Here is a 56181-nt window from a genome sequence, read left to right as displayed (position 1 = left end):
ACAACGTAGTACTTCTTGTCCCCCGTCAGTGCTTCCCTGACGGCAGCGGGTTCCATGCCAAGGGCGGTGGCGAGTTCGTTGATGCCTTGGTCCCGGCTGACGGTAACCAGCTTGGGTTCGCCGTCGACAGTATCCAGGCGCCGGAAGTTTTCCGTGGCGGTGTTCAGCACCTGGTCCACCACGATGTCATAGCGGATCACGCTGTTGGCAAGGACGGTCCCGTTGGAGTCCAGGATGCTGCCGCGTTCTGCGGGCAGGGTGGTCTGGGTCATGCGCTTGTCCAGGGCGGCCTCGGCGATACCGCCAACGTCCAGGCCCTGGACCAGGAAGAGCTTGCCGCCCACCACCAGGAGCAGGGCGAGCATGATGCTCAGGCCCAGCCGCAACCGTTTGGTGGCGTTGGGGGCTTTGCCTGCCAGTGCTTTTCCGGTCTTCTGCGCCACCTGCGATATTCCTTGCTGCTCGACCGTCGTGCCTGTCTGTCCTACGTTACTGCCCGGGGGCCTTCTGCTGGGGAGCCGGCACGGACCCGCCGTTCAACTCCACTTTCGGGGCGGCCGGCGCTGCCGCGGCGGGCTTCTCCACCGGCGCAACCGCGGCCGGTGCGGCTTCGGCAGGTTTCCGGCTCTCCAGCGGCTCACCCTTAGTGGCCGGCGGCACCACAATCAGCTGTCCGGCAACGGCCGGCGCCGGTATCACGGCACCTTCCGTGGTGCCCTTCACGGCCGGGGTGGCCTTACCCGTAACGGTGAGCGTGGACAGGTCGATCTGGCCCTGGACAGTGGAAGCCACCATGCCGAGGTCCTTCGCTTTGGCCGCAAGGTTCTGCGGCGCCTCGAAGTTCTGCACCTGCTGGGTCAGGTCCTGGTTTTCCTTGGTGAGTTTGCTCTGCGTGGCGCGCAGTTCCACCAGCTGGTACTGCGAGGTGGACACCGAAATGTTCAGGACCAGCACAGCCACCAGGGCAACGGCCAACAGTGCGAAGCAGAGGACCACAAACGGGGCCCGGCGTTTACGGGGCACCGTCCTGACCACTGAGAGCGGTGTGCGCTCCCGCCGCTTTTCGCCGGGCTTTGCAGCGGGCACGCCGGCGCCGGCTGACCTGCCGCTGACGGCGGGAAAGTTCTTGACGGCGGCGGTGCTCATGCAGCTCTCCTGGCTCGGATACGTTCCGCTGCCCGCAGTCTTGCTGAAGCGGCGCGGGGGTTTTCAGCGATTTCGACGGCGGTGGGCACCTCGGTGCCTTTGGTCAGGGTCTTCAGTTCAGGCTTGTGTTCCTCAAGTTCCACGGGGAAGCCGAGGGGCGCCGAGGATTTGGAACGGGACTGCAGGACGCCCTTGACGATTTTGTCCTCCAGCGAGTGGTAGGACATCACCACCAGGCGGCCGCCCATGGCCAGTGCATCGGCGGCAGCCGGGACGGCCCGTTCAAGCACTTCGAGTTCCTCGTTCACTTCGATCCGCAGAGCCTGGAACGTCCGCTTGGCGGGGTGCCCGCCCGACTTGGCCGCAGCGGCGGGGACCACGGAGCGGATCTGTTCCACCAGTTCGCCGGTGGTGCTGAACGCCTTGACGGCACGTGCGGCCACAATCCGGTTGGCAATGCGGCCGGCAAACTTTTCCTCACCCCATTTGCGGATGATCCGGACCAGTTCGTCTTCGCTGTAGTTGTTAACGACGTCGGCAGCGGTCTGCCCGCGGCTGGTGTCCATGCGCATGTCGAGGGGCGCGTCAAAGGAGTAAGCGAAACCCCGTTCGCGTTCGTCCAGCTGCAGGGACGAGACGCCGAGGTCCATCAGGATTCCGGAAACGTTTGCGACGCCGAGATCCGCCAGGACGTCCGCGATCTCGTCGTAGACGGCGTGGACCAGGTCGGTCCGGGCCGAGAAGGGAGCCAGCCGCTCCCCCGCCAGCGCCAGGGCCTCTTCGTCGCGGTCGATGCCGATGAGGTGAAGGTCCGGGAACCGCTGCAGCATGGCTTCCGAGTGCCCGCCCATGCCAAGCGTGGCATCGATGGCCACGGGCGTTTCGCCGCGGAGCCGGGCAGCTTCGAATCCGGGTGCCAACAAATTAATGCACCGGTCCTTGAGGACCGGCACATGGCGTTCGGACGTGGGCTTGGGGTGTTCGTTCATGCCTCGTCCTTTCTCGCCGTTGGTACTGCTGATTGCTTCTTGGTCTGGATCCCCATCCGCGCCTACCGTCCTGCCCGCCTGGCTCCGGGGAAGTGAGCCAGGTTGGCCGGTCGACGGGCCGGCTGGAGATCCCGATCAAGAAGCGTTCCTGCTGTCCGCCCGGGATCCTAAAGAATGCCCGGGATCGGATCATCAGTTTCGGAGAACGCTGTTTCCTTCTCCGCGAGGTACTCGTTCCATGCCTGGGCGTCCCAGATCTCCGCGCGGGATCCTGCACCTATGACGGCCAGTTCCCTGCCAAGACCTGCGTACTCCCGAAGCGCCGGGGGGATGGTGACCCGCCCCTGCTTGTCCGGTACCTCATCCGAGGCTCCAGAGAGAAAAACACGGATGTAGTCACGGGCCTGCTTGGAGGAAATTGGTGCCTCCCGCATCTGCTCGTGAACCCGCGCAAACTCCTTCTCGCTGAAAACGTAGATGCAACGTTCCTGGCCCCTTGTCAGCACCAGTCCGCTGGCAAGCTCCTCACGGAACTTAGCGGGAAGAATAACCCGGCCCTTTTCATCCAGACGCGGCGAATGTGTGCCAAGAAACATTGGCCCACCGCCTGTCTGCTGTCAGGAACTGCACATCCCCTATGTTGCAACTACCCTCTTATGTCCTCCACATTACTCCACTTTCCACCACAGTCAACGCAAAACGCTCCACCTGAGGGGTGGAACCGGGTCCCGTTGGCTCCACCTGCCGCGTTTTTGCGCCGGTGGTGCGAAGTGGAGGCTTCAGGGCACGGAGCCGGGCTGCGAACCGCTGGGAAGAGGCGTGGCGCGAACCGCTGGGAAGAGGCGTGGCGCGAACCGGCTCCGGAGGATCGCTGATCCGGCGCTTAAACGCCAAAAGGCCCGCCGAAGCGGGCCTTTTGCTGCACCCGCCGGATGGCGGGGGCAAAGTGGAGGGGACAGGGTGGCGGTGGCCAAACGTGGAGTGCCGGTCCTGGGACCGGCATACCGGCCTAGGGTTCGCCGCGGCGCCGTTCGTCCCAGCGCTCTTCGAGGCTGTTCATAAACGAGCTTCGCTGCTTCCCGGGCTTGGGGCTGCCTGCCTTGTTGCCGGCTTTGGCCGCGGCCGAGCTGCGCATCGTCGCGAAGTAGACACCGCCGCCCATAACGATGAAGCCCAGCACACCCAGAATGATGTTTTGCAGGGTCACGCCCACCAACAGCAGGAAGATCCCTGCCAACGTGCACAGGACGCCGATAACGACGTGCCTGGTTGACCAGGAGCGTCCTGGATCCGACCCCATGGAGTTTGCAAACTTGGGGTCATCCTCGTGAAGCTGCTTTTCCAGCTGCTCAAGCAGCTTTTGTTCGTGCTCCGACAGCGGCATCACGACCTCCTTTACTAGGCCAACGTCCGGTCTGGTCCCAGCCAGTACTCTGTATCCATCAACGACTGGGGTGCCTGGAATGTTCCCGCCGTGCCGTCGATGGCAGTAGCGGGGACCAGGCACGCAGCCCACGGAGCGGGAGCATGTCCAAGAGGGTCCGGCAGTAAGTCCATTCACTCAAAAACTATGTAGTAATAAGGATAGTTTGTTGGGGCCCGATCTGAAAGACGGCAATGACTTTCCAACCGGCTGCATCCCGGACAGTTAGCTTGCGGGTTCCCCACCGGCGTCCGGTTCCATCAATCGGGCCGGCAGGACGGACTTGTTGCCGAATTTCCGGGTGACCTGGTCCAGGACCTGTTCGGCCGCCCGCCAGTTGTCATCCCGGCGGTCAAAGCTCAATTGCAGCGACGTCCGTGCGGCATCCTCAAGCTGTTCCGCCCTGACCCCCACCAGCCTGACGGTCATGGGCCGCTCCCCCACCGATTCCAGCAGCTGCAGGGCCACCGCGTAGATGAGTTGCGCACTGTCGACCGGCGTTTGGACGGTGCGGCTTCGGGTGATGGTGGAGAAGTCGGCGAACCGCAGCTTCAGGGCGACAGTGCGGGCCACCATCCCCGCACTGCGCAGCCGGCCTGCCGTGCGGTGTGCCAAGCGCAGGATCTCCCGGTGGAGGAGGGCGTCGTCCGCGGTGTCCACGGCGAAGGTCTCCTCCGCGCCGATGCTCTTCTCCAGCCGCGTGGGGGTGACCGGGCGGGCGTCAATGCCCCACGACAGGTTGTGGACGTGTTCGCCGGTGGCCCCGAGGGTCCGCTTGAGGGTGGCCACTGGCGTGGCGGCCACATCCGCCACGGTCCTGATCCCCATGTTGGCCAGGACGTCGGCGGTCTTGGCGCCTACGCCCCACAGGGCGCCCACCGGAAGGCTGTGCAGGTAGGCCACGGTCTGGTCCGGGCCGATCATCAGCAAACCGTCGGGTTTGCATCGGGTGGAGGCAATTTTGGCAACGAACTTTGTTTCGGCGATCCCCACGGAGGAGGTGATCCCGAGCTCGGCGGCCACGCGGCGGCGGATCAGTTCGCCGATGCCCCGGGGCGGGCCGAGGCGGCGCAGGGCCCCAGTGACGTCCAGGAACGCCTCGTCCACGCTGAGCGGCTCAACCAGGTCCGTGACGGATTCGAAGATGGCCATCAGCTGGGCCGAGACCTCGTAGTACAGCTTGTGTCGGGGTTCAATCACCACGGCCTGCGGACACATCCTCATGGCCACGGCCATGGGCATTGCTGATTTGACGCCGAAGGCCCTGGCCTCGTAGGAGCCTGAGAGGACCACCGAACGTTCGCCGGGGAATCCCACGATCACCGGCCTGCCCACAAGTTCGGGCCGTGTCCGCAGCTCGACGGAAACAAAAAAGGCATCCATGTCCACGTGCATGATGCACTGGCGCCGGCGGCCCGTGGCGGCTGGCTGCACCGGCTGGTCCCTACCCTGTTGCTGCACGGCTGTAATCCTATCCGCTGGTACTGACTAAACTGGAGGCTGCATCCGGTATCAACACCAGGAGGAACGCCCCTGTGACGGTCTTTGGAAGACTTCGAACCACTGGCCTGGCCGCCGCTGCGGCCGGCGCCGCGCTGGCCCTGGCGGCCTGCAGCCCAACACCGTCGGGGTCCCCCGCTCCCAGCCCTTCCGATTCCTCGCCGGCTGCCGCCGAAACCGCTGCAACTGCGCCGCCCAGCCCGTCGGCGTCGCCCAATACCTCCGCCACCGTGGGCGCCCTGGTGGCGGGGTTCCCGCAGCAGCTGCTGCCCCTTATGCCGCAGGCCACTGTCCAGTCAAGCAGCTTCGACAAGGCCTCCACCCTGGCCACCGTTGGCCTGGTGGCCACCGTGAACGCGCCGGCTGCCGCCGTCGTGGATTTCTACACCAAGGCGCTGGAGCCGCAGGGCTTCAAAGCCGTCCCGGGCGATGCCGTCGCCGGCCAGCCGTCCAAGGACTTCGTGCGCGGCGACAACGAGACCGTTAACCTCTCCGTGGTGGAGAAGGCCGGCGTGAGCACCTTCACCATCGGCGCCAACGTCGCAGCCGGGTCCGCCAAGTGACGGCGGCCGAGCAGCTTCGCAATGAGCAGGCCGACTTCGTGGCGGCTGTGGCCGGGGAGCTGACAGCGTTCCTCACGTCGCGGCAGTCAGTGATGTCCGCCATCTCCCCGGACATCGACCCCATTATGGGGGCCATCTCCAACCTCGTCACCGGCGGAAAGCGCCTGCGGGCCCTCATGTGTTACTGGGGCTGGCGCGGCGCCGGCGGCGATCCCGCCGCCGCTGAGGTGGTCACGGCGGGAGCTGCGCTGGAGCTTTTCCAGGCCGCCGCCCTGATCCATGACGACATCATCGACCGGTCCGATACGAGGCGCGGCGGACCCAGCGTGCACCGCAGCTTCAGCCAGCTGCACGGTGCCCAGGGTTGGGCACTGGACAGCGAACGCTTCGGACAGGCCGCCGGTATCCTCGCCGGGGACCTGTGCCTTTCGTTCAGCGAGGAAGCCTTCACGGACATCGGCGAGCGGGCGGCTGCCGGCAGCCGGGCCAGGCTCATCTTCAACCTGATGCGCGCCGAGGTCATGGCCGGGCAGTACCTGGATATCCTCGAGGAGGTGGCCGGCCCGGTCCGGGACCGGGCCGGGGCAGTCAGCCGGGCGCACTCCATCATCAGGTTCAAGAGCGCCAAATATTCCACCGAACATCCGCTGGCCCTGGGCGGCGCCCTGGCCGGTGCGTCGAACGAGCTGCTGCGGGGCTATTCGGCCTTCGCGCTGCCGCTGGGTGAGGCCTTCCAGCTCCGCGATGACGTCCTGGGCGTCTTCGGCGATCCGCTGACCACCGGCAAACCTGCCGGCGACGACCTTCGCGAAGGCAAGCGGACGGTCCTGGTGGCCCTCGCCCTGGACCAGGCCTCAGAAGCCGAATCCGCGTTCATCGACTCCCGCCTGGGCAGCCAGGACCTTTCCGACGAAGACATCCTGGAGATCCGCAGGATCATTGAGGAGTCCGGTGCGCTGCAGGCAACCGAGGTGCTGATCAACGAATTCGGGGCGGCGGCTTTTGACGCCCTCGAGGCCCTGGACCTGGACGAGCTGCCCAAGACGGCGCTGCGGCGGCTGGCCGAGGCCACCGTCAGCCGCGCGTCCTGAGGGAATGTGCCGTTACCAGGCCAGGGTCTGGGCCCGGCGCCGGATTTCGGTCTTCCGGCCCTCGCGGAGGGCGTCGATGGGACGCCCGCGCAGTGATTCGTCCGGGGTAAACAGCCAGATGATCAGGTCCTCATCGGAGTACCCTGCGTCGGCCAGGACCACGATGGTCCCCTTGAGGCTGTCCACCACCAGGCCGTCCTGGATAAAAGCCGCGGGGACCGAGCGGATGCGCCGCGCACCGACCCTGAGCGCGGCCAGGGACCGTTCATCGAGCAGGCTGTGGACCCTGGTGATGGAAATATCCAGCAACTGGGCGACGTCGGGCAGGGGCAACCATTCGCCCACAAGGTTTTCTACATTACTCACTGACCAAGATTGCCATGCCGCGTACCGTGCCGCCTAGTCGGAACCGCCGCCGCTGCCCCGGCCCGCGGACACACCAGGAATTTCCGCGTTACGGCAATTACCGGAATTCTTGTGCTAATCCCGGATTCATGAGAGATTCACACTGATCACACTGGTAACAGCAATAACTTGACTAACATTAGTATCAAATATGACAACGGCCTCCCCACCGTTGAAAGCCGTTATGACCCCCCGCAGTGAGAAGAGGATCCATTCCATGACGACGTTCCGTCCGCGCAAGCACTCCACCAGGCCGAGTCTGCCGATGATTGCCGCCACCACCGCGGCACTGCCCGCGGTTGTTTTGTCGTCCCTTGCACTCGCGCAGCCGGCGGCCGCCGAGCAGCCTGCCCGCGCCATCCCCGCCACCCTCGCAGCGGCGCTGAAGGCCCAGGCCGCACAGGTGGCAACAATCATCCCCGCCGCCGCCGTGCCTGCCGCTATTCCTGCCCTGCGCCCCGCCGCGCCGGCAGTACCCGCCGAGTACACCATTGCGCGTGGCGACACCATCAGCGCCGTGGCCGGCCGGTACGGCCTGGGCACCAACGAGGTGCTGGCCCTGAACAACCTGCAGGCCAACACGATCATCTACCCCGGCCAGAAGATCAAGCTCCCCGGCTCCGCGAAACCGGCCACCCCGGCCGCAGCCCCGGCTGCGCCGGCAGCCGCGCCGTCCACCGGAGCCACGTACACGGTCAAGCCCGGCGATACGCTCGGCGCCATCGCTGCCCGGCACAACGTGAGCCTGTCCAACGTGTTCAGCTGGAACAACCTGGGCATGAATTCGATCATCTACCCGGGCCAGAAGATCAAGGTGGGGGCAGGCGGCGCGCCCGCAGCCGCCCCGGCCCCGGCAGCCCCGCTGGCCAACACGTCCGCCACGTCGCCTGCTTCGGGCCAGTACACCATCAAGGCCGGCGACACGCTCTGGGCCATCGCTTCCCGGAACGGCGTCAGCCTGGCCAGCCTGCTGACCGCAAACCGGTTGAACGCCAGTGCCATCATCTACCCCGGCAGCAAACTGGTCATCCCGAACGGTTCAGCCCCCGCTGCCGCCGCCCCTGCTGCACCTGCGGCTCCGGCTGCGCCCGCCGCGCCGCTGGTCCCCAGCTCGTTCCTGGGCTTCAGCTACCCGGCCGCTGTGGTGAGCTCAGCCAACGAGAACAAGGCACTCCTGAACGCCTCCCCGGTTCCGTCCCGGGCCGAAATGAAGACCATTGTTGCCGACACGGCCCGGAAGATGGGCGTTGAGCCCTCGCTCGCCCTGGCCTTCGCGTTCCAGGAGTCCAGCTTCGACCACCGTTCGGTTTCGCCCGCCAACGCCATCGGCACCATGCAGGTTATTCCGAGTTCCGGCCAGTGGGCGTCCGACCTGGTGGGACGGAAGCTGAACCTGCTTGACCCGTATGACAACGCCACCGCTGGTGTTGCCATCATCAGGCAACTGCTCGCCACCAGCAGGGACCGCGACTCGGCCATCGCCGGCTACTACCAGGGCCAGTATTCCGTCAGCAAGTACGGCATGTACGACGACACCAAGCGTTACGTCGCCAGCATCAAGGCACACCAGCAGAGCTTCGGCTAGGACTGCGGGCCCGGCTGCCGGGCCCGCATCATGCAGTGCGGACAGGGTCCGGACCGGAATGAGCCGGTTCGGGCCCTTTCCGTTGCGGGATTAGGATCGAGGGATGCAGGAACACGTGTCAGACCCCCTCGTCGGAACGCTGGTGGACAACCGCTACGCGGTGCTGTCCAAGCTGGCGCGCGGCGGCATGTCCACTGTTTACCTGGCCATGGACCAGCGCCTGGAGCGCGAAGTGGCCCTGAAGGTGCTGCACCCCTACCTCTCAGCCGACGAAACGTTCCTTGACCGCCTGGGCCGCGAAGCCAAGGCGGCCGCCAGGCTTTCCCACCCCCACGTGGTGGGCGTTTACGACCAGGGCACCGATAACTCCACGGCGTACCTGGTGATGGAATACATCAAGGGCCACACCCTGCGTGACCTCCTCAACAACAAGGGCCCGCTGCCGCCCCGGCTGGCGCTGGCGCTTATTGATCCCGTGGTGGCCGGCCTCGCCGCCGCCCACGCCGCCGGCTTCATCCACCGGGACGTCAAACCGGAAAATGTGCTGATCGCCGACGACGGCAGGATCAAGATCGGCGACTTCGGCCTGGCCAGGGCGGTAACCACCGCCACCAGCACCGGAGCCCTCATCGGAACCGTGGCGTACCTGTCACCCGAACTGGTCCTCACCAAACCCGCCGACGCCCGGAGCGATGTCTACTCGGTGGGCATCATGCTCTACGAGATGCTGACCGGACGGCAGCCGTTCAGCGGCGAGAGCACCATCCAGGTGGCCTACCAGCACGTTCACGCCACGGTGGGACCGCCGTCGGCGGTTGTTCCGGGCCTTGCCGCCGAAGTGGACGAACTGGTGCAATGGTGCACCGCCAACGACCCCGAGAACCGGCCCGTGGACGCCGCCGCCCTCCTCCAGGAGCTGCGCCACATCCGCACCAACCTCACGGACCCGGAGTTGGACCTGCAGCCCCCGGCCCGCGCCGGACACACCGGCATGCCTCCCGTCCCGGTCCAGCACCCCACGGAGCACATCGCGGCGGCCCACAACCCCACAGAGTTCATTCCCGCGGTACAAAACCCCACCGAATTCATTTCCCAAGGCAGCAATCCAACCACCATCATGCCGCCGTCCCGCCCGCCGGGCGGTCCGGGCGGGCAGGATGCGCAGCGGCCCGGATACGCCGCGCAGCCGGCCTCCCAGCCGGCGGCGTGGGCGGCGCCCGGCTCCGGGCATGCCCTGACGCCGCCCGGCGACCGGGACGACAACCGGCAGGCCGGTCCCTGGGAACCGGTCGCACCGCTGCCCGGCAAACGTGAACAGCGCAGGCTGGATAAGGAGTCGGAGAAGGCCCGGGCACGTGCGGCTGCCACCCCCGTGCGGACCCTCCGCGAGGGCAGCCCCCGCCGCCGCGGCGTCCTGTGGGTGGTCATCCTGGTCATCGCGGCGCTGCTGGCCACCGGGGCAGGCTGGTTCTTCGGTATGGGCCCCGGGGCTGCAGCCAGCATTCCTGCGGTGGCCAACAAGACCGTTGCGCAGGCCCAGCAGATCCTGGACCAGGCTGGCTTCCGCGCCACCACCAGCGATGTTTTTGACGACGACGTCCCCAGCGGGCTGGTGGTGGGCAGCGAGCCGGGTGCCGGCGTCGAAATCCGGAAGTTCCAGCCGGTGTCCCTGTTCGTCTCCAAGGGCCCGCAACTGTTTCCGCTGCCGGATTTCGCCGGCGGCACCCTGGACGAGGCCAAATCCGGACTGAACACGGCGGAAATGGCGCTGGGCGCCGTAACCGAGGCTTTTGACGAAAAAGTGCCGGCCGGCGTGGTGATGAGCCAGGACCCTGCGGGGGGAACAGCGGTGCGGCACGGAACGCCAGTGGCATTGACGGTCTCCAAGGGCCCGCAGCCCCTTCCGGTCCCGTCCGTGGTGGGCCAGAAGGAAGACGCTGCCAAGAAGGCCATCGAAGCGGCCGGGCTGAAGGCAGAGGTGGCCGCCGAGGAGGTCTTCGACGCGAAGGTCCCCGAAGGATCAGTGGCGAGCCAGTCCCCCGCGAACGGCACCCTCACCAGGGGCGGCACGGTCACGCTCACGATCTCCAAGGGGCCGCGCATGGTGGACGTGCCAAGCTTCATCGGCAAACAGGCCTCGGACGCACGGGCAGCGCTGGAGAAGCTCGGTTTCGTTGTTAATGAGGACAAAATCCTTGGCGGCTTCTTTGGTACCGTCCGAGCCCAGGATCCGGTGAACACCAAAGCTCCCTTCGGCTCCGTCATTACACTAACCGTGGTCTAGCCGGACCGGACCGTTAACGGAAAATGCCCGCCAGCCAGGGGTTTCCTGGCCGGCGGGCATTTCTTCTGTCAGCCTCTAGTTCTTGGCCAGCGCCCCTGCCACCAGGAACGCCATCTCCAGCGACTGCATGTGGTTCAGGCGCGGGTCGCAGACGGATTCGTAACGGTCCAGGAACGCTTCCTGGTCCACGGGATCGGCGCCGCCCAGGCACTCGGCAACGTCGTCGCCGGTCATTTCGACGTGCAGGCCACCCGGGACGGTGCCCAGGGCCTGGTGCACCTCGAAGAAACCGCGCACCTCGTCGATGACGTCGTCGAAGTTGCGGGTTTTGTAGCCGTTGGGCGAGGTGACGGTGTTGCCGTGCATGGGGTCGGTGACCCACAGGACCTGCGCACCGGAGGCCGTGACCTTCTCCACGACGGCGGGAAGCTTCTCCCGGATGTTGCCGGCGCCCATGCGGGTGATGAAGGTGAGCCGGCCCGGCTCGCGCTCGGGGTCCAGCTTGTCGATGAGGCGCAACGCGTCGTCGCCCGTGGTGGACGGGCCGAGCTTGACGCCGATCGGGTTGCGGACCCGCGAGAGGAAGTCGACGTGCGCGTGGTCCAGTTCCCGGGTCCGCTCACCGATCCACAGGAAGTGGGCGGACGTGTCGTACGGCAGGCCGGTCCGGGAGTCGATGCGGGTCAGCGCCCGCTCGTAGTCCAGCAGGAGGGCTTCGTGGCTGGCGAAGAATTCAACGCGCTTCAGCGCCTCGAAGTCGGCGCCGCAGGAATCCATGAACTTGATGGCCCGGTCAATATCGCGGGCCAGGGACTCGTAGCGGGCGTGGGCCGGGTTTTCGGTGAAGCCCTTGTTCCACTGGTGCACGGAACGGAGGTCGGCGAATCCGCCCTGCGTGAAGGCACGGATCAGGTTCAGGGTCGACGCCGAGGTGTGGTAGGCGCGCAGCATCCGGGCGGCGTCGTGGCCGCGGGATTCGGGGGTGAACTCGTAGCCGTTGACGATGTCGCCGCGGTAGGCCGGGAGCGTCACGCCGTCGCGCGTTTCATCGTTGGAGGAACGCGGCTTCGCGAACTGGCCTGCCATGCGTCCCATCTTGATGACGGGCATGGCGGCACCGTACGTCAGGACCACTGCCATCTGCAGGATCGTTTTGACGCGCGCGCTGATCTTGTCCGCCGTGGCGGCCTCAAAGGTCTCGGCGCAGTCCCCGCCCTGGAGCAGGAAGGCCTTGCCCTGGGCCGCGGCGGCCAGGCGTTCGCGCAGGACATCCACTTCGCCGGCGAAGACCAGCGGCGGAACAACGGAAAGCTCCTGCACAGAGGCTTCGAAAACGTTGCGGTCCTGCCAGCTGGGCTGCTGGGCGATGGGGAGGTCCCGCCAGTGGTCCAGTCCGGGATAGTTGGCTGCACCGCTCTGGGCGGTGCCGGACAGGGAAAAGGCAGGTTTTGCAGATAGCTCAGTCACCCCCTAAGACTAGCGCCAGCCCGGACCGCCGCGACACAGCCGCTGTCACGCGCCCACGCTGCGGCGTCACAACTGCGCTTGGGCCGCTCCGGCAGGGCCGGGCGCGGCGCTATCCGGTGGCGGCAGCCCCGTCGTCGGACTCTTTTTGCCCGTCCACGGTGCCACCTTGAGGCACGGCGTCCGGGGAGCGGTCGACGGCGGCCGGGGCGCCGGCGAGCCGGAGCTTCACCACGGCGGCATATTCGTCCACGTATTCCTGGCCGGACAGGCGCATCAGTTCGAACATGATGGCGTCGGCAACTTTCCGCTGGACGGCGCGGTCCTCGGCCTGGTCCCGGTATTCGCTGAAGTCCAGTGGCTCACCAAAGATCATGCCGATCCGGCGGATGTTGGGCAGCCGCTTTCCGATGGGCTGGACTTTGTCGGTGCCGATCATGGCCACCGGGACCACCGGGACCCCGGCCTCCAGGGCCAGCCTGGCCACCCCCACCTTGCCGCGGTAGAGACGGGAATCGGGGCTGCGGGTCCCTTCCGGGTAGATGCCCAGCAAGCCGCCATGGCCCAACACGTCCATGCCGGCGCCGAGCGATGCAGCAGATGCGGCCCCGCCGGAGCGGTCCATGGGCAACTGGTTGGTCAGCCGGAAAAACAGTGCCGTCAGCCTGCCCTTGACGCCGGTCCCGGTGAAGTACTCCGATTTGGCCAGGAACACCACCGGCCGCCGCACCATCAGGGGCATAAAAATGGAGTCCGAGAATGAAAGGTGGTTGGAGGCGATGATTGCCGCGCCCTCGGCCGGAATGTTGTCCAGTCCCTTGACCCACGGGCGGAAAAGGAGCTTTAGCACCGGACCCAGGAAGATCCTTTTCATGACCCAATAGAACACGTGGTGACCTCTCCGAAGGCGGCCGTCAGGCCCCGCGTCGGGCCTGGTCAGCAATTGACTGCAACCCTACTCTAGTGAGAATTCCCCGGAACAGTGACACGATGGAGCCATGCCCGAAAGCAGCCTTCCAGCCCCTCCTGCGGCCTACAGTTCACCGGGCCATGGGCCCAATGCGCGGATCGGCGTGGCGATCTGCCATGGCTTCACCGGCAGCCCGCTCAGCGTCCTGCCCTGGGCCGAGTACCTGGCGGCGCAGGGTTATGCGGTGACAGTTCCCCTGCTTCCCGGCCACGGCACCTCCTGGCGGGACCTGGCCGGGCGCGGCTGGCGCGAATGGTTCACCAGCTACGAGGCGGCATTCCTGGAACTGCGGGCACGCACGGACACCTGCTACGTGGCGGGGCTGTCGATGGGCGGCGCCATTGCCCTGCTGGCAGCGTCCCGGCACGCGGTGGCCGGCGTGTCCGTGGTCAATCCCGGCCTGACGTTTTACGACCGGCGGGTGCGCGTGATCGGCGTCCTTAAGTACTTCCAGCGGACCACTATTCCCATCCAGGAGGAAATGACCACCGCGCCCCGCACCGAGGACGGCGACTACTCGCGCACCCCGCTGGCAGCCGTCCACGAACTGCGTAAGCTCTTCGCTGCCGCCACCCGGGGCCTGCCCCGGATCACGGCCCCCGTGCAGGTCTTCAAATCCCGGACGGACGTGGTGGTGCCGCCCACCTCGCTGGAACTGCTGAAAAAATGGCTTGGCCCGCGCCTGGTGGCGGTGGTGGACCTTGATAGCAGCGGCCATGTGGCTACGCTTGACGTGGACGCGCCACGAATCTTCTCGGACTCGAGCGCGTTCTTTGACGCCAACGCCCGCGCAAGCACCCTGGAGAGCCCATGACCGGCGGCCCTGACCACAGCCCCTTCAGCAGCACGTTTGGCGAGGGCGGCGCACGCACCGGGGTGGTGCTCTCCCATGGCTTCACCGGCAGTCCGCATGGTCTTCGGGCCTGGGCGGAAGCCTTCGCTGCGGCGGGGTTTGCCGTGCGGATGCCGCTGCTCCCGGGCCACGGCACAAGCTGGCAGGACCTCGCCCGGACCCGGTGGCAGCAGTGGCATAACGCCCTTGATGAGGCCTACCTGGACCTGGACGCCCAGTGCGACCAGGTGTTTGCTGCCGGCCTGAGCATGGGCGGCGCCCTGGCGCTGCGGATCGCGGCCACCCGCCCCGTAGCCGGGGTGGTCCTGGTGAATCCCGGACTGGTGCTGGACGATCCCCGCGCGCCCCTGGCCGGAATCCTGAAGCTGGTGCTCAAGTCGACCCCACCGATTTCCAACGACATCCTCAAGCCCGGCATGGATGAGGGCGCCTACCTCCGCACGCCAGTTGCCGCGGCCCACGAACTGAACAAGATGTTCAAGGACACCGTCCGGTTGCTGCCCCGCGTCACCGCCCCGGTCCAGGTATACCGCTCCACCGTTGACCATGTGGTCTCCGATTCCAGCATCGCTGCGCTCCGCCGCGGCCTGACCCATGCGCCGCTGGAGCTGGTGCGGCTGGAGAACAGCTACCACGTGGCCACCATGGACAACGATGCGGACCGGATCTTCCAGGGCTCCGTGGACTTCATCAACGGCCTGGTTCCGCCGGCTTCCGGCTCCGGCTCCAACTCCGACAACCAGGAGGCCCGGCATGGCCAGGCATGACCCGGGCGCTCCTGACCAGGGCGCCAACCAGGATGATGCCGTGTGGCTGGACCTGGTGGCCCGCCTGCAGGAGGACTCCCCCGCCGCCGGCGCCGCCCCCATGGACGGCGCCACAGACGCCGGCCGGCGCGCTGCCCCGACCTTCCGGGACTTCGATCCGCTGGGCCTCGCCGGTTCCCTCCCTGCCGAACCTGCAGTTGCGGGTGCCAACGACGCCGGCGGCGGATCCTCCGCGCTCCCGGGCCCGCGGGACTACGGGGTGGAGGACGACGACGAGGACGGGTTTGTCCCTGCCGAACCGCCCAGCCTGGCCGGGACGGATCCGCTGACCGTCCTCGCCTGGCTCGGAGCGGTGGGCGGCCCGGTGGCATTGCTTCTCTCCGTGATGTTCTGGCGTTCAGCTCCTGTGCTGGCCATTGTGGGGATTGTTGCCGCGTTTGTCCTGGGCACGGTGTACCTGATCATGAAGCTGCCCTCGGAGAAGGCAGACGGCGACGACGGCGCCCGCGTCTGAGCCGGCCGGCTGCTGATGTGAAGGGCGCCCTCAACACTACTTTTCGGTTCACCTAAATTAAGCTATTCTCGTCGTAGCACCGCCCCCAACGACGAGGACACATCATGGCCGTCACCACCTTGAATAAAAAGCCGGCGACGCCCCGCGCCTGGTCCCGGCTGCTGTTGCTGGGGCCCGCCTTCGTAGCCGCCATTGCCTACGTGGATCCGGGCAACGTTGCCGCCAACCTCACGGCCGGGGCCAACTTCGGTTACCTGCTGGTATGGGTGTTGGTGGCCGCCAATGCCATGGCGGTGCTGATCCAGTACCAGTCAGCCAAGCTGGGGCTTGCGACGGGGCTGAGCCTGCCGGAAATCCTCGGCCGGCGCCTTGGGACGAAGCGGCGCCGCGCCTACTGGGTCCAGGCCGAAATTGTGGCCGGCGCCACCGACATGGCCGAGGTGATTGGCGGTGCCGTGGCCCTGAACCTGCTGTTCGGCCTTCCGCTGCCGGTCGGTGGGGTCATCATCGGTATCGCCTCCATGCTGCTGCTCACCCTGCAGTCCAACCGCAGCCAGCGGTCATTTGAGCTTGCCATCCTGGTTTTGCTTGGTGTCATTGCCGTGGGTTTTGTCTCCGGCCTGTTTGTGAACCCGCCGGACGCGGGGAGCGCCCTGGCCGGCCTGGTCCCCCGGTTTGAAGGAACGGACACCGTATTGCTGGCGGCGAGCATGCTCGGTGCCACCGTGATGCCGCACGCCATTTACCTGCATTCCGCCCTGGCCCGGGACCGGCACGGCTTCTCCCCCGACCCGGCCGTACGCACCCGGCTCATCCGCGCGACACGCTTCGATGTGGCCGGCGCATTGCTGCTGGCCGGCGTGGTCAACATCGCGATGCTGCTGCTGGCGGCGTCCAGCCTGCGCGGGGTGGAGGGCACCGACACCATTGCCGGGGCCCACGCAGCCGTTACGTCGGCGCTGGGCCCGGCCATCGGCGTTGTGTTTGCCATCGGCCTGCTGGCCTCCGGACTGGCCTCAACCTCCGTGGGCTGCTACGCCGGCGCCACCATCATGGGCGGGCTCCTGAAGGTGCGGATCCCGCTGCTGACCCGCCGGGTCATCACGCTCATCCCGGCCCTCATCATCCTGGCGGCGGGCATCGAACCCACCCTTGCCCTGGTGCTCAGCCAGGTGCTGCTCAGCTTCGGCATCCCCTTCGCCCTGATTCCGCTCATCCGGCTGACCGGCAAGCGGGAGATCATGGGCATCCACACCGACTCCATGCCCCTGAAGATCGCAGGCTGGACCAGCGCCACCCTGATTGTGGTCCTGAACTGCGTGCTGATCGTCCTGACGTTCCTCGACCAGGCCTGACCGGAGCCTCACGCCCCGCCGGGGCGCTCCTGGGGTGCGCAGCAGGCGCACCCGGCTGTGGCTGCATCTTCGTTGTCCGCACCGTCGGCATTCTCCGCGACGGCTGCGGGGTCCGCGGCGGTGAAGGAGGGCGCGCAGCACGCATCGCCCTGCCATGCGGCCAAACCTTCCTTGACGGCAATGCCGGCGATCACCAAAGCGGCGATGGGGTCAGCCCAGGACCAGCCCAGCGTTGAATTGAGGACCAAGCCCACCAGCAGGACAGCCGACAGGTAGGTACAAAGCAGGGTCTGCTTTGAATCGGCGACGGCGGACCGGGAACCCAACTCCCGGCCGGCGTGCCGTTGCGCCCAGGACAGGAATGGCATTACGGCCAGGCTGACCGTTGCGAGCACAATGCCCACCGTCGAGTGGTCCGCTTCCCCGGCCCCGGCCAACGCCCTGACGGCATCGATCGAAACAAACAGGGCCAGGCCAAAGAAGGAAAACGCGATCAGGCGCAGCGCAGTCTTCTCCCTGGCCTCCGGGTCACGGCCCGCGAACTGCCAGGCCACGGCAGCGGCGGAGAGCACCTCGACAATGGAGTCCAGGCCAAATCCGATCAGCGCGCTGGAGGATGCCAGGGAACCAGCCGTCAGTGCCACCGCCGCCTCCACCACGTTGTAGCCGATGGTGGCGGCCACAAGGAACCGGATCCGGCGGGACAGGACGGCACGGCGGTCCCGGGTGGGGGCCTGGACTGCGGACGCGGCGGCCATCAGCAGCAGCCGTCCACAGCACCGCTGCCGCAGGCACACCCGGCCTTGGCGACGGCCACCACGCCGAGCAGGGCGGTCAAGGCATCACCCAGCCGGGGGTCGGCAAGTTCGTAACGCATCCGGCGGCCTTCAGGGACCGCGACCACCAGCCCGCAGCCGCGCAGGCAGGCCAGGTGGTTCGACAGGCTCTGCTTACTGACGCCTGCGGCCAACGCCAGGTCGCCCGGGTATGCCGGGGCTTCGCGCAGCGCCAGCAGCACCTGGGCCCTGGTGGCGTCCGAGAGGGCATAGCCAAATCGGGCCAGGACGGACGTGGCAGCTAAAGTCTCCATGCGGCAATGGTACATCCATCGATGTACCGAACTGAGCCAGCGCCTGGTCCGGCTAGCTGCGGACGCGGCTGCTTACCCTGGACAGGTCAGCGGCACCGATCAGACCGGCCTTGGGCCCCAGCGCCGCCAGCTCGATGCCTGCCACGGGCCGGAAACCCCGGCCCGTCAGGTTGCGGGCAAAAGCCTTACGGGCCGGTTCCACCAGGAGGTCCCCGGCCGAACACAGCCCGCCACCAATCACAAAGAGGCCTGGATCCAGGGCTGCGGCGAGGTTGGCCAGGCCCAGGCCCAGCCACTCCCCCACTTCCTCCAGCAGTTCGCGGGAGGCGGAGTCGCCGGCGAGCGCCAGCTCCGTCACCACCGCCCCGGTGATGGCGTCCGCATGTCCGCCCACCGCCGTCAGCAGGTCCTGCGCCATGGGCGAGTTGGCGCTGGCCAGCAGCCGGGCTTCCCGGCCCAGGGCGTTGCCGGAGGCGTACTGCTCCCAGCAGCCCCGGTTGCCGCATTCACAGCGGTGCCCGCCGGGCATAATGACCTGGTGGCCGAATTCGCCGGCCACCCCGAAGCGTCCCCGCTCCACCCTGCCGTCCATCACCATGGCCCCGCCGATTCCGGTGCCCAGCGTGATGCAGACCAGCCGGTCCTCGCCCTGGCCGGCGCCAAAGCGCCATTCGGCCCAGGCAGCGGCATCGGCGTCGTTCGCCAGCAGCACGGGGCGGCGGAGCAGGCGCTGGAGGTTGGCGCGCAGGGGCTCGTTGCGCCAGGCGAGGTGCGGACTGAACAGCACCGTGCCGCCGTCAAGGTCCATCCAGCCGGCAGCGCCGATGCCCACGGACCAGATCCGGTGGCCCTGCCCAAGTTCCGCCACGAGTTCCACAATGACGCGTTCCACGGCCCGCGGATCGTTGCCGGGCGTTGACCGCCGGGCTTCCCGAAGGATCCTGCCTTCGGCGTCCACCACGCCTGCGGCGACCTTGGTGCCGCCGATGTCGATCCCGATGGCCAGGCCCTTCCGGCCCAGCCTCAGGTGCTCGCGGAAGCCTTCACCGTGCCGGGCCCTGGCGCGGTAGGCGGCGGGCCTGCGCCGCCACGGGGCGGACCTTCTCGGGGAGCCGGCCTGTTCGCCGGGGGGTGGTGCGTACATAGTCCACCATTCTAGGTCTGCACCGGGACCGGGCAGCGAATCCGGCACACGCCGGGCGCCGGACCGATTGACGACTAAGTTACTCACCAGTAGCTTTGGTTACTGCATGGGCCTGCGCGGGCATACTAGTCTTGGGGCATACCCCAGCGCGGGACCTCGGATATCAAAGGAGCTATAGTGCGCGAATTCAGTGTTCCGCCTCTTGTTGTTGTCGCACCGGAGACCAACATCACCGACCTGGTACTGCGGCAGGCCACCAAAGCCAGCAACCCCGCACTGTTTTCCCGGCTTGATGCGGCAGGCGCCTGGCAGGACATTTCCGCCACGGACTTCCTGGCCGACGTCCAGGTCCTGGCCAAGGGCCTGATCGCCAGCGGCGTGGGTGCCGGTGACCGCGTGGGCATCATGTCCCGGACGCGCTACGAGTGGTCCCTGGTGGACTTTGCCATCTGGTTCGCCGGCGCGGTTTCGGTCCCGATCTACGAAACGTCGTCGCCGTCGCAGGTGGCCTGGAACCTTGGCGACTCCGGCGCCGTGGCCGCGTTTGCAGAGTCCGCGCACCACGAGAACATCATCCGGCAGGCCGTCACGTCCGAGGCCCTGACGGGGCTCCAGCACGTCTGGCAGCTGGAAGGCGCCGGCCTGGATGCCCTCCGCGGGGCCGGCGGGGACGTCAGCGATGCGGACCTGGAGCAGCGCCGCTCCACGGCCGGCCTGGCCGACGTCGCCACCATCATCTACACCTCCGGAACCACCGGCAGGCCCAAGGGTTGTGAACTGACCCACGGCAATTTTGTGGAACTCTCGGACAACGCACTGTCGATCATCGGCGAGATCGTCCACGAAAACGCCAAGACCATCATGTTCCTTCCCCTGGCGCACGTATTCGCCCGGTTCATTTCCGTCCTGGCCATGGCCGGTGGCACCACCGTGGCCCACACGCCGGACATCAAGAACCTCCTGGCGGACCTGCAGAGCTACGAGCCCACGTTCATCCTGGCAGTACCCCGCGTCTTTGAGAAGGTCTACAACTCGGCACTGACCAAGGCCGAGGACGGTGGCAAGGGCGCCATCTTCCACCGGGCAGCCGATACCGCGATCGCCTACTCCAAAGCCCGGCAGGACGGCCGTGTGGGCCTGGGCCTCAAATTGCGCCACGCGCTTTTCGACAAACTGGTCTACGGCAAGCTCCGCGCCGCCATGGGCGGGCAGGTTGCCCACGCCGTGTCCGGCGGCGGCCCCCTGGGCGAACGCCTGGGCCACTTCTTCCAGGGCATCGGAATGCAGGTCCTAGAAGGCTACGGCCTGACCGAAACCACGGCGCCGATTTCGGTCAACACCCCGTCCAGGATCAAGATCGGCTCGGTCGGCAAGCCGCTGCCGGGCAACGCGGTCAGGATTGCCGACGACGGCGAAATCCTCGCCAAGGGCGTTTGCGTGATGCACGGCTACTACCACCGCGAAGAGCTGATGGCCGAAACCTTCGTGGACGGCTGGTTCCGGACGGGTGACATCGGCCGCCTCGATGAGGACGGCTTCGTCTGGATCACCGGCCGGAAGAAGGAAATCATCGTCACCGCCGGCGGCAAGAACGTGATCCCGGCTCTCCTCGAAGACCAGATCCGGGCTGACGCCCTGGTGTCGCAGGTGCTGGTGGTGGGCGATAACCGGCCCTTCATCGGAGCACTGGTCACGCTGGACACCGAGGCGCTGCCGGGCTGGCTCCAGCGCCACGGCCTGCCGGGCGATACGTCCCTGGCGGACGCTGCGGGCCATCCCGTGGTGAAGGCCGCCGTCCAGGACCTCATCACCGCGGCCAACGCCTCGGTCTCCCAGGCGGAGGCCATCAAGTCGTTCCGGATCGTCCCGGCTGACTTCACCGAAGCGTCAGGGCACCTGACCCCATCCATGAAGGTCAAGCGCGCCCAGGTCATGAAGGACTTCGAGACGGTCATCGACGAGATGTACGCGGCCCCGCGGGGCTGACGGGGAACACAAAAGCGCGGGGCCACCTCACGTGGCCCCGCGCTTTTTTGCTGCCTAGGCGATGACGAGCAACAGGTCCCCGCCCTGGACCTGCTCCACCGCGGAGATGGCGAGCCGTGAAACAGTGCCGCCCACCGGCGTCGTGATGGACGCCTCCATCTTCATGGCTTCGATGGTGGCGATTGTATCCCCGGCGCTGACGGTGTCACCGGCCTTCACGGTCACCGTTACGGCGCCGGCGAACGGCGCTGCGACGTGGCCCTGCTGGGCCGGGTCTGCCCTCTCGGCAGCCTTGACGTTGCTCACCACTGACCGGTCCCTTACCACCACGGGCCGGGACTGGCCGTTGAGGGTGCACATCACGGTGCGCATGCCCTTCTCATCCGGCTCCGAGACTGCTTCGAGGGAAGCGATCAGCCGGACGCCGCGCTCCAGCGTGATCTCGTGTTCGGTGCCCTGCTGCAGCCCGTACAGGTAGTCGCGGGTATCCAGGACCGAGATGTTGCCGAAGGTTTCGACGCTCTTGAGGTAGTCCTTGGTGGGGCCTGCGAACAGGAGCCGGTTCAGCGTGTGCTGGCGGGTTTTGGAATCCGCCTTCAGCGCCGCGCTGTCCTCGGCGCTGAGCTCCACGTCCCGGACCTTCACGGCCCGGCCCTGGAGTGCCTTGGTGCGGAACGGCTCCGGCCAGCCACCGGGAGGATCCCCCAGTTCGCCGGACAGGAAGCCGATGACGGAATCGGGGATGTCGTAGTTCTGCGGGTTTTCGTTGAAGTCCGCCGGGTCGGCGTTCAGGCCCACCAGGTGCAGGGCCAGGTCACCGACCACCTTGGACGACGGCGTGACCTTCACCAGGCGGCCCAGGATGCGGTCCGCAGCGGTGTACATGTCCTCGATGGCTTCGAAACGCTCCCCCAGGCCCAGGGCCATTGCCTGCTGGCGGAGGTTGGAGAGCTGGCCGCCGGGGATCTCGTGCTGGTACACGCGCCCTGTGGGGCCCGGCAGGCCGGATTCGAACGGGGCGTAGACGCGGCGGACCGCCTCCCAGTACGGCTCCAGCGAGCTGACGGCGGCCAGGCTGAGCCCCGTGTCGCGGGGCGTGTGGGCCAGACCCGCGACCAGGGCCGAAGCGGAAGGCTGGCTGGTGGTGCCTGCCAGGGATGCGGAGGCCACATCCACGGCGTCCACACCGGCGTCCACGGCCGCCAGGAGCGTGGCCAGCTGGCCGCCTGCGGTGTCGTGGGTGTGCAGGTGCACCGGCAGGTCGAACCGCTCGCGAAGGGCGGTGACGAGTTTGGCTGCGGCGGCAGGGCGCAGCAGGCCGGCCATGTCCTTGATGGCGAGGATGTGAGCGCCGGCGTCGACGATCTTCTGCGCCAGGGCCAGGTAATAGTCAAGCGTGTAGAGCGTCTCCGCCGGGTCGAGCATGTCCGAGGTGTAGCAGAGTGCCACCTCGGCCACGGCGGTTCCGGTGGCCCGGACGGCGCGGATGGCCGGGGCCATCTGGTTGACGTCATTGAGCGCATCGAAGATCCGGAAGATGTCGATGCCGGTGGCAGCCGCTTCGTTAACGAAGGCTTCGGTCACCTCTTCCGGGTACGGGGTGTAACCCACGGTGTTCCGGCCGCGGAGCAGCATCTGCAGGCAGACGTTGGGCAGCGCCTTGCGCAGGGCCGCCAGCCGGTCCCAGGGGTCCTCGCCGAGGAAGCGCAGGGCAACGTCGTAGGTTGCACCGCCCCAGGCCTCAACGGAGAGCAGTTCCGGCAGGAGCGCCGTGACGGCGGGTCCGGCTGCCACCAGGTCGCGGGTGCGGACACGGGTGGCCAGCAACGACTGGTGCGCGTCGCGGAACGTGGTGTCCGTGACGGCGACGGCGTTTTGCGCCCGCAGCGCCGCGGCGAACCCCTCGGGTCCGAGCTCCTGGAGTTTCTGGCGGGAACCGGGTGCCGCCGGCAGGCCCTTGACGGCGGGAAGCTTGTCTGCCGGGTTCGAGTGGACCTTCAGTTCGCCGTTGGGCTTGTTGACTGTCACATCTGCCAGCCACGTCAGGAGCTTGGTGCCGCGGTCAGCGGAGACGCGGGCCTTAAGGAGCTCCGGGCGTTCGTCGATGAAGCTGGTGGCCACGTTGCCGGCGATGAAGTCGGGATCGTCCAGCACCGCCTGCAGGAACGAAATGTTGGTGGAGACGCCACGGATCCGGAACTCCGCGAGGGCGCGGCGGGCCCGGGCCACGGCAGCAGGGTAGTCCCGGCCGCGGCAGGTGAGCTTGACCAGCATGGAGTCGAAGTGGGGGCTGATTTCGGCACCCGAGTAGACGGTGCCGCCGTCGAGCCTTACGCCTGCGCCACCGGCGGAACGGTAACCGGTGATCTTTCCGACGTCGGGCCGGAACCCGTTGGCCGGGTCCTCGGTGGTGATGCGGCTCTGCAGGGCGGCGCCCTTGAGCTGGACGGTTTCCTGGGACAGGCCGAGGTCCGCGAGGGTTTCGCCGGCGGCGATCCGCAGCTGGGCCTGGACCAGGTCCACATCCGTGACTTCCTCCGTCACGGTGTGCTCCACCTGGATGCGGGGGTTCATCTCGATGAACACGTGCTGTCCGGCGCGTTCGCCCACGGTGTCCACCAGGAACTCGACGGTTCCGGCGTTGACGTAGTTCAGGGCGCGGGCAAATTTTACGGCGTCCCGGTAGAGGGCCTGGCGGATGCCTTCGTCCAGGTTGGGGGCCGGGGCGATCTCGATGACCTTCTGGTGCCGGCGCTGGATGGAACAGTCACGCTCGAAGAGGTGCATCACGTTGCCCTCAGCGTCCGCGAGGATCTGCACTTCAATGTGGCGGGGCCGCAGGACTGCCTGTTCGAGGAACATGGTGGGGTCCCCGAATGCGGCGTCCGCCTCGCGCATGGCTGCCTGGAGGGCTTCCGGAAGCGCTTCACGGGTGTCGACGCGCCGCATGCCGCGGCCGCCGCCGCCGGCCACGGCCTTGGCGAAGATGGGGAAGCCGATTTCGTCGGCGGCGGCGATCAGTTCATCGAGGTCCTTGGACGGCTCGCTGGACTTAAGGACGGGCACGCCGGCTTCCTTGGCAGCCTTCAGGGCTGCGACCTTGTTGCCGGCGAGCTCCAGGACCTCGGCGGGCGGCCCAACAAAGGTGATGCCCGCTTCTTTGGCCGCGCGGGCCAGGTCCGGGTTCTCGGAAAGGAAGCCGTAGCCGGGGTAGATGGCGTCCGCACCGGACTCCTTGGCCACCCGTACAACTTCGGCAACGTCCAGGTAGGCCCGGACGGGGTGTCCCTGCTCGCCAATGAGGTAGGCCTCATCGGCCTTCTGGCGGTGGATCGAGTTGCGGTCCTCGTTGGGAAACACAGCAACGGTCTTGGCGCCCAGCTCGTAGCTGGCGCGGAAGGCCCTGATCGCGATTTCGCCGCGGTTGGCCACCAGAATCTTGGAAAACATACTTCTCCTGCATCATCGCGGGTGGATCGGTGAGTGGTCACAGTGTCTAGGACCGTTGCCGCCAAACACAAATCTTTGTGGCAACCGTCACAGATTTCGCCGTCATCTCCTCGCCGCTTCCACCGGGCCCGAAAGAACCGCCTCCCGGCCTTGGGCGCCGGTGCCATGCCCGGGGCCTGCTGAACGCAGGATTAGCCCGGCCGTCAACATATGATGGTTGGGGCAGCAGGGCTGCCCTGCTTCGGCTCCGCCGGAGCATCTCTGCTCCCAACACGGCATCCGGCGTTAGGTTTTGGTCTTCCAGTGCAAGTAGTCAGCATCAGCAGCCTTAAGGGTGGAGTCGGTAAGACTTCCGTCACCACAGGATTGGCGTCTGCGGCGCTGGCCGCGGGCATCCGCACGCTGGTTGTGGACCTTGATCCGCACGCGGACGCCACCACCGCCCTCGGCGTCCAGCAGGACGGCCAGCTGGACATCGGCCGGATGCTGAAAAGCCCCCGCCGCGCCAGGCTTGCGGAGAACGTGGTGGGCAGCGGCTGGACCGCCCGGGCCAAGAGCAACGGTGCGGGCCCCGCCGTGCTCGATGTTGCGGTGGGCTCCGCTTATACGGGCATCTACGACCGGCCTGATCTTGGCCGGCGCGACCTGCGCAGGCTGTCAACGGTGCTGGCCGGCGCCGGGACCTACGAGCTGGTGCTGATCGATTGCCCGCCGTCGCTTAACGGCCTGACCAGGATGGCCTGGTCAGCCAGCGACAAAGTGGCCCTGGTGGCCGAGCCGGGCCTGTTCTCGGTGGCCGGAACGGAACGCACCATGCGCGCCATCCAGCTCTTCCGCCGCGAGTTCGCCCCCAACCTCTCCCCCGCCGGGATCGTGGCCAACCGGGTCCGGTCCGGGTCGTCCGAACACACCTACCGCCTCGCGGAAATGGAATCAATGTTCGGCGACCTCCTGCTGAGCCCCCGGATTCCGGAGCAGGCCAACTGGCAGCAGATCCAGGGCGCCGCCCATCCGGTGCACCACTGGCCCGGTGATTCCGCCAAGTCCGCCGCCCTGCTTTTTGACGACCTGCTGGCGAATCTGATGGCAGCAGGAGCCGGCCTGCGGAGCCGCGCGCGCTGACAACCCCGCACTGCACCCAGGCAACGAGAAAGGGCCGCTCCAATGAGCGGCCCTTTCTCGTTGTTCCAGCCTGGTATCAGCTGATCTTCCGTGCCGCCCGGCGTTTACTCAGTTCGTCGTCGGGAAAGGAATGTTCGGCGGCGTGTTCGCTGGGAAGGGAAGCGAGACTGCCTTCCACCTCACGCCAGACGCGGCCCACGGCGATGCCGAACACCCCCTGGCCGCCCTGTACAAGATCAATGACTTCGTCCGCGGAGGTGCACTCGTAGACGCTGGCGCCGTCGCTCATGAGCGTGATCTGGGCCAGGTCCTCCACTCCGCGCTCCCGCAGGTGTTCCACCGCTGTGCGGATCTGCTGCAGCGAAACCCCAGTGTCCAGGAGCCGCTTGACCACTTTCAGGACCAGGATGTCCCGGAAGCCATAAAGGCGCTGGGAACCGGAGCCGGCGGCGCCGCGGACAGCGGGTTCCACCAACCCGGTGCGGGCCCAATAGTCCAGCTGGCGGTAGGTGATGCCAGCGGCCTTGCACGCCGTAGGGCCGCGGTAGCCCGCGTCCTCGTCCAGGACCGGGAGATCCTCCGTGAACAGGAGTCCCTGGGCTCCGCTGACGGGCAGAGCAACGCCGGCAGTGGGCTGTTTCAGCCCGCCTGATTCGCCTTTGGGACTCACCTGGATCCTCCTTGTTGTGCGCTCCCGGGAACAACTGCAGCGTCATCAGGCACAAAGGCCATGAATGTAATTTCCGCAGGGCGCACTTTCCAGTGTGACTTGCCCGGCTGCCGTAAGCAATGGGAACTTGATACTTCGACGTTAGGCCCGGCGGGGCACAAGGTCAAAGACGTTGACGGCTTTGCGCAGGCGTGTCGAAACTTTCAGCCTCAACTTTAACCTTAACGTGACCTTCAGCTGTCGAAATCCTCGGGTTCCACGTCGTCAAGGAACTCCCGGAACCGGCGTAGCTCGCGCTCCTCGTCGGCGGTGGGTCCCGGCTGGGTGTCCTCACCCTCATCGTGTTCGGTGATCCGCACGCCCGCCTCATCCATCACGGAGTCGGCACACCAGATGCGGCATTTCGCCCGGAGCGCCACGGCCAGGGCGTCCGATGCCCGGGAACTGACGGTGGTCCCATTGTCGAACTGGAGCTGGCCGTAGAAGATGTTGTCCTCAACGGCAACGATGTTGACGCTGACCACGGCGTGGCCCAGGGATTCCACCACGTCCACCAGGAGGTCATGGGTCATGGGCCGGGGCGGGACCACTCCCTGCTGCGCCAGCGCAATGGCACTCGCCTCAGGGGTGCCGATCCAGATGGGTACGTGACGTTCCCCGTGGATTTCCCGGAGCAGTACCAGGGGCTGGTTGGAGGGCAGTTCGATCCGCACGCCCACGATTTCCACTTCAATCATCAGATGTCCATGCGGGAGATGTGGTCCTGCACCAGGGCGCGGTGGAGGGTGAGGCAGAGGTCGCTGATTTCGCGGGCGGCCTCGGCCGCCCGGGCCTGCGACGCGGCGTCCTTCCGGGATGCCAGCGGGGCGACAACGCGCTCCACGAGCCCGAACTCGCGTTCGGCCGCGGCCTGGAACGGCCGCAGGTGGCGGGGTTCGAGCCCGTGGCTTTCCAGCTGCACACAGGCGCGGGCCACCTGGAGGGCATGTTCCTCGAACCGGCCACCGGTGTGGGTGATCAGGCCAAAGCTCAGGAGCGACTGCAGGAGGGGAACGCTGGCACCGGATTCGGTGCGGAGCTGTTCCTCAGTCAGGGTCCGGCCTCGGTTCTGCAGCTCGGCAGCGAGTTCATCGGAGACGATCCGGGGTGAGACCACAACACCGGGCGGCAGGTTTTCCGGCCGCTCTCCCCTGTCAATGGCGTCAAGGTAGTCCTTGATCACTTTCAGGGGGAGGTACTGGTCGCGCTGCAGGGCCAGGACAAACCGGAGCCGCTCAACGTCGCCATCGGAATACTGCCGGTAACCTGCGGGGGTGCGCCGCGGGTTGATAAGTCCCTTTTCTTCAAGGAACCGGATTTTGGACGCGGTCATGCCGGGGAAGTCCCCGCTGAGCTGCGCGAGGACTTCGCCGATGTTCAGGACCTGGGGTCCCCGGCGTTCGGGTTGTGCCATTGCCACAGGCAGTGGTCCCCGGGTCAGCTGCGGCCTGCAGCGCTGGCAGGGCTCAGGTAGAAGGTGAGGCGGAATTTGCCGATCTGGACTTCGCTGCCGGACTTGAGCTCCACGCTGTCCACCCGGTCGTGGTTGACGTATGTGCCGTTCAGGCTGTTGCGGTCCACCACTTCGAAGCTTTTGTCGGTGCGGCGGAACTCGACGTGCCGCCGGGAGACCGTAACGTCGTCAAGGAAAATATCAGCGTCCGGGTGGCGTCCGGCGGTGGTGACGTCCGAATCCAGCAGGAAACGGGCACCGGCGTTGGGGCCGCTGTGCGCCACGAGCAATGCCGAGAACGCGGGCAGCGCTTCCACGGAGGAGCGTTCCTCGGTGGAGAGTTTCGGGGCTATGGTGGGCTCGTCCGCCACCGGTGTGAGATGGATCGAGGTGGTCTCCGACGCTCCAGCCGCACCCGTGCCGTATTCCCCGTCGGCAGGGTTCTGTGTGTGGCCAGCCATGGATTCCTCCTCATTTCCGCAGCGGGCGCGCGCCCGCTTCCAACGATTACCCACCGGCCCTGCCCAGCAGGTCCGGCTCCGGCACCCCATCCTGTAGCTGACGTGCGGAGACGCCGTGCCTGGAACGCTGGGGCCGGACCGGATTTACCGGTTGGCTTTAGCCTACCTGCTGTTCGTACTCGGATGCACTGAGCAACGACTCAACGGCGTCCGCTTCGGCAAGTTTGACCTCGATGAGCCAGCCGTCACCATAGGGATCGGTGTTGATCAGGGCCGAATCACTGTCCAGCGACTCGTTGCGGGCCACCACTTCGCCGCTGACGGGAGCGTAGATGTCGCTGACGCTTTTGGTGGATTCAACCTCGCCCACCACTTCGTTCGCCGTAACTTTGGTGCCGGCTTCGGGCAGTTGGGCATACACCACGTCACCCAGCGCGTCCTGCGCGAAGTCGGTGATGCCTACCCGGACCACGCCCTCGGCGTTGGGAGCGGTGACCCACTCGTGTTCGGCGGTGTAGGACAGCTCTTCGGGAATGTTGCTCATCAGGGGCCTTTCAATCGGCTCGGACACCAAGGTCAACGCCGGCCCTGAAACGGACCGCCGGTGAAAGTATAGGCATATCCGGTGGCTGCATTCGCGGGGCTTTTGCGACAAGATGGGACCCATGAGTGGACGCGCCCGCACCCGCTGCCCGGAACCGGGCCGGTAGGACATGCCGGAGATGCCGGAAGTGGCCGGCCTGGCCGGATTCCTGGACGAGCACCTTCGGGGCGCCGTGGTGTCCTCGGTGCAGATTGTGTCGTTCGCGGTCCTCAAGACGGCCGACCCGCCGTATTCGGCGCTGGAAGGCCGGACGGTGGACGGTGTGCGCCGGTTCGGGAAGTTCGTCAGCATCGATGCCGGTGGCCTGTCCCTGGTGTTCCACCTGGCCCGTGCAGGATGGGTCCGTTTCACCGACTCCCCCGCAGCCGGCCGGCTGAAGCAGGGCAAGGGCTACATTGCCGCACGGCTGGCGTTCGAGGGTCCGGACGGTCCCCACGGCTTTGACCTGACCGAGGCCGGTACGCGCAAGAGCCTTGCCGTCTACGTGGTGCGTGACCCCCAGGAGGTGCCGGGGATCGCTTCCTTGGGGCCGGATCCGCTCAGTACAGGGTTCGACGCCGGCACCTTCGCGGAGATCCTGCGGGCAAGTCCGCAGCAGATCAAGGGGGTCCTTCGAAGCCAGGGCATTATTGCCGGGATCGGTAACGCCTACAGCGACGAGATCCTGCACGCCGCGCGCATTTCACCGTTCGCGATCGCCAAGTCCCTGGCTGCCGACGAGGTGGCTGCCCTGTTCGCTGCCATCCACACCATCCTCGGTGCGGCGCTGGCCGAGGCCCGGGGCAAGCCGCCGCAGGACCTCAAGGACGTCAAAAGAAGCCACCTGCGGGTCCATGCCAGGACCGGGCTGCCCTGCCCGGTATGCGGGGACACCGTCCGCGAGGTCTCCTTCGCGGACACTGCCCTGCAGTACTGCCCCACGTGCCAGACCAAGGGCAGGATCCTGGCAGACCGCCGGACGTCGAAGTTCCTGAAGTAAACCCCGGAGGTACTAGGCGGCCCGGACTTCCACGGTTCCGTCCGCTGCCCCGCCAAACACAATCAGCTGGTTGGCGATCTTGTCCGTGAAGAACCTGTCGTGGCTTACCACCACCACGGCGCCCGGGAAGTGCAGCAGGGCGCGTTCCATCACCTGGGTGCTGGGCAGGTCCAAATGGTTGGTGGGCTCGTCGAGGAGCAGCACGGCCGCCCCGGACAGCAGGCATTGGGCCATGGCGACGCGGGCCCGCTGCCCGCCGGACAGTTCACGGATGCGCTTCTTCTTGTCCGCCTCGGAGAACTGGAACATGGTCAGGAAGCGTCCCACCGACTTGCGCGTGGCGGTGAGGGCCAGGCTGTCGGGCATGGCGTTGACCGCGTGGGTGAGGGTGTCGTCGTCGTCCAGGTCTTCGAGGACCTGGTTGTAGGAGATGACTTTGGCGCCGGCAGCCCAGGCTACGGTGCCCGTGTCAGCTGTTTCCTCGCCGGTGAGGACGCGCAGCAGGGTGCTTTTGCCGCTGCCGTTGGCGCCCCGCACCACGATCCGGTTCCGGCGGCGGACCTCGAAGTCGAGGCCGGCGAACAGCGTGCGGTCCCCGTACCCTTTGCCCAGCCCGTTGACCCGGCACAGCACGTCCTTGACGTGCAGGCCGCGGTAGATTTCGGTGATGATTTCGTCCACGGGACGAGGCGCCCGGGATTTCCTGATGCCGGCCAGCTGTTTGTTCAGTCCCTTGCTGGCGGCTTTGGCGGCCTCGCGCCTGTCGGCGATGCCCTCCGCTTCAAAGGCCAGCAGCTCGGATTCGTGCACAAACTGGGCCTCGAGGCTCTTGAGCCGGAACTGTTTTGTGACGACGTACTCGGCGAAGTTTCCGGGGTATTCGTGGAGGTGGAAGTTCTCCACTTCCACGATGCGGGTGGCGACGGAGTCAAGGAACTTCCGGTCGTGGGAAACGATGATGGCTGCGCCCTTGAAATCGCGGAACCACGCTTCCAGCCATTCCACCCCCTGGATGTCCAGGAAGTTGGTGGGTTCATCCAGGAGCAGGACGTCCGGTTCCTCCAGGATGATCCTGGCGAGGGCCGCGCGGTTACGCCAGCCGCCGGAGAGGTCGTCGATGGCGCAGCTCCGGTGCGCTTCCACAAAACCGAGCTTGGTCAGGGCCTGGTCGATCTTCCGGTGGTAGTCCCACCCGTCGAGCCGGTCCATGGCTTCGAACAGTTCGGCCTGCCGGACAATCAGCCGGTCCTGCTCAGGGCCGCCTGCGGGATCGGCGGCGATCGCGGCGTCGATGGCTGCCAGTTCGGCCTCGACTTCGTGGACCTCGACGAACAGGGCGTCAAGGACCTCGGTGATGGTGGCGGTGCCATCCAGTTCGGAGAACTGGGAAAAGTACCCGATCCGGATGCCCTCATCCACGGATACGGTGCCGGACTCGGGTTCCACCTGGTCCAGGACGAGTTTGAGCAGCGTGGTTTTGCCGGAGCCGTTCCGGCCGATCAGGCCAACCCGGTCTTTGGCGTCGAGGCGGAAGAACGCCTCGCGCAGGATCTGCGTGTTCTCGAAACGGACGTGGACATCGTTCAATCGAACCAGGCTCACTGCGGTCCTTCCTGCTTAAACGGAAAAAGCACCCGATGTTCGGGTGCTTTTTCCTTATTTGGTCGGGCTGACAGGATTTGAACCTGCGACCCCTTGACCCCCAGTCAAGTGCGCTACCAAGCTGCGCTACAGCCCGCTGGTTCCGCCGTTCTCCGCTGTATGTCCACCCCGAATTCCTTCAGGATTTCCATCAGCAGTCCGGCCGAACCACCTAGAAGAGCTTACACGATTCCGGAGGGTGCCTGTGACACTTTCCGGCTGTTGCCTTCCAGGTGTGTCGGAATTAACGCTTCTTGCCGCGTTTTTCCCGGACACGCATGTTGACCTCGATAGGTGTTCCTTCGAAACCAAACGTTTCCCGGAGCCGGCGGGTGATGAACCGGCGGTAGCCCGGATCCAGGAATCCGGTGGTGAACAGCACAAACTTCGGCGGCCTGCTGGAGGCCTGGGTGCCGAAGAGGATGCGGGGCTGCTTGCCGCCGCGGACGGGGTGCGGGTGGGCCGCCACGAGTTCGCCGAGGAAGGCGTTGAGGCGGCCTGTGGGGATGCGCTTGTCCCAGCTTTCCAGGGCCAGGTCCAGGGCAGGCACCAGGCGGTCCTTGTGCCAGCCGGTCAGCGCGGAGATGTTGACGCGCGGAGCCCAGGCCACGTGGGCCAGGTCCCGTTCGATTTCCTTCTCCAGGTAGCTGCGGCGTTCGTCGTCAAGCAGGTCCCATTTGTTGAAGGCCAGGACCATGGCCCGGCCGGATTCGATGGCGAGCTGCAGGATGCGGACGTCCTGTTCGCTGAGGACCTCGTCCACGGCCAGGAGCACCACGGCGACCTCGGCTTTTTCGAGGGCAGCCTGGGTCCGGAGCGAGGCGTAGTAATCCGCGCCCTGGGCCATGTGCTGGCGGCGGCGGATGCCTGCGGTGTCAACAAACCGCCAGGTCCGGTCGCCGAGTTCGATGAATTCGTCAACCGGGTCCCGGGTGGTGCCGGCGGTGTTGTCCACCACCACGCGCTCGGAGCCGGCCAGCTTGTTCAGCAGCGAGGACTTGCCCACGTTGGGACGGCCGATCAGGGCGATCCGGCGCGGACCGCCGGAGCGTTCCACCCCCTCGATGGTGGAGAACTCGGGCAGGGTCTCGATCACGTGGTCGAGGAGGTCCGCGACGCCGCGGCCGTGCAGGGCCGAGACGGGGTACGGCTCGCCGAAGCCGAGGCCCCAGAGTGCTGCCGAGTCGGCTTCCTGGGCGAAGTCGTCCACCTTGTTCGCCACCATGATGACGGGCTTCTTGCTGCGGCGCAGCATTTTCATCACGCCTTCGTCCGTGGCAGTGGCGCCGACGGCGGAGTCCACCACAAAGAGCACGGCGTCGGCCAGCTCCACGGCCATTTCGGCCTGCTCGGCAACGCGGGCGTGGATGCCGCGGGCGTCGTGCTCCCAGCCGCCGGTGTCCACCAGGGTGAAGTTCTGGCCGTTCCAGTTGGCGGCGTACATCACGCGGTCGCGGGTGACACCGGGGGTGTCTTCCACCACCGCTTCACGGCGGCCCAGGATGCGGTTGACCAGCGTGGACTTGCCCACGTTGGGCCGGCCGATGATGGCCAGGACCGGGTCCAGCTGGACGGGACCGTCAAAGTCCGCGTCGTCGTAGTCCCCGCTGAGCAGGGCGGCGTCGTCCTCGTCGAGGTCGTAGTCAGCCAGGCCGGCCCGGAGGGACGCAGCGCGGAGCTCCGCCTCGTCGTCGCCGATCGCTGCCATCCGCTCTGCCACCTGGTCGGAGCCGGTGGGGGTGTATTCGTCTTCGCCGGCGCCGGAGTGGCCGGATGTTTGAGTCGTATCGCTCATTGCATTGTCCTTAAGGTCTGATCTGCCGGCGTCCCGGCTACTGCTGTCAAGTCTGTGTGATCCCCGGTGCCGGGCAACCGCTGTCCGCTGAGGCGGACTGCGTCCTGGACGTGCCCCGCCAGGGCTGCGCGGATCTCCTGCGCCGCCCTGTCCATTGAAGCACGCCCGCTTTCCCCGGCCCTGCGGCCCAAGGTGAGGGCCCCGCCGAAGCTGACGTGCAACCGCCGGCCCGGCCGGGGCACTGAGTCGAGGTGTTCGCCCCCGGTCCTGGTGCCCAGGATGGCGACCGGCACCACCGGGGCGCCGGTCTGCAGGGCCAGCCAGGCCACGCCGCTGCTGATGCCCGCGGCTTCACCGCTGCCCCGCGTTCCTTCCGGCAGGATGCCAACGCACCGGCCGGCGTCGAGCAGTTTGGTGCACCGCTGCAGCGCAGCCCGGTCCCCCGACCGGTCCACGGGAAGCTGCCCGGACGCGGTGAGGACCCGGCCCAGGAATCCCTTGAACATTTCCTGTTTGACCAGGATGTGCATGGGCCGCGGTGCTGCCCCGAACATCACGGGTCCGTCCAGGAAGCTGATGTGGTTGCCGGCGAAGATCACCGGGCCGCCGGTGGGGACGTTGTCCCTGCCGGTGATGGTGGTCCGGTAGATGAGGTGGTCCAGGACCCAGCCCACAGGCCGGCTCCAGGACATGGTCCAGCCGGCGGGTACAGCGGCTGTGCCCTTAGTCACGGTTCAGCACTTTCGTGACGATCACCAGGGCGGCATCCACCGTCTCCTCGAAGTCCAGGTCGGACGAGTCGAGGGTCACCACGCCGTCGGCTGCCTGGGTGAAGTTGACCACCGTGGAATCCCTGGCGTCGCGGTGGGTTACCTGCGCTGCCAGCTGCTCCGCGCTTTGGGTGCCGCCCAGCTGGATGCCGCGCCGGCGCAGGCGGGCCTCTTCGCTGGCGGTGAGCAGCATCCGGACTTCGGCGCCGGGTGCGACGACGGTGGTGATGTCCCTGCCCTCGACGACGATGCGGCGGTGGTGCTTTTCAATAAGCGCCCGCTGGCGGCGGATCAGTTCGGTCCGGGCGCCGAGAGTGGTGGCCACGGCGCTGACGGCAGCGGAGATTTCCGGCTCCCGGATGGCATCCGTGACGTCCGTTCCGCGCACCCGGACAAAGTCCTCCTGTGGGCTGGAGCTGAGCTCAAGCACCAGGTCCCGGGAGGCCTGCTCCACGGCCGCCGCATCCTCCAGGTCCAGGCCCTGGTCAACGCAGTGCCAGGTCAGGGCGCGGTACATCGCGCCGGTGTCAAGGTAGGCAAGGCGGAGCCGGCGCGCCACTTCCTTGCTGACGCTGGACTTGCCGGAGCCAGAAGGCCCGTCGATGGCAACTACCAGCGGCCGGCCCACGCGGAGCGCGGGCATGGTGTCGAGAAGTTCCTGTGTCATTACGAAAGTACCCGCCATCCGCGGTCGTTAAGGGCTTCGATCAGGTGGTCGTGCTTGTTCGGCAACACAGACAATTCCACCATGCCGACGTTTTGTCCGGACGAGTGGTCCAGGCGCAGGTCCTCAAGGTTTACCCCGATTTCACCGATTTCGGTCAGCAGCTGAGCGATCTGGCCCGGTTTGTCGTCCACCAGGACCGTGAGCCAGGAGTAGGCCTGCGGGGGTCCGCCGTGCTTGCCCGGGATACGGGCCTGCCCGGCGTTGCCTTCGCTGATGAGCTGGGCAAGGTCAAGCCGTGCGCCGGGAGCGGTGGGCTGCTCAAGGGTGCCGATAAGCCGGTTCAGGTCGTCACGGACGCCATAGAGGATCTCCACCACCTTGGCGGCGTTGCCGCCAAGGATCTGAACCCACAGGGTGGGGTCGCTGGCGGCGATGCGTGTGACGTCGCGGAGCCCGTTGCCGGCCAGGGACAGCGCGTGCAGCGGCGTCCCCTGGAGCCGGCTGGCCAGCAGTGATGACATCACCTGGGGCAGGTGGGAAACCAGCGCCACGGCAGCGTCGTGCTCGTCCGCCGTGAACTGGGACACCACGGCACCCAGGTCGGCGCCAAGGGCCCTGGCCGCCTGCAGTGCAGTTCCGGAGGTTTCCGGGGTGGGGCAAACCACCCACGGCATGGAGGTGAAAAGTTCACCGCGCGCCGCCACCGGGCCGGACTTCTCCCGGCCGGCCATGGGATGGGTCCCCACGTACCGGGACAGGTCCGCACCGGTGGCGCGCAGCCGGGCCAGGATGTCCGCCTTCACGCTGGCGATGTCAACAACCGTTGCCTGCGGGTAGTCGGCGAGGGCGCCGGCCACCACCTCGGCAGTGACGTCCGGCGGTGCAGCCACCACCACCAGCTGCGGGCTGCCGTTGCCCAGTTCAGGCAACGGCCGGCCCGCACCGATGTCCACGGCCACGGCCTGGTTGGTGGGCGAAGGGTCCGCGAGGAACACGGGAACCCCGCGGCCCCGCAGTCCCAGCCCGATGCTGGCACCGAGCAGTCCCGTGCCAAGGACCACCACGGGCCCGTCCAGGTGCCCGCGGCCCTGGCTTTGGAAAGCGGACATGCCTCAGAGTCCTACGGATGCCAGCAGGTGGCCGACTTCCTGCTTGCCGAGGTTCCGGATGCTGCCCTGGCGCTGGTCGCCGAGGCCGATGGGGCCCACCTTGACGCGCACCAGGCGCAGCACGGGGAAGCCTACGGCGTCGAACAGGCGCCGGACAATCCGGTTCCTGCCCGAGTGGAGCACCACTTCGATGAGCACGTGGCCGGGGGTGGAGTCCACCAGCCGGAAGGAGTCCACTGACGCGATGCCGTCCTCGAGTTCAACGCCGGCCTTCAGCTCAGCGCCGATGCCCTGGGGGAACGGCCCGCGGACCTGCACCAGGTAGGTCTTGGGGACTTCGTAGGAGGGGTGCGTCAGCCGGTTGGCGAGTTCCCCATCGTTGGTCAGCAGCAGCAGGCCCTCGGTGGCCACGTCGAGGCGGCCTACATGGAAGAGGCGTTCGCCGTGGTTGTGGCGGATGAAGTCGCTGATGCAGGGCCGGCCGTCAGGATCCTCCATGGTGGACACAACGCCCTTGGGCTTGTTGAACACCAGGTAGGAGAGGGTTTCGTCCAGCTGGATCCGCAGGCCATCCACGTGGATGACTGCGGTCTTGGGGTCGATCCGGACGCCGAGTTCGGTGACCACCTGGCCATCAACCTCCACGCGGCCTTCGGCGATCATCTCTTCGCAGACTCGGCGTGACGCCACGCCGGCCTGGGCCATGACTTTCTGCAGGCGGATGCCGTCGGAGTCGTGCAGGTCCGACTGGGGCACGTCGCCGCGGGGGCCTTTCTTCCGGGCGGGCCGGCGGACCGGGCCCAGGTTCTGGCCGAAGCGTTCGCTGCCGAAGGCCCGTGACGCGGCTGCGCCGGGCTTGCCGGTGCGCGGTTTGGCTTTCGGGGCGCCAGGGGTGCCGGGCAGTTTCTTGGCGCCGGGCTTGCGTGCTGCAGGCTTGCGCGACGCCGGCCTGGCCGGGTTCGCGTCCGGGCCGCGGCCGCTGTCCGTGGCCTCGAGGTCCGGATCGACGAAGCGTTCCTCGCGCGGTTTCGGGGCGCGGTGCGGCCGGTCGCCGCCGGCAAACCCGCCGCCGCCGTTGAATCCGGCGCCGCGCTTTGGCGCGCCGCCGCGGGAGCCGCCGTTGAAGCCGCCCCCCTGGGGGGTGTTGCGTCCGGAAGTGTTGCGTCCCGAACCGTTACGTGGTGAACCCTGGCGTCCCGCCTGTGTCATGACCCGTCCTTCAATGTTTTTGGCTCTTAAAGGTGTCCAAGGACAACCCTAACCAGCCGTGCAGACTTCGTCTGCCCTGATGAGTAATCTTGCGCAGGCGGGGACGTGCCCCGCCTACATTCGTTCGGCGTCGTAGAACTCCGCGATGCCGTCCAGCCCCGGTAGGTGGGGAGACAGCTGCGGAAGCTCGGCGACGGAACCGATGCCCATCCGCTCCAGGAAATACGAGGTTGTCCGGTAGAGGATGGCGCCGGACTCGGGATCTGTTCCCGAGTCCTCAATCAGCCCGCGCTGGGCGAGTGTCCGTACGACAGAGTCAACGTTGACCCCGCGAATTGCAGACACCCTGGCCCGTGAAACGGGCTGGCGGTACGCGATGACCGCAAGGGTTTCCAATGCCGCCTGCGTGAGCCTGGCCGTCTGTCCATCCAGCACGTACTTGCCCACGATGCCGGCGAAGTCCGTGCGGGAGTAGATCCGCCAGCCACCGGCGATGTTCCGCAATTCAAAACCCCGGGGGCTGGAGCCGAAACCAGCGATGCTGGCCTTTTCCATATCCGGGGCTTTAACAGTATAACCGTTATACTCGCGCTGCAGTTCTTCGAGCAGGCCGCGGACGGCGGGGACGTCCAGCTCGAGCCCTGCGGCGAGCTCCTCCTCCGTGGCGGGCTGGTCCAGGACCATCAGGACGGCCTCGAGGGCGGACTTCGCACCGCCGGGAAGTTCGTGGACCTGCGCACCGGCTCCGGCGTTCGGTACTTCGTGGTTCACAGTTGTTCCTCGTATTCTTCGCTCAGATTCTCAGCGGACCAGTCGCCGTGACCGGCGGTCCAGTGCACGGCGAGTTCGGCCAGCGCCACCGGTTGGTCGAAGGACACCGCTTTGTCCCGGAACAGTTCCAGCAGGGCCAGGAAGCGGGCCACCACCACCAGGGACGAATCCGCATCGGCGATCAGCTCCCGGAAGGTCAGGGGTGATTGCTGCCGCAGGCGCAGGCCCAGGCGCTCGGCCTCCTCCTTCACGCTGACGTTGCTGCCGTGTCCGTGCAGGTGGGCCAGGCCCACCTCCGGGGGCGGGGCCGTTTTGGGGTTAAGCGCGCCTGCGGCAAGGGCGGCGAACTGTTCGGGACTGTGTTTCCACACCAGTTCGGGCAGCATGGCCGCGAAGTGCCCCTCCAGCGCCACCTGCCGGGGGAACCGCTGGCCCTCCTCATGCAGGGTGTCCCCCAGCAGCGACGCGACCTGCTTGAACGCCTTGTATTGCAGCAGCCGGGCGAACAGCAGGTCGCGGGCCTCGAGGAGCGCAACGTCTTCCTCGTTTTCCACCTCGCCCGCAGGCAGGAGCCGGGCCGCCTTGAGGTCCAGCAGCGTCGCGGCGATCACCAGGAACTCGCTGGCCTCGTCCAGGGCCCACTCGCCGCCCTGCTGCTGCAGGTTGCGGATGTACTTGATGAATTCGTCGGTCACCGTGGCGATGGCAACCTCGGTGATGTCCAGTTGGTGTTTGGCGATCAGGGCCAGGAGCAGGTCGAAGGGGCCCGTGAAGTTGGCAAGCCGTACTTCGAAGCCGGGTTTGGTTTCGGCCACGGCGTGGCTAGGGTGCGCCGCCGCGGGAAATCAGCTCTTTCGCGAGCCGGCGGTAGGCGTCAGCCCCCACGTGGTTGCCGGCGTAGCTGGTGATGGGCTCAGCTGCCACCGTGGCGTCCGCGAACTTGATGGAGCGCTTGATGACGGTTTCGAAGACCTTCTCGCCGAACGCTTCCACCAGCCGGGTGATGACTTCGCGGCTGTGCAGGGTGCGGGCGTCGTACATGGTGGCCAGCACGCCGTCCACCTGCAGGCGCGGGTTGAGCCGGTCCTGGACTTTGTCGATGGTTTCCACCAGCAGCGCCACGGCGCGAAGGGCGAAGAACTCACAAATCAGCGGGATGATGACGCCGTGCGCGGCGGTGAGGGCGTTGACGGTCAGCAGGCCCAGGGACGGCTGGCAGTCGATCAGGACAACGTCGTAGTCGTCCTGGACCTTCTTCAGGGCACGGTCAAGGACCTGCTCGCGGGCAACTTCGTTGACCAACTGGACTTCCGCGGCGGACAGGTCGATGTTGGCCGGCAGCAGGTCGACGTTTTCCACACCGGTCTGGTGGATGGCATCGCGGATGTCCACTTTGCGGTCCATCAGGACGTTGTAGACGGTGAGGTCCAGTTCGTGCGGGTTGATCCCGAATCCTGCCGACAGGGCGCCCTGCGGGTCGAAGTCCACCAGGAGGACGCGGCGGCCGTATTCGGCCAGGGCCGCAGCCAGGTTGATGGTGGAGGTGGTTTTACCCACTCCGCCTTTCTGGTTGACCATGGCGATGACCCGCGCCGGACCGTGGGAGGACAGTGGCGCGGGCTCGGGGAACTCGCGGTACGGACGCCCGGTGGGGCCCATGACCGTGTTGTCCAGGTCGAATTCCGTGCCCTCCAGAGTTGCCGAACCCTGTTCGCTGCTCACGTATCTATCCACACTTTCACTGACGGTGATGTCCTGCCGCCGGACGGGCCGGCAGCGTTCCTTCTTCTTCCCAAGGTTACAGCCGCGGGCAGGGCTTTCCGGGCAACTTGACTTTTCCCGGATGTTGAGCCTTGACCTTCTGGTTGAGGTCGAAGGTTGGGGTTTTCCCGGTAAACACCACCGCCCCCGCAGCTCAGGCTGCGGAGGCGGTGGGTGCTTGGGGGGTTGCTGGTCAGGCGTTGACCGGGACCTGCTTCGTTTCGGTGCCCGGGTCGGCGGCAGGGACCGTTTCGCCGTGGCCGGCGATCATGGTCTGCTCGTCGAAGGGCACTTCGCCGGAGAGGACGCGGCCCACCTGGTCGCCGTCGATTTCCTTGACCCAGGTGCCCACCAGGATGGTGGCCACCGCGTTGCCGGTGAAGTTGGTCAGGGCGCGGGCCTCGGACATAAAGCGGTCGATGCCAACAATCATGCCGACACCGCCCAGCAGTTCGGGCTTGTGGGCCTGCAGCCCGGCGGCGAGGGTGGCCAGGCCGGCGCCGGTGACGCCGGCTGCACCCTTGGAGGCGATGATCATAAAGACCAGGAGGGAGATCTGGGCGCCCAGGTCAAGGGGCGTGCCCATGGCGTTGGCCACGAACAAGGATGCCATGGTCAGGTAGATCGCGGTGCCGTCGAGGTTGAAGGAGTAGCCGGTGGGAACCGTGACGCCGACAACAGGCTTGGAGACACCCAGGTGTTCCATCTTGGCGATCAGGCGGGGCAGCGCTGCTTCGGAGGACGAGGTGGAGAAGATCAGGAGGTACTCGCGGCCCAGGTACTTCATCAGCTTGAAGATGTTCACGCCGGTGACCACCTTGAGGAGCCCGCCCAGGATGATGACGATGAACAGGGCGCAGGTGATGTAGAAGGCGAGCATCAGGGTGAACATGCTCACGATGGCCTGGAAGCCGGTGGCGCCGACAACGGCGGCGATGGCACCGAAGGCGCCGATCGGGGCGAGCCACATGATCATGATGAGGATCCGGAAGACCAGGGTCTGGGCGTGGCCGATGGCCTTGAGGATCGGGGCGCCCTGCGGGCCCATCTTCTGGAGTGCGAAGCCCACCAGGATGGCGGCCAGCAGGGTGGGCAGCACCGGAATGTCGCCGGGGATGATGCCGAGCAGGAACGCGACGGTGGGGTCGGTGGCGGCCGGCTTGGTGGGGTCGTAGGGGGTGAGCTTCAGGCCCTCACCGGGGTGGATCAGGTTGCCCACCACCAGGCCGATGGCCAGGGCGAACGTGGACATCAGGACGAAGTAGCCAAGGGCCAGGCCGCCCACCTTGCCCACCGTGGCTGCTTTGGCGATGGAACCGATGCCAAGGACGATGGTGCAGAAGATGACCGGGCCGATCATCATCTTGATGAGCTTGATGAAGCCGTCGCCGAGGGGCTTGAGTGACTTGCCCACCTCGGGGAACATCAGGCCCACCACGGCGCCGAGGATTACGGCGGCGATGACGGCGATGTAAAGGTAGTGCGACTTGTCGATGCCCTTGCGCTTGGCCTTGGGGGTGCCGAGCGACTCTCCTCGTTGAGAGGCCATGATGTGTCTCCTTATGGATAATCTTGAAGACGCTGCGGCACAGATTCTGGGCTCAAGGCGTCCTTGCGGTGTGATATCCATCATTGGGCACACCGTGACGCAGCTCACCGTTGCGTTCATATTGGTCGTGGGAGGTACTGATGATCCACAGCTGGAGTATCGCCCGCAGGCTGTTTGTGGCGAACCTGCTGATTGTGGTGGCGTTCATCGCTGTGGTGGGGACGGCCACCTACCTGGACGCGAGGGACCGCACGTACGACGAGGCAGGCCTGCGCATGGCCGGCATCGCCTCCGCCATCGCCGCCAGTCCCCTGGTGCTGGCGGCAGCGGCGACGCCGGACCCCTCAGCCCTGCTGCAGCCTTACGCCCGGGAGGTGATGGCAGGGGCCGACGTCGACTTCATCACCATCATGGCCCCGGACCGGACCCGGTGGACCCACCCCCGGGACGAGGAGCTGGGCCGGCCGTACATCGGTTCCATTGACGCCGCCCTGCAGGGGCAGGAGTTCACCGAGGTCACCGCGGGGACCCTGGGCCCGTCCGTGCGGACCATCGTTCCGGTGAAGGACGCCGGCGGCACCGTCCGCGCCCTGGTGGCCGCGGGCGTCACGGTCCGCACCGTGGACGTGGCGTTTGCCGCCCGGCTGCCTGCCCTGCTGGCCATCGGCCTGGCCCTGCTGCTGGGCGGTTCCCTGGCATCGTGGCTGCTGGGCCGCTACCTCCGCCGGGTCACCCGCGGCTGGGGGCCGGAGCAGCTCTCGCAGCTCTTCGCCTACTACGAATCCGTGCTGCACTCGGTCCGGGAAGGACTCATCCTCATCGACACCCGCGGCAGCGTGGTGATGTACAACGACCAGGCCGCCGAGCTCCTGGGCCTTGCGGCCAGCAGCCTGGACCCCACCAGGCCACCGCAGCTGGCGGACCTGCCGCTGGACGATGGCCTACGGCGGCTGTTCGAGTCGGGACGGACCGTCAAGGACGAGATCATCCTGGCCGGTTCGCGCATCCTGGTGGTGAACCAGGCGCCGGCGAAGGGGCCGGCAGGGGCTGGCTCCCGGGGCAGGGCTGATGTTTACGGCACCGTGGCCACGCTGCGGGACAGGACCGAGATCGAGGCGCTGGGCAACGAGCTGGAAACCATGCGCACCCTCTCCGGGGCGCTGCGGGCCCAGACGCACGAACATGCCAACCGGCTGCACACCATGGTCTCGCTCCTGGAGCTGGGCCGGACCCAGGAGGCGCTGGACTTCGCCACCCAGGACCTGGCCCTGAGCCAGCGGCTGACCGATGACATGGTCAGTTCGGTGGACGAGCCGGTCCTGGGGGCCCTGGTGATGGGCAAAGTGGCCGAAGCCCACGAGCGTGGCGTCCAGTTGGACGTGGCAGCCCTTGGCTCCGGCACAGTGGCCGGCGTCGCAGTCCAGGACCTGGTGACCATCATGGGCAACCTGCTGGACAACGCGATCGATGCAGCCGCAGACGGCCCCCCGCCGCGCCGGGTGCAGCTGACGGTGGAGTCGGATGAGGAAGGCCTGGACGTGACGGTCCACGATTCCGGCGCCGGCATCAGCGCGGCCGCCGCGGAGAACATCTTCCGGCACGGCTACAGCACCAAGCAGTCAGGGCAGGGCAGCCGGGGCATCGGCCTGGCGCTGGTGCGGCAGGCAGTGCAGCGGCTGGGCGGTACGCTGGCCATCAACGGCCGGCGCGGTGCCAAGTTCGAGGTTTTCCTGCCGGCAACCCTGCCCGCCGAACCGGCCGAACCCGCCGAAAAGGAGCACTGACCGTGAGAGAGATCCGCGTCCTCGTTGTTGAGGACGAGGCCATCGCCGCCGCTGCGCATGCGGCCTACGTGGGCAGGCTGGAAGGGTTTGTGCTCGCCGGCACCGCACCGGACGGCCAGTCGGCGCTGCGCCTCCTCACCGAGTTTTCAGCGGCGGGCGATCCGGTGGAGCTGGTGCTCCTGGACATGAACCTGCCGGACCTGCACGGCCTGGACATCGCCCGGCGGATGAGGTCCGCCGGGATCCTGGCGGACATCATCGCGATCACCGCCGTCCGGGAGCTGGCGATCGTGCGCAGCGCCGTGGCCATCGGCGTGGTCCAGTACCTGATCAAACCGTTCACTTTTGCCACGTTCGCGGACAAACTCGAGAGCTACCGGCAGTTCCGCCGGCAGCTGGCCGGGGCGGGCGCCGGCGCAGGCCGGGCCGGGGCGTCCCAAAGCGAGGTTGACCAGGCATTCGCCAGCCTCCGGGCCCCGTCGGAACTGCCGCTGCCCAAGGGCCTGTCCAGCTCCACCCTGGGCTCAGTCCAGGAGTTCCTGCAGGAGCAGCAGTACGCGGTCTCGGCGACGGAAGTCATGGACGCCCTGGGCATGTCCCGGGTGACGGCCCGGCGCTACCTCGAGTACCTGGCCGACGCCGGAACGGTCTCCCGGACGGCGCGTTACGGTACGCCGGGACGGCCGGAGAACGAATACCGGTGGGGCGGCCACTGAGGCACCCGGCGGGTGCCGCCGTCGTGCACGTATTCCAGGGTCACGGCCTGGCCGGGCCTGCGGGCCAGTCCGCGTAGCTGACGGCAGCGACGCTGTCATTGTCGGCGGCCAGTTCCACCCTGACGTCGGTGCGCCGCCCTGAGATCATGGCCGGGAGCCAGTGTTCGGCATCCGCCCACATCTGCCGGACGGGCAGCTGATCCACTGGATACCACTGTGGCGTGATCTCATCACTTTCAGACGGCTCGCCTTCCCAGCGGTGAGCCAGGAACACGGTGGTGAACATGTCCCATTCCGGCCGGTAAGGGAAAACAAAGTCGACGGTTCCGGCCGGCACCAGGTCCGCGGCGGCAACCACAACGTCCACCTCTTCGCGTACCTCGCGGCAGATTGCGGCCCGCACGGTCTCCCCCGGTTCGACATGGCCGCCTACGCCCACCACCTTGCCGCGGCCGAAGCCGGTGCGCTTGAGCCCCAGGAGGACCTCCTGGCCGCCGGCTGCGTCGCGGAGGAGGAAACAGAGGGTCACCTGTGCTGCAGTCATGCGCCAAGCCTAGTTGCGCCGCCCGGACACACGGCGCCGGCGGCACCGGCATGTGGGAAGCTCTACCTGTGACTCCAGAATCAGCCCACGCGCTCCGGCCTGCCCGCAGCTCAACGATCGACGCGCGGTTGCCCGCCTGGCTGGTCCGCAACCCGCTGCACTGGGGCTGGGCCTGGGCCGGGTTCTGGACTGCGCTGATCGCCGTCGACGAATTTGTGGACCTGGCCGGCTGGACCTGGTACCTGCTGGTGGGCATGGCTGCCCTGCCCACGCTGGTGTGCACGCTGACGGTCCTGCATGTCACGCCGCGGACCGAAGTGAAACCGGTCCGGGAGTCGGTGCTGGGGCTCTTTTTTGTGAGGTTCCTGGCACTGGTGGCGGCGTTTATGGTCTGGGCGGTCTCGGTGGTGCTCAGCGCTTCGATCTCCACCACCATCCAGGCGCTGGCGGGAGATTCAGAACGGGAGGTGACGGCGCTGGGGCTGAACCTGATGGCCGCCATGGTCCCTTTGGTGGTCTCGCTCCTGTGGCTGGCCTTTGTGGCGCGCTGCGCCTGGTTCCTGCGCCGGCTTCGCGGCTGGCGGCAGTTCCCCGTCCTGTCGAGGGTGCCAAAGTCGTTCCTGCGGGGCCGGCCGCGGCTGCGCCGCGTGGTGATCGGGCTGGCGCATCCGGGCCTGATGCTGGTGGCTGCCATGGGATCCTCCGTGCTCGCGTTCCTGCTTGGCGCCGTGGAGTTGACCATCGAAGCGGTGCTTTAGGCCGGCGCCGGGGTCCTAGCCCAGGGCCCGGGGGTGCGCTGCAGCGTAGATTTCCCGCAGGGTGTCCGCCGTGACCAGGGTGTACACCTGGGTGGTGGTCACCGAGGCGTGCCCCAGCAGTTCCTGGACCACACGGACATCTGCGCCGCCCTCGAGCAGGTGGGTGGCGAACGAGTGCCGGAGCGTGTGCGGCGAGACGTCACGGGTGATGTTGGCTTTTTCGGCGGCGGCCTTCAGGATGGTCCAGGCGCTCTGCCGGCTGATCCGGCCGCCCCGGGCGTTCAGGAAAAGCGCGGGTGTGCCTTTGCCCTTGGCGGCCAGCAGCGGGCGGCCACGCACCAGGTACGCGTCAAGGGCACGGGCACCATAGGATCCCAGCGGCACGAGCCGTTCCTTGGATCCCTTGCCGAACAGCCGTACCACCGCCGGGCCTTCGTCCGGGCCAGCCAGGGAAATGTCATCAACGTCCAGGCCCACGGCCTCGCTGATCCGGGCACCGGTGGAGTACAGGAATTCCAGCAGCGCCCGGTCCCGGAGCCCCGCCGCCGTGTCGGTTCCGGCAGCCTCGAGGATCCGGGTCACCTCGTCAACACTGATGGCTTTGGGCAGGCGCTTGCCCGGCATGGGCGGGTGGACTTCGCTGGCGGGGTCGGCGGTGGTATAGCCCTCCAGGGCCCAGAACTTGTGCAGCCCGCGGACGGCCACGACTGTCCGGGCGGCGGAGCGCACCCCCAGCACTGAGCCGCCGTCGGATCCTTCCGAGAGGGCACGGACGAATCCTGTGACATCGTGCCGGGTGATGTCTGCCGGCTGGTTGCGGCCAGCGGCCATCAGGTACCGGGCATACCGGGAGAGGTCGCGGCGGTATGCGGCAAGGGTATTGGCGGCCAGGCCGCGTTCGACGCCCATGTGCTGGAGGTAGTCAGTGATCCCCCGGTCAACGGCCGACGGCGGCGGCGCAGGTGGTGCCGGTGCTTGCGGTGCCGGTGCTTCCGCCGGGATCGCCTCTGCCGAGGGGCCGGGGACCATCAGCGCTGGCTGGGGTGCGCCGGCCAGGGAGCGTCCGCCGGCCGCAGGTCAGCGTATCCATTGGCCCGGGCAGCCGCGGCGGCCAGGATGCCGACGACGGCGGACGGGTTGTGCAGCCGGCCGGCCAGGACGGACGCCACTGCCTCATCAAGGCTGATCCAGTGGAATTCGATTTCCGCTTCCTCGTCCGTGCGCTCATGCCGTTCGTGGTGCGGGATCTCGGTCAGGTCCCGGGCAAGGTAGATCCTGATGGCTTCGCTGGAGGAGCCCGGGGAGTTGAAGAAGTCGGTCAGGACGTTCCAGGTACCGGCGGCAATGTCGGCCTCTTCGGCCAGTTCCCGGGCAGCGCCCACCACGAAGTCCTCGCCCTCAATGTCGAGGAGGCCGGCCGGGATTTCCCAAAGGTCCATGCCCACGGGGTGCCGGTATTGCCGGAGCAGGAGGATCTGGCCGTCCGCGTTCATGGGCAGGACGGCCACGGCGCCGGGGTGGTCGATGTAGTCGCGGGTCAGGGGCGCTCCGGCGTCCTGGAGCGTGAACGTGTCACTGACCACGTCCCAGATCCGGCCTTTGTAGACCTGCTCCGTGGACAAAAGACGGCGCGGGCTCGGTGCATCCGAAACCTGCCTGCTGGCAGGGGTGGTTTCAGGTGTACCGGGCATCGCGCCGTCTCTTTTCCGTTGTGGACTACTTAGCGGCTACCGTACCGGACTGCTTGGCCTTCGAGGCGCCGGCAGTTACCGTGTCGGTGCCGTTCTGGTGGGCCAGGGCGGCCTTGACCAGGCCGGCGAACAGCGGGTGCGGCCGGGTGGGGCGCGAGCTCAGCTCGGGGTGCGCCTGCGTGGCCACGTAGTAGGGGTGGACATCCGCGGGCAGCTCCACGTACTCCACCAGCTTGCCGTCCGGGGACGTGCCGGAGAAGACCAGTCCTTCGGCGGCGATCTGGTCGCGGTACTTGTTGTTGACCTCGTAGCGGTGGCGGTGCCGTTCGCTGACGGTGGTCTTGCCGTAGGTTTCGGCGATGACCGAACCGGCGTCGAGCTTGGCTTCGTAGAGGCCCAGGCGCATGGTGCCGCCGAGGTCGCCGCCGCCTTCAACGAATTCCAGCTGCTCTGCCATGGTGGCAATGACCGGGTACTTGGAGTCCGGCTCGAACTCGGACGAGGACGCGCCTTCCAGGCCCACCACGTTCCGGGCATACTCGATGACCATGCACTGCAGGCCCAGGCACAGGCCCAGGACGGGCAGCCGGGTTTCGCGGGCGAACTTCAGGGCGCCCAGCTTGCCTTCCAGCCCGCGGATGCCGAAGCCGCCGGGAACGCAGATGGCGTCAACACCCTTGAGTGCTGCGACGGCACCTTCGTGCGTTTCGCATTCGTCGGAGGGAACCCAGCGGATCTGGACCTTGGTGTCGTTGGCGAAGCCGCCGGCCCGCAGTGCCTCGGTCACGGACAGGTAGGCGTCCGGGAGGTCGATGTACTTGCCCACCAGGGCAATTTCGACGTGGTGCTTGGGGTTGTGGACTGCTTCGAGGAGCTTGTCCCAGCTGGTCCAGTCGACGTCCTTGAACGGGAGGTCCAGGGCACGCACGATGTAGGAGTCCAGGCCCTGGGTGTGCAGGGTCTTGGGGATGTCGTAGATGCTGGGCGCATCGGCGGCGTTGACCACGGCGTCGATGTCCACATCGCACATGCGGCCGATCTTCTCGCGCATGGCGTCCGGAACTTCGCGGTCCGAGCGGATGACGATCGCTTCGGGCTGGATGCCGATGGAGCGCAGGGCGGCCACGGAGTGCTGCGTTGGCTTGGTCTTCAGTTCCTGGGAGGGGCCGATGTACGGGACCAGGGACACGTGCAGGAAAAAGACGTTGCCGCGGCCGATGTCCTGGCGGACCTGGCGTGCGGATTCGAGGAACGGCTGGGATTCGATGTCCCCCACCGTGCCGCCGATTTCGGTGATGATGACGTCCGGGGCGTTTTTGCCTTCTGCGGGCAGGCGCATCCGGCGCTTGATCTCATCGGTGATGTGCGGGATGACCTGGACGGTGTCGCCGAGGTATTCGCCGCGGCGTTCCTTGGCGATCACCGTGGAGTACACCTGGCCGGTGGTCACGTTCGCGGAGCCTTCGAGGTTCTCGTCGAGGAAACGCTCGTAGTGCCCGATATCCAGGTCCGTCTCGGCGCCGTCGTCGGTCACGAAGACTTCGCCGTGCTGGAAGGGATTCATGGTGCCCGGATCCACATTCAGATAGGGATCGAGCTTCTGCATAGTTACAGACAGGCCGCGGGCCCGCAGGAGGTGACCAAGGCTGGAAGCCGTGAGTCCCTTACCGAGCGAGGACGCCACACCACCGGTTACGAAGATGTGTTTGGTCGTCTTGGATGAACCCGGGAACCGGGAATTTACACGGGAATTTGATCGCTGCACCACGGAATTCGAGCCTATCATCAATTGAGCCTTCCACGGGTCGGGTACCGGCTGTCCCAAACGTTCAAGTGTGCGTCCCACCGTGGCGGATGTTCAAGGGGTGGACCTCTCCAAATATTTCCGGACTGCAGCCATCAGGCCCGCTGCGGCAGGAGTTTTGCGTCATCCAGCAGTTCCTGGGCATGGGCGCGGGCGGACTCGGAATCCTCTTGCCCGGCCAGCATGCGGGCAAGTTCGCGGACCCGTTCGGGGCCGTCGAGGAGTCGCACATCACTGGACGTGAAGCCGGTGGCCGTGCCGCCGTCGGCTCCCCTGACGGAGGTTTTGGTGACCGTGATGTGCTGGTCGGCGAAAGCTGCCACCTGCGGCAGGTGGGTGACCACCAGGACCTGGACGTGCCGGGCCAGCATGGCCAGCCGGCGGCCGATCTCCACAGCCGCCCGGCCGCCGACGCCGGCATCAACCTCATCAAACACAAACGTGGGGACGGGGTCCACTGCGGCGAGCACCACTTCGATGGCGAGCATCACACGGGACAGTTCACCGCCGGACGCACCCTTGCCCAAGGGCCTGGCGGGGGCGCCGGAATGCGGCTGCAGCAGGAAGGCGATCTCGTCCGCGCCATGGGGGCCGTGCATGGCGGCCGGCTCCAGCGTGATCACCAGGGTGGCATCAGCCATGGCCAGGGCCTTGAGCTCCGCGCTGACCCGGGACGATAGGTCCTTGGCCGCCTTGGTGCGGATCTTAGTGATGCCTGTTGCCAGTTTCTTCAGTTCCGCCTCGGCGCGGGCAACATCGGCCTCGAGTGTTTCGATGCGGGTGGAGTCGTCCTGGAGTTCGTCGAAGCGCACCCGTGAGCGGTCGGCCCACCCGAGCACCTCATCGATGGTGGGCGCGTATTTGCGGACGAGTTTCGCCAGCGCCGCCCGCCGTTCCTCGATTTCGGCGAGCCGCTCCGGGCCTTCAGTGTCCAGACCGGCCTGGTAACTGGCCAGGTCGGTGGCGATGTCGTTGAGCAGGAAACCCACCTCGGCCAGCCGGGCCGCGGCCTGGCCGAGCTCGGCGTCGTGCTCCGCCACATGTTCCAGGGTCCGTTTGGCAGCGTCCACCAGGGTAGTGGCGTCACCGGCGTCGCCGAAATCTTCGGCGATAAGCGCCTGGTGGGCGGTGCTCGCGGCAATCCGGAGTTCCTCCACGTTGGCAAGCTTTACAGCCTCGGCCTTAAGCGACTCGTCCTCCCCCGGCTGCGGATCAACTTCGTCGATCTCGGCCAGGGCCACCTGCAGGGACTCCGCCTCGCGGAGCCGGTCGCGGGCGGCATTGCGCAGGGCGTCCAGTTCCGCCTGGCTGGACTTCCAGTGCGCGAAGAGGTCCTGGTAGGCGGCCAGCGGCCCGGCAAGGGTGTCCCCGGCGAACTTGTCCAGCGCCCCGCGCTGCGCGGTGGCGCCCTTGAGCCTGATCTGGTCCGATTGGCCGTGGACCACCACCAGCGTTTCGCCGATCTCGGCGAGGACGCCCACCGGGGCTGCCCGGCCGCCCAGGAACGCACGGCTGCGGCCGTCCGCACCCAGCCTGCGGGCCAGGATCAGTTCAGCGCCGCCGTCGAACTCCTCAACGTCCGCACCGGCTTCCACGGCGCGGGCGACGGCGGGGTGGCCGGCGTCGAGCTTCAGGACGGCTTCGGCGGTGGCACTCTTGGCACCGCTGCGGACTGCGCCGGCGTCGGCGCGGGCGCCCAGCAGGAGCCCGACGGCGGTCACCACCATGGTTTTGCCGGCACCGGTTTCGCCGGTGACAACGCTCAGTCCCGGCCCCAGCGGCAGCGTTGCGTCGGTGATGACGCCCAGATCGCGGATTCTCAGTTCTTCAAGCATGGTGTCACTTTGCAGTCGGTGGATCGGTGGGGGCGGCCTCGTGGTCCGGCGGCACGGGCAGCGGGGGCATGACCCTCGGCGTCCGGACGATCGGGATGGGGCCGGTGTGGACCGACTCGGCCTTGGGCACGGGGCCGCGCCAGCCGTGGATGGGCAGTTCGAACTTGCGGACCAGCCGGGCGGAGAACGGGGTCTGGTGGGTGCGGGCCAGCCGCACGGGGGTGGTGGATTTGGTGACTTCCACGCGTGCTCCGGGAGGCAGGTCCACGGACCGCCGGCCGTCGCACCACAGCACGCCCTGGGCGTCCGTCCGGCTGAGGATTTCCACGGCGAGCCGGGACCGCGGCGAGACCACCAGGGGTTTGGCGAACAGGGCGTGGGCGCTGATGGGGACAATAACCAGGGCCTCCACCTCCGGCCACACCACGGGTCCGCCGGCGGAGAAGGCATAGGCGGTGGATCCCGTGGGGGTGGCCACAACGATGCCGTCGCAACCAAAGGACGTGAGCGGACGTTCGTCCACTTCTGTGACCACTTCGAGCATCCGTTCCCGGTTCGCTTTTTCGATGGCGGCCTCGTTCAGGGCCCAGGTGTGCCAGATCTTCTGGCCCTTGACCCACACCTGCACGTCGATGGTCATCCGCTCTTCCACCGTGTATTCACGGCTGGCAATCCACTGCACGGTCTGGGCGAGGTCCGCCCGCTCGCTCTCGGCGAGGAATCCGACGTGCCCCAGGTTGACACCGAGCAGGGGGACATCAACTTCGCGGACCAGTTCAGCAGCGCGCAGGATGGTGCCGTCCCCACCCAGGACCATCACCAGTTCAACGTCCGGGAGTTGCACTTGGTTGTGCAGCACCTCCACAGGCTGGGCCAGGTGGCCGAAGAACCGCTCCATGTCAGCCAGTTCGGAGTCCTGCATCACCGGAACCATCCCGGAGGCGTGCAGGAGGGCACAGGCCTCCCAGGCAGCCTTCAGTGATTCCTCGCGGCCGGTGTGGGCAAGGACAAGGACACGCCTGCTCATCAGGTTCCGCTCTCTAGTGGTTCGGCCAGATACGTCCGAGCAAGGCAGCGATGGCTGCCTCCCGCTCTTCGATCTTAGGCAGGTCTTGGGTCATCCTGCGTTTTATCCACAGGAAGTATTCGACGTTTCCGTCCTGGCCGGGCAACGGACTGGCTGCCAGGCCCCGAAGGTCGGTGCCGGCGTCGAGCGCTGCGTTGGCAACCTTTTCCACCGCCATCCGGCGTTCCCGCTCGGAGGTCACCACCCCGTTGCGGCCCAGGCGGTCCTTGCCGATCTCGAACTGCGGCTTAACCATCAGCACCAGGTCCCCGCCCGGTTCCGTGGCCAGCGCCAGCGGCAGCGCCACCAGGGTCAGGGAGATGAAGGACAGGTCCGCCACTGTCAGGGCCACGGCGCCGCCGATCGCGTCCGCTGCCATGTACCTGACGTTGAGGCCTTCATGGACTTCCACGCGCGGATCGTTCCGGATCCGGGGCACCAGCTGGCCGTGTCCGACGTCGACAGCCACCACGTGCGCGGCGCCGCGCCGCAGCAGGACATCAGTGAAGCCGCCCGTGGAGGCGCCGGCGTCGAGGCACCTTTTGCCCGCCACGGCAATGTCCGGGAAGGCGTCCAGCGCGCCGGCGAGCTTATGCCCGGCCCGGCTGGCATAGGTGTCCTGGGCGTCGTGTTCGACGGCGAGTTCGCGCTCATCGTCCACCTGGAGGGACGCCTTGGCGAGGACCTGGCCGGCGGAGCTGACTTTACCTTCGGCGATCAGGGCTGCGGCGTGCGTACGGGACCGTGCCAGGCCCCTGGCAACGAGGGCCTGGTCAAGACGGACCGGCATCAGGCGTTGCCGTCCGCGGATCCGGCGCCGGCCGGCTCTTCATTAAGCGCGGCCAGAAGCCCGTCATGCAGCCCGGCGTACGCCTCTTCGTGCGTATCAACGGGCTGCCCGGGGAGCTCTGCCAGCCTGGCCAGCACCGCAGCCACCCGCGGATCGGAGATTGCGGGGCCCGCCGCCTCCGGCCAGTCCGGTGACGGCTGGACTGGATCGGAATGCTCGGATGCGCTCAGCTCAGTCATTCCACCAGTCTAGTGATTGAGCCAGGCCAGCTGCGGCGCCTGGGCCGAGGCCGCGTCGGGCGTTGCAGCCCACCAGGCGGCGCACGCAGCGCGCCAGGCGTCCAGGCTGTCGGGGCTGCCGATGACCCCGACTGCGCCGTTGGCCACCCGGGCCGAGGCTGCGCCGCAGGTGTAGGTGCCGTCGTCGTGCGTCACGTCCGGGTAGGGCTGGAACAATTCCGGCAGGCTGCCGATGATGTAGGTGGGGCGCTCCGCGGCCCTGGCGGCGAGTATGGTTTCGCGGGTATCCACGCCGGTAAGGACCGCCACGGTGGCGAAGCCGGCGTTGTTGCCGCCCAGGATGTCGGTGTCGAGCCGGTCGCCCACCACCAGGGGACGCTCGGCGCCCAGCCGTTTGGCGGCGGAGTGGAAGAGCGGCGCTTCGGGTTTGCCGGCAACCCGCGGTTTCTGGCCGGTGGCCGCCGCGACAGCTGCCACCAGGGTGCCGTTGCCCGGGGCGATGCCTCGGGCCTGCGGGATGGACATGTCAGTGTTGGTGGCCACCCACAGCGCACCGGCGTTGACAACGAAGGTAGCCTCCGCAAGGTCCTTCCAGCCGAGCCCGGGGTCGAAGCCCTGCACCACCGCCACCGGATCCTCGTCCTGCGAGGAGACGGGAACCAGGTTCACGAGTTCCAGTTCGTGGGCCAGCGCGGCGCTGCCGGTCACCAGGACCTTGGCGCCGGCGGGCAGCAGCGACGCCAGGAGGTCCGCTGCCGCCTGGGACGAGCTGACCACCTGCTCATCAGCGGCGGGTGCGCCGAGATCGCGCAAGTGGGCTGCCACCTGCGCCGGGGACCGGGATGCGTTGTTGGTCACATAACCCAGTCCCACCCCCACACCCGCAAGCTGTTGCAGCGACTCGATGGCGCCGGGGATGGCGGCCGGGCCGGCGTAGACAACGCCGTCCAGGTCCGCCAGGAGCGCATCAAACCGGGAAATCAGAGTTACGTCAGCCATCCGCGTCAGTCTTCCCGGCGGTCCTGGTCCGCCAGCGAACCGGCGTCTGCAGGCTGGTCGCCGCTGTCGGCGTCGTCCGGGTCCTCGACGCCCTGCTCCTGATCGTCCTGCTCAACGGAGTCCAGATCCGATTCGGCGTCGTCGGAGGCGAAATAGTCGGCCTCTTGGTCCTCAATCGCGGCGTCCTGCGCGTCCTCGTGGGCCGCTTCGGTGGAGCCGGACACCCCAGCTCCGGACAGGGCCTCTGCCGATACGGCGCCAGCCGAAGGTGCCGAGCCTGCCTGCGGGGCTTCCGCGGAGGTACGTTCCAGCAGGCGGCGGCGTTCGGCTTCCTCGCGGGCTTCCTCTTCCTCGTCCCAGCCAAGGTCGATGATGTCGGGTTCTTCGTCAACACCCTGGCCCAGCGCGTTTTCCGCGACCACGGCCTGCTTGTTCCACTTTGCGGCCTCATCTGTCCGGCCCACGGCTGCCAAGGCGTCGGCGTAGGCGCGGAAGAGGCGCGGGCTGTAGGAGAAGGCGCGGTTGATATCGAGCTGGACGATTTCCAGCTCGGAAACGGCGGCGTCGAGTTGCTTCAGGTCGGTGCGTGCGCCGGAGGCCACGATGGCCAGCTCCACCTTGCCGGGCGCATCCAGGTCCTGTGCTTCTTCGGAACGGACCACGTCGAGTGCCCGGTCCGGACGGCCCAGGCCACGTTCACAGTCGGCCATAACGGGCAGGTGCACGTTGGAACCGCTGATGCGCCGGTACGTACGGAACTCGCGGAGGGCTTCGCCGTAATGGCCGGCGGCGTAGGCGGTGAGGCCCACGGCTTCGCGGACTGCTGCCAGGCGGCCGCCGCGGCGGCTCGCTGCCAGGGCGTGCTGGAAGGACAGCTCGGGTTCGTCGTCAATCAGCCGGCCGGCCATCACCAGGTGGCGGGCCACCCATTCGGCACTCTTGGGTTCCAGGGTCTTGATCTGGTGCTGCGTGGCGCGGTCGAGTTCCTTGCCGGTTACGTCTTCGTCGATCTGCGGTGAACGTTCGCGGTCGGGACGGTTGGCGCTGCGGAGGTCGCGTGCGTTCGGAACACGAACGGGCCGGTCTTCTTCACGGTCGCGGCCGAAGTTGCGCGGGCCGGAATCGCCACCTCGGTCAAAGCTGCGGGGGGCGCGTTCCTGGCGGTCGCCATATGGCCTGCGGTTGTCGCCGCCACCGAAGCTGCGGCGTTCGCCGTCGCCTTCACGTCGGGGGCGGTCACCGAAACCACGGTTGTCGCGGTCGCCCGAGGGACGGTCGCCGTAGGGCTTACGGTCACGGTCGCCACCACCGAAACCACGGTTTTCGCGGTCGCCCGAAGGACGATCACCATACGGCTTGCGATCACGGTCGCCACCACCGAAACCACGGTTTTCGCGGTCGCCCGAAGGACGGTCGCCGTACGGCTTGCGATCACGGTCGCCACCACCGAAACCACGGTTGTCGCGGTCGCCCGAAGGACGATCACCATACGGCTTGCGATCACGGTCCCCGCCACCGCCAAACCCGCGGTCGCCCGAGGGACGATCACCATAAGGCTTACGATCACGGTCGCCACCACCGAAACCACGGCCCGCGCCACCACCAGCAGCAGGCCTGTCACCATAAGGCTTCCGCTCCCCGCCACCAAAGCCACGGTCTTCACCGTCACGGCGGGGACGGTCACCAAAAGGCTTACGATCACGGTCGCCACCACCGAAACCACGGCCCGCGCCACCCCCGGCAGCAGAACGGTCACCGTAAGGCTTCCGCTCACCGCCACCAAAGCCACGGTCTTCACCGTCACGGCGGGGACGGTCACCAAAAGGCTTACGGTCGCGGTCACCGAAGGGCTTACGCTCACCGTTGCCGGCTGGGCGCTTTGCAGGATCGTTGTTGTCCCGGTTTTCCCGTCCCCTGAAGCCGCGGGGATCCCCGCCGGAGTTGTTGTTTCCCCTGAATGAGCCCCGGTCGTTCCCGCGGTTGCCGCCGTTGTTCTCGGCCATGTGGATTCCTCCTGTTGAGAGCCGACCGCTGGCGCAACTGCAGTGGCTCATATGCGTGTTTCGTTTACTACGCAACCCGAAATCAAGCGCTTCCAAGTCCGTACATCTTCATCAATTCTAGGCGAGCCGTCCTAATCGCAGGCACGCGGCAGCATAATCCGGCGGGGATCGTGGCCATGTTCACATCAACCCCCAATACACCGGCGTACCCTGATCATGGCATCAGACCGCTCCCACCAGCGTGTACCGGCTGAGCCGCCGCCCGGATTGACGTGCACTGGCGATGACTTCGCGGCTGGTCAGCACCTTCCTTGGGCTCATCCAGCCTTGCGAGGGCTTGTGCAGCGCATATCCGCCGCCCACAGTGATGGCAGCATGCTGGGCCAGGCCTGTAGGTGAACGCCAGACGAGGACCGTACCCGCATTGCTGTCATTTCCGCCGGGTACAGCCACCATAGCGAGCCACTTCTCAAACGATTCCTGGACCATCCACGTGTCGGCCGCGTCCACAACACCGGCTGCTGCCATGACAGTGCCAAAACAATTCGGACCACTGGCCGATGGAAAGGTACCGGCCAAGGACCTTGCGCCAGGCAACAGGGCATCTGCTGTTTTCCATACGCTCCGGGGCAAACCACTCGGCCTGCCGGGCCAGAAGACCAGGTTCAATCCGGATGCCGAGTGCGAACATCCTATTAGTGCCGGGTAGTTCCCCGATTTACGCTATCGGTTGTGGTTGTTATTCGGGGTGTTTGGGGACCGTATCTGATAGG

The 56181-nt window shown here is 67.0% G+C and carries 54 protein-coding genes and 1 tRNA gene (1 of these 55 only partly in view); 14 read left to right on the top strand and 41 right to left on the bottom strand.

Annotated elements, in window-relative coordinates:
* From QRN07_RS18095 to dinB, 6 genes are all read right to left on the bottom strand, one after another.
* Positions 1-443 carry the beginning of a peptidoglycan D,D-transpeptidase FtsI family protein gene (locus QRN07_RS18095; RefSeq protein WP_050684143.1) on the bottom strand. 1360 nt of this gene lie to the left of the window's left edge, so 443 of the gene's 1803 nt are visible here — the first part of the coding sequence; it begins with the start codon at positions 441-443; its stop codon lies beyond the left edge, outside the window.
* A 46-nt stretch (positions 444-489) separates the two neighbouring features.
* Complete coding sequence (gene ftsL, locus QRN07_RS18090; protein ID WP_050684142.1) at positions 490-1146, bottom strand: cell division protein FtsL; 657 nt, start codon at positions 1144-1146, stop codon at positions 490-492.
* A complete protein-coding gene (rsmH, locus tag QRN07_RS18085) occupies positions 1143-2135 on the bottom strand; it encodes a 16S rRNA (cytosine(1402)-N(4))-methyltransferase RsmH (protein ID WP_285241817.1) in 993 nt (330 codons plus the stop codon). Before rsmH ends, ftsL begins: the two co-directional genes overlap by 4 nt.
* A gap of 167 nt (positions 2136-2302) precedes the next feature.
* Positions 2303-2731 carry a division/cell wall cluster transcriptional repressor MraZ gene (mraZ, locus tag QRN07_RS18080; RefSeq protein ID WP_285241816.1) on the bottom strand — a complete coding sequence of 143 codons (429 nt, stop codon included), beginning with the start codon at positions 2729-2731 and terminating at the stop codon, positions 2303-2305.
* A 413-nt stretch (positions 2732-3144) separates the two neighbouring features.
* Positions 3145-3519, bottom strand: a complete 375-nt coding sequence (locus QRN07_RS18075) for an SCO2097 family morphological protein (protein WP_050684140.1) — start codon at positions 3517-3519, stop codon at positions 3145-3147.
* Between the two features lie 264 nt (positions 3520-3783).
* A complete protein-coding gene (gene dinB / locus QRN07_RS18070; RefSeq protein WP_285241837.1) occupies positions 3784-4953 on the bottom strand; it encodes a DNA polymerase IV in 1170 nt (389 codons plus the stop codon).
* Positions 4954-5093: 140 nt separating this feature from the next.
* On the opposite strand from dinB, the gene QRN07_RS18065 reads away from it, so the two are divergent.
* Both QRN07_RS18065 and QRN07_RS18060 read left to right on the top strand, forming a co-directional pair.
* Positions 5094-5621 (top strand): hypothetical protein, encoded by a 528-nt coding sequence (locus tag QRN07_RS18065; RefSeq protein ID WP_050684139.1) that lies wholly within the window; start codon positions 5094-5096, stop codon positions 5619-5621.
* Positions 5618-6712, top strand: a complete 1095-nt coding sequence (locus QRN07_RS18060; RefSeq protein ID WP_050684138.1) for a polyprenyl synthetase family protein — start codon at positions 5618-5620, stop codon at positions 6710-6712. The genes QRN07_RS18065 and QRN07_RS18060 overlap by 4 nt, the downstream gene beginning before the upstream one ends.
* A 12-nt stretch (positions 6713-6724) precedes the next feature.
* Here QRN07_RS18060 and QRN07_RS18055 read toward each other — a convergent pair whose 3' ends face one another.
* A complete protein-coding gene (locus tag QRN07_RS18055) occupies positions 6725-7078 on the bottom strand; it encodes an Rv2175c family DNA-binding protein (RefSeq protein ID WP_050684137.1) in 354 nt (117 codons plus the stop codon).
* Positions 7079-7334: 256 nt separating this feature from the next.
* Here QRN07_RS18055 and QRN07_RS18050 point away from each other — a divergent pair, with 256 nt between their 5' ends.
* Complete coding sequence (locus tag QRN07_RS18050; protein WP_050684136.1) at positions 7335-8702, top strand: lytic transglycosylase domain-containing protein; 1368 nt, start codon at positions 7335-7337, stop codon at positions 8700-8702.
* Between the two features lie 103 nt (positions 8703-8805).
* The gene (locus tag QRN07_RS18045; RefSeq protein ID WP_285241815.1) at positions 8806-10986 is read left to right on the top strand and encodes a Stk1 family PASTA domain-containing Ser/Thr kinase; all 2181 of its coding nucleotides are present in this window, start codon (positions 8806-8808) and stop codon (positions 10984-10986) included.
* Between the two features lie 75 nt (positions 10987-11061).
* Here the strand turns inward: QRN07_RS18045 and QRN07_RS18040 are convergent, their stop codons facing one another.
* Both QRN07_RS18040 and QRN07_RS18035 read right to left on the bottom strand, forming a co-directional pair.
* Complete coding sequence (locus QRN07_RS18040) at positions 11062-12453, bottom strand: class II 3-deoxy-7-phosphoheptulonate synthase (protein WP_056598746.1); 1392 nt, start codon at positions 12451-12453, stop codon at positions 11062-11064.
* Positions 12454-12562: 109 nt separating this feature from the next.
* Positions 12563-13339, bottom strand: a complete 777-nt coding sequence (locus tag QRN07_RS18035) for a lysophospholipid acyltransferase family protein (RefSeq protein ID WP_056598743.1) — start codon at positions 13337-13339, stop codon at positions 12563-12565.
* A gap of 109 nt (positions 13340-13448) precedes the next feature.
* On the opposite strand from QRN07_RS18035, the gene QRN07_RS18030 reads away from it, so the two are divergent.
* From QRN07_RS18030 to QRN07_RS18015, 4 genes are all read left to right on the top strand, one after another.
* Positions 13449-14234 carry an alpha/beta hydrolase gene (locus tag QRN07_RS18030; RefSeq protein WP_285241814.1) on the top strand — a complete coding sequence of 262 codons (786 nt, stop codon included), beginning with the start codon at positions 13449-13451 and terminating at the stop codon, positions 14232-14234.
* Entirely contained in the window at positions 14231-15040 is an 810-nt protein-coding gene (locus tag QRN07_RS18025; RefSeq protein ID WP_285241813.1) for an alpha/beta hydrolase, read from the top strand. Before QRN07_RS18030 ends, QRN07_RS18025 begins: the two co-directional genes overlap by 4 nt.
* The gene (locus tag QRN07_RS18020) at positions 15027-15554 is read left to right on the top strand and encodes a hypothetical protein (RefSeq protein WP_056598734.1); all 528 of its coding nucleotides are present in this window, start codon (positions 15027-15029) and stop codon (positions 15552-15554) included. The genes QRN07_RS18025 and QRN07_RS18020 overlap by 14 nt, the downstream gene beginning before the upstream one ends.
* A gap of 104 nt (positions 15555-15658) precedes the next feature.
* Positions 15659-16909 carry an Nramp family divalent metal transporter gene (locus tag QRN07_RS18015; RefSeq protein ID WP_050684129.1) on the top strand — a complete coding sequence of 417 codons (1251 nt, stop codon included), beginning with the start codon at positions 15659-15661 and terminating at the stop codon, positions 16907-16909.
* Between the two features lie 8 nt (positions 16910-16917).
* Here the strand turns inward: QRN07_RS18015 and QRN07_RS18010 are convergent, their stop codons facing one another.
* Genes QRN07_RS18010 through QRN07_RS18000 form a run of 3 tightly spaced genes read right to left on the bottom strand, consistent with a single transcriptional unit; the run spans position 16918 to position 19143 of the window.
* On the bottom strand, positions 16918-17667 hold the full coding sequence (locus QRN07_RS18010; RefSeq protein WP_285241812.1) for a cation diffusion facilitator family transporter: 750 nt from the start codon (positions 17665-17667) through the stop codon (positions 16918-16920).
* Complete coding sequence (locus tag QRN07_RS18005; protein ID WP_050684127.1) at positions 17667-17999, bottom strand: ArsR/SmtB family transcription factor; 333 nt, start codon at positions 17997-17999, stop codon at positions 17667-17669. Before QRN07_RS18005 ends, QRN07_RS18010 begins: the two co-directional genes overlap by 1 nt.
* A gap of 52 nt (positions 18000-18051) precedes the next feature.
* Positions 18052-19143 (bottom strand): ROK family glucokinase, encoded by a 1092-nt coding sequence (locus QRN07_RS18000; protein WP_285241811.1) that lies wholly within the window; start codon positions 19141-19143, stop codon positions 18052-18054.
* 177 nt (positions 19144-19320) lie between these two features.
* Here QRN07_RS18000 and QRN07_RS17995 point away from each other — a divergent pair, with 177 nt between their 5' ends.
* Positions 19321-21129 (top strand): AMP-dependent synthetase/ligase, encoded by a 1809-nt coding sequence (locus tag QRN07_RS17995; protein WP_050684125.1) that lies wholly within the window; start codon positions 19321-19323, stop codon positions 21127-21129.
* A gap of 54 nt (positions 21130-21183) precedes the next feature.
* Here QRN07_RS17995 and QRN07_RS17990 read toward each other — a convergent pair whose 3' ends face one another.
* Positions 21184-24579, bottom strand: a complete 3396-nt coding sequence (locus QRN07_RS17990) for a pyruvate carboxylase (protein ID WP_285241810.1) — start codon at positions 24577-24579, stop codon at positions 21184-21186.
* Between the two features lie 303 nt (positions 24580-24882).
* On the opposite strand from QRN07_RS17990, the gene QRN07_RS17985 reads away from it, so the two are divergent.
* Positions 24883-25701: a ParA family protein gene (locus tag QRN07_RS17985; RefSeq protein ID WP_285241809.1), complete on the top strand. Its 819-nt coding sequence runs from the start codon at positions 24883-24885 to the stop codon at positions 25699-25701.
* Between the two features lie 76 nt (positions 25702-25777).
* On the opposite strand, the gene QRN07_RS17980 is transcribed toward QRN07_RS17985, so the two are convergent.
* The 5 genes from QRN07_RS17980 to gcvH all read right to left on the bottom strand — a co-directional run bounded on the left by QRN07_RS17980 (position 25778) and on the right by gcvH (position 28868).
* Positions 25778-26371 carry a MerR family transcriptional regulator gene (locus QRN07_RS17980; protein ID WP_285241808.1) on the bottom strand — a complete coding sequence of 198 codons (594 nt, stop codon included), beginning with the start codon at positions 26369-26371 and terminating at the stop codon, positions 25778-25780.
* A 233-nt stretch (positions 26372-26604) separates the two neighbouring features.
* Positions 26605-27108: a bifunctional nuclease family protein gene (locus QRN07_RS17975; protein WP_050686081.1), complete on the bottom strand. Its 504-nt coding sequence runs from the start codon at positions 27106-27108 to the stop codon at positions 26605-26607.
* On the bottom strand, positions 27108-27824 hold the full coding sequence (gene ftsR / locus QRN07_RS17970) for a transcriptional regulator FtsR (RefSeq protein WP_050686080.1): 717 nt from the start codon (positions 27822-27824) through the stop codon (positions 27108-27110). The genes QRN07_RS17975 and ftsR overlap by 1 nt, the downstream gene beginning before the upstream one ends.
* 23 nt (positions 27825-27847) lie before the next feature.
* Complete coding sequence (locus QRN07_RS17965; RefSeq protein WP_285241807.1) at positions 27848-28324, bottom strand: FHA domain-containing protein; 477 nt, start codon at positions 28322-28324, stop codon at positions 27848-27850.
* 157 nt (positions 28325-28481) lie between these two features.
* Positions 28482-28868 carry a glycine cleavage system protein GcvH gene (gene gcvH / locus QRN07_RS17960; protein ID WP_050686078.1) on the bottom strand — a complete coding sequence of 129 codons (387 nt, stop codon included), beginning with the start codon at positions 28866-28868 and terminating at the stop codon, positions 28482-28484.
* 169 nt (positions 28869-29037) lie between these two features.
* Between gcvH and QRN07_RS17955 the strand changes: the two genes are divergently transcribed.
* Positions 29038-29907 carry an Fpg/Nei family DNA glycosylase gene (locus tag QRN07_RS17955; RefSeq protein WP_285241806.1) on the top strand — a complete coding sequence of 290 codons (870 nt, stop codon included), beginning with the start codon at positions 29038-29040 and terminating at the stop codon, positions 29905-29907.
* A gap of 12 nt (positions 29908-29919) precedes the next feature.
* On the opposite strand, the gene QRN07_RS17950 is transcribed toward QRN07_RS17955, so the two are convergent.
* The 11 genes from QRN07_RS17950 to QRN07_RS17900 form a co-directional block, all read right to left on the bottom strand.
* Positions 29920-31509: an ABC-F family ATP-binding cassette domain-containing protein gene (locus QRN07_RS17950; protein ID WP_056598719.1), complete on the bottom strand. Its 1590-nt coding sequence runs from the start codon at positions 31507-31509 to the stop codon at positions 29920-29922.
* 59 nt (positions 31510-31568) lie between these two features.
* Positions 31569-31645: transfer RNA gene (locus QRN07_RS17945), tRNA-Pro, on the bottom strand.
* Positions 31646-31792: 147 nt separating this feature from the next.
* Complete coding sequence (der, locus tag QRN07_RS17940; protein ID WP_056598716.1) at positions 31793-33343, bottom strand: ribosome biogenesis GTPase Der; 1551 nt, start codon at positions 33341-33343, stop codon at positions 31793-31795.
* On the bottom strand, positions 33340-34035 hold the full coding sequence (locus QRN07_RS17935; protein ID WP_050686073.1) for a lysophospholipid acyltransferase family protein: 696 nt from the start codon (positions 34033-34035) through the stop codon (positions 33340-33342). The genes der and QRN07_RS17935 overlap by 4 nt, the downstream gene beginning before the upstream one ends.
* A 31-nt stretch (positions 34036-34066) precedes the next feature.
* Positions 34067-34780: a (d)CMP kinase gene (gene cmk, locus QRN07_RS17930; protein ID WP_050686071.1), complete on the bottom strand. Its 714-nt coding sequence runs from the start codon at positions 34778-34780 to the stop codon at positions 34067-34069.
* Positions 34780-35889, bottom strand: coding sequence for a prephenate dehydrogenase (locus tag QRN07_RS17925; protein ID WP_050686069.1), 1110 nt, complete (start codon positions 35887-35889; stop codon positions 34780-34782). The genes cmk and QRN07_RS17925 overlap by 1 nt, the downstream gene beginning before the upstream one ends.
* A gap of 3 nt (positions 35890-35892) precedes the next feature.
* Positions 35893-37098 (bottom strand): pseudouridine synthase, encoded by a 1206-nt coding sequence (locus QRN07_RS17920; RefSeq protein ID WP_050686067.1) that lies wholly within the window; start codon positions 37096-37098, stop codon positions 35893-35895.
* Positions 37099-37212: 114 nt separating this feature from the next.
* Positions 37213-37869: an SMC-Scp complex subunit ScpB gene (gene scpB, locus QRN07_RS17915; protein ID WP_056598710.1), complete on the bottom strand. Its 657-nt coding sequence runs from the start codon at positions 37867-37869 to the stop codon at positions 37213-37215.
* Positions 37866-38684, bottom strand: a complete 819-nt coding sequence (locus tag QRN07_RS17910) for a segregation and condensation protein A (protein WP_050686063.1) — start codon at positions 38682-38684, stop codon at positions 37866-37868. Before QRN07_RS17910 ends, scpB begins: the two co-directional genes overlap by 4 nt.
* 7 nt (positions 38685-38691) lie before the next feature.
* A complete protein-coding gene (locus tag QRN07_RS17905) occupies positions 38692-39591 on the bottom strand; it encodes a ParA family protein (RefSeq protein ID WP_050686062.1) in 900 nt (299 codons plus the stop codon).
* A 232-nt stretch (positions 39592-39823) separates the two neighbouring features.
* Positions 39824-41179, bottom strand: coding sequence for a cation:dicarboxylate symporter family transporter (locus QRN07_RS17900; RefSeq protein WP_050686061.1), 1356 nt, complete (start codon positions 41177-41179; stop codon positions 39824-39826).
* Between the two features lie 140 nt (positions 41180-41319).
* Between QRN07_RS17900 and QRN07_RS17895 the strand changes: the two genes are divergently transcribed.
* Positions 41320-42963, top strand: coding sequence for a sensor histidine kinase (locus QRN07_RS17895; RefSeq protein ID WP_056598707.1), 1644 nt, complete (start codon positions 41320-41322; stop codon positions 42961-42963).
* A gap of 2 nt (positions 42964-42965) precedes the next feature.
* Positions 42966-43679, top strand: a complete 714-nt coding sequence (locus QRN07_RS17890) for a response regulator (protein WP_056598704.1) — start codon at positions 42966-42968, stop codon at positions 43677-43679.
* A 40-nt stretch (positions 43680-43719) separates the two neighbouring features.
* On the opposite strand, the gene QRN07_RS17885 is transcribed toward QRN07_RS17890, so the two are convergent.
* On the bottom strand, positions 43720-44223 hold the full coding sequence (locus QRN07_RS17885) for an NUDIX domain-containing protein (RefSeq protein ID WP_056598701.1): 504 nt from the start codon (positions 44221-44223) through the stop codon (positions 43720-43722).
* 68 nt (positions 44224-44291) lie between these two features.
* Here QRN07_RS17885 and QRN07_RS17880 point away from each other — a divergent pair, with 68 nt between their 5' ends.
* On the top strand, positions 44292-44981 hold the full coding sequence (locus QRN07_RS17880; RefSeq protein WP_231686072.1) for a hypothetical protein: 690 nt from the start codon (positions 44292-44294) through the stop codon (positions 44979-44981).
* 15 nt (positions 44982-44996) lie between these two features.
* Here QRN07_RS17880 and xerD read toward each other — a convergent pair whose 3' ends face one another.
* From xerD to QRN07_RS17825, 11 genes are all read right to left on the bottom strand, one after another.
* A complete protein-coding gene (xerD, locus tag QRN07_RS17875; RefSeq protein ID WP_285241805.1) occupies positions 44997-46010 on the bottom strand; it encodes a site-specific tyrosine recombinase XerD in 1014 nt (337 codons plus the stop codon).
* Positions 46010-46672 (bottom strand): NUDIX domain-containing protein, encoded by a 663-nt coding sequence (locus QRN07_RS17870; RefSeq protein ID WP_050686055.1) that lies wholly within the window; start codon positions 46670-46672, stop codon positions 46010-46012. The genes xerD and QRN07_RS17870 overlap by 1 nt, the downstream gene beginning before the upstream one ends.
* Positions 46673-46697: 25 nt before the next feature.
* The gene (gene pyrG, locus QRN07_RS17865; RefSeq protein ID WP_050686053.1) at positions 46698-48458 is read right to left on the bottom strand and encodes a CTP synthase; all 1761 of its coding nucleotides are present in this window, start codon (positions 48456-48458) and stop codon (positions 46698-46700) included.
* Between the two features lie 113 nt (positions 48459-48571).
* Entirely contained in the window at positions 48572-50311 is a 1740-nt protein-coding gene (gene recN, locus QRN07_RS17860; protein WP_285241804.1) for a DNA repair protein RecN, read from the bottom strand.
* 4 nt (positions 50312-50315) lie between these two features.
* Entirely contained in the window at positions 50316-51338 is a 1023-nt protein-coding gene (locus tag QRN07_RS17855; RefSeq protein ID WP_050686050.1) for an NAD kinase, read from the bottom strand.
* A gap of 13 nt (positions 51339-51351) precedes the next feature.
* Positions 51352-52167: a TlyA family RNA methyltransferase gene (locus QRN07_RS17850; RefSeq protein WP_050686049.1), complete on the bottom strand. Its 816-nt coding sequence runs from the start codon at positions 52165-52167 to the stop codon at positions 51352-51354.
* A complete protein-coding gene (locus QRN07_RS17845; RefSeq protein WP_056598692.1) occupies positions 52167-52406 on the bottom strand; it encodes a hypothetical protein in 240 nt (79 codons plus the stop codon). Before QRN07_RS17845 ends, QRN07_RS17850 begins: the two co-directional genes overlap by 1 nt.
* A gap of 9 nt (positions 52407-52415) precedes the next feature.
* Entirely contained in the window at positions 52416-53405 is a 990-nt protein-coding gene (locus QRN07_RS17840; protein WP_056598689.1) for an HAD-IIA family hydrolase, read from the bottom strand.
* Between the two features lie 5 nt (positions 53406-53410).
* Entirely contained in the window at positions 53411-54331 is a 921-nt protein-coding gene (locus tag QRN07_RS17835; RefSeq protein ID WP_285241803.1) for a hypothetical protein, read from the bottom strand.
* 68 nt (positions 54332-54399) lie between these two features.
* On the bottom strand, positions 54400-55209 hold the full coding sequence (locus QRN07_RS17830; protein WP_285241802.1) for a hypothetical protein: 810 nt from the start codon (positions 55207-55209) through the stop codon (positions 54400-54402).
* A gap of 421 nt (positions 55210-55630) precedes the next feature.
* Positions 55631-55936, bottom strand: coding sequence for a hypothetical protein (locus QRN07_RS17825; RefSeq protein ID WP_285241801.1), 306 nt, complete (start codon positions 55934-55936; stop codon positions 55631-55633).
* Positions 55937-56181: the final 245 nt, after the last annotated feature.

The organism is Pseudarthrobacter sp. MEB009 (assembly GCF_030208875.1).
In the GTDB taxonomy this organism is placed as follows: domain Bacteria; phylum Actinomycetota; class Actinomycetes; order Actinomycetales; family Micrococcaceae; genus Arthrobacter.
The sequence above is the reverse complement of the archived record's forward strand: the minus strand, read 5'-3'. Positions and strand labels throughout refer to the sequence as shown.

What these genes read in the sequence shown, in the direction of transcription:
- ftsR (WP_050686080.1), bottom strand. Translation starts at nt 27,824, where the DNA reads ATGGCACAACCCGAACGCCGGGGACCCCAGGTCCTGAACATCGGCGAA.
- QRN07_RS17900 (WP_050686061.1), bottom strand. Translation starts at nt 41,179, where the DNA reads ATGGCCTCTCAACGAGGAGAGTCGCTCGGCACCCCCAAGGCCAAGCGC.
- QRN07_RS17965 (WP_285241807.1), bottom strand. Translation starts at nt 28,324, where the DNA reads ATGGCTGGCCACACACAGAACCCTGCCGACGGGGAATACGGCACGGGT.
- QRN07_RS17825 (WP_285241801.1), bottom strand. Translation starts at nt 55,936, where the DNA reads ATGGCAGCAGCCGGTGTTGTGGACGCGGCCGACACGTGGATGGTCCAG.
- QRN07_RS17925 (WP_050686069.1), bottom strand. Translation starts at nt 35,889, where the DNA reads ATGTCCGCTTTCCAAAGCCAGGGCCGCGGGCACCTGGACGGGCCCGTG.
- mraZ (WP_285241816.1), bottom strand. Translation starts at nt 2,731, where the DNA reads ATGTTTCTTGGCACACATTCGCCGCGTCTGGATGAAAAGGGCCGGGTT.
- QRN07_RS17885 (WP_056598701.1), bottom strand. Translation starts at nt 44,223, where the DNA reads ATGACTGCAGCACAGGTGACCCTCTGTTTCCTCCTCCGCGACGCAGCC.
- QRN07_RS17855 (WP_050686050.1), bottom strand. Translation starts at nt 51,338, where the DNA reads ATGAGCAGGCGTGTCCTTGTCCTTGCCCACACCGGCCGCGAGGAATCA.
- QRN07_RS18075 (WP_050684140.1), bottom strand. Translation starts at nt 3,519, where the DNA reads ATGCCGCTGTCGGAGCACGAACAAAAGCTGCTTGAGCAGCTGGAAAAG.
- QRN07_RS18015 (WP_050684129.1), top strand. Translation starts at nt 15,659, where the DNA reads ATGGCCGTCACCACCTTGAATAAAAAGCCGGCGACGCCCCGCGCCTGG.
- recN (WP_285241804.1), bottom strand. Translation starts at nt 50,311, where the DNA reads ATGCTTGAAGAACTGAGAATCCGCGATCTGGGCGTCATCACCGACGCA.
- QRN07_RS18020 (WP_056598734.1), top strand. Translation starts at nt 15,027, where the DNA reads ATGGCCAGGCATGACCCGGGCGCTCCTGACCAGGGCGCCAACCAGGAT.
- QRN07_RS17955 (WP_285241806.1), top strand. Translation starts at nt 29,038, where the DNA reads ATGCCGGAGATGCCGGAAGTGGCCGGCCTGGCCGGATTCCTGGACGAG.
- xerD (WP_285241805.1), bottom strand. Translation starts at nt 46,010, where the DNA reads ATGGTCCCCGGCCCCTCGGCAGAGGCGATCCCGGCGGAAGCACCGGCA.
- QRN07_RS17920 (WP_050686067.1), bottom strand. Translation starts at nt 37,098, where the DNA reads ATGACACAGGCGGGACGCCAGGGTTCACCACGTAACGGTTCGGGACGC.
- pyrG (WP_050686053.1), bottom strand. Translation starts at nt 48,458, where the DNA reads ATGATAGGCTCGAATTCCGTGGTGCAGCGATCAAATTCCCGTGTAAAT.
- QRN07_RS17840 (WP_056598689.1), bottom strand. Translation starts at nt 53,405, where the DNA reads ATGGCTGACGTAACTCTGATTTCCCGGTTTGATGCGCTCCTGGCGGAC.
- QRN07_RS18025 (WP_285241813.1), top strand. Translation starts at nt 14,231, where the DNA reads ATGACCGGCGGCCCTGACCACAGCCCCTTCAGCAGCACGTTTGGCGAG.
- QRN07_RS18000 (WP_285241811.1), bottom strand. Translation starts at nt 19,143, where the DNA reads ATGTACGCACCACCCCCCGGCGAACAGGCCGGCTCCCCGAGAAGGTCC.
- QRN07_RS17870 (WP_050686055.1), bottom strand. Translation starts at nt 46,672, where the DNA reads ATGCCCGGTACACCTGAAACCACCCCTGCCAGCAGGCAGGTTTCGGAT.
- QRN07_RS18050 (WP_050684136.1), top strand. Translation starts at nt 7,335, where the DNA reads ATGACGACGTTCCGTCCGCGCAAGCACTCCACCAGGCCGAGTCTGCCG.
- QRN07_RS18010 (WP_285241812.1), bottom strand. Translation starts at nt 17,667, where the DNA reads ATGGCCGCCGCGTCCGCAGTCCAGGCCCCCACCCGGGACCGCCGTGCC.
- QRN07_RS18030 (WP_285241814.1), top strand. Translation starts at nt 13,449, where the DNA reads ATGCCCGAAAGCAGCCTTCCAGCCCCTCCTGCGGCCTACAGTTCACCG.
- QRN07_RS17845 (WP_056598692.1), bottom strand. Translation starts at nt 52,406, where the DNA reads ATGACTGAGCTGAGCGCATCCGAGCATTCCGATCCAGTCCAGCCGTCA.
- QRN07_RS17935 (WP_050686073.1), bottom strand. Translation starts at nt 34,035, where the DNA reads ATGTCCTGGAGCCGGCCTGTGGGCTGGGTCCTGGACCACCTCATCTAC.
- QRN07_RS17895 (WP_056598707.1), top strand. Translation starts at nt 41,320, where the DNA reads ATGATCCACAGCTGGAGTATCGCCCGCAGGCTGTTTGTGGCGAACCTG.
- ftsL (WP_050684142.1), bottom strand. Translation starts at nt 1,146, where the DNA reads ATGAGCACCGCCGCCGTCAAGAACTTTCCCGCCGTCAGCGGCAGGTCA.
- cmk (WP_050686071.1), bottom strand. Translation starts at nt 34,780, where the DNA reads ATGACACAGGAACTTCTCGACACCATGCCCGCGCTCCGCGTGGGCCGG.
- QRN07_RS18005 (WP_050684127.1), bottom strand. Translation starts at nt 17,999, where the DNA reads ATGGAGACTTTAGCTGCCACGTCCGTCCTGGCCCGATTTGGCTATGCC.
- QRN07_RS17850 (WP_050686049.1), bottom strand. Translation starts at nt 52,167, where the DNA reads ATGCCGGTCCGTCTTGACCAGGCCCTCGTTGCCAGGGGCCTGGCACGG.
- dinB (WP_285241837.1), bottom strand. Translation starts at nt 4,953, where the DNA reads ATGCACGTGGACATGGATGCCTTTTTTGTTTCCGTCGAGCTGCGGACA.
- QRN07_RS18045 (WP_285241815.1), top strand. Translation starts at nt 8,806, where the DNA reads ATGCAGGAACACGTGTCAGACCCCCTCGTCGGAACGCTGGTGGACAAC.
- der (WP_056598716.1), bottom strand. Translation starts at nt 33,343, where the DNA reads ATGAGCGATACGACTCAAACATCCGGCCACTCCGGCGCCGGCGAAGAC.
- rsmH (WP_285241817.1), bottom strand. Translation starts at nt 2,135, where the DNA reads ATGAACGAACACCCCAAGCCCACGTCCGAACGCCATGTGCCGGTCCTC.
- gcvH (WP_050686078.1), bottom strand. Translation starts at nt 28,868, where the DNA reads ATGAGCAACATTCCCGAAGAGCTGTCCTACACCGCCGAACACGAGTGG.
- QRN07_RS17975 (WP_050686081.1), bottom strand. Translation starts at nt 27,108, where the DNA reads ATGATTGAAGTGGAAATCGTGGGCGTGCGGATCGAACTGCCCTCCAAC.
- QRN07_RS17990 (WP_285241810.1), bottom strand. Translation starts at nt 24,579, where the DNA reads ATGTTTTCCAAGATTCTGGTGGCCAACCGCGGCGAAATCGCGATCAGG.